Raw genomic sequence first — 54,490 nt, 5'->3', positions numbered from 1 at the left:
TGCGCTCGGAGATGTCGCTGAAGAGCACGGCGACCCGGCGCGCGGCCGGATCACCGACGCGCAGGGCACGCACGTCGAACCAGCGCCCGAACACGTCGGCCCTGTTCTCGAAATGGGAGGATTCGCCCGTCCGTGCGACGCGCCCATACGTGTCGAACCAATGGCGTTCGAGATCGGGAGCGAACTCGCTGACCCACCGGCCGACCACGTCGGCGCCGGTCTGCCGTTCGAAGGCGGGGTTGGCTTCGAGGATACGGTAGTCGATGGCCCGGTCCGCATCGTCGAACGTCACCTCGATGATGCAGAACCCCACGTCGATGCTCTCGAACAGGGTGCGGTAACGGCTCTCGCTCTCGGCCAGGGCGGCCTGCGAACGGATCTGGTCCGAGACCTCGTAGCCGCCGGCGAAGATGCCGGTGACGGCCCCGTCCGCGTCGCGAATGGGCTGGTAGAGGAAGTCGAGGTACCGGTCGCAATCCTCGCCCGCGAACCGGATCGGAACGGCACGGGCCGTGAATGGCTCGCCGGTCTGATACACCAGGTCGAGAAGCTCGTAGAACCCTTGGCCGACCAGTTCCGGAAACACCTCGCGGACATTGCGCCCGATGTAAGCGCGTCGACCCGCGACCGTGACATAGGCATCGTTGACGTACTCGAAGATATGGCTCGGTTCGCGCAGCACGGCGACGAACCCGGGCATCTGCTGGAGCAAAGCCTGCTGCCGCTGCCGTTCGGAAGCGGCTTGTCGCTCGGCGAGCACCTGGCGGGTCGTCTCGGTGCAGGCGCAGAACAGGCCGAGGACCGCACCATCATCGCCGGGTACAGGTGTGTAGGAGAAGGCGAAATGCGTTTCTTCCGGGTAGCCGTTGCGATGGAGGGTGAGCTGCAGGTCGTCCATGTGCACGGGCTCTCCCGCGAACACGCGATCCATCAAAACTCCCACCTCGCCTCGGACTTCAGGCCAGGTCTCGAAGAACGGGCGACCGAGGGCTGCGGGGTGCCTCTCGCCCAGCATGGGCGCGTAGGCGTCGTTGTAGACCAGGGTGCGGTCCCCGCTCCAGCAGATGAACATGGGTTGCCGCGAGTTCAGCATCACCCGCACAAGGGTCAGGAGCGGTTGGGGCCAGTGCTGCTGCCGCCCAAGCGATGTGACCGACCAATCGTAGGCACGCATGAGCGCGCCCATGTCGCCGCCGCCGGCGAGAGCCGAAGCATCCACCATCGACTCAGCCCCGTCGCCGACGGAGCGACGCCGGCGCGCCGCGGGCTGCCAGACTGCTGGTCTCGCCCGCGTCCCTGCTGCGCAGGATCCGGATGGCGGTTCGGACGAGGTCGCGGGTCGAGGCGCACGCGCCCTCGGCCACCTGGCTGTCGGCCCGGGCAGCAAGCGTTTCCGCAAGGGCGATGTGGCGGGAGTGTTTGGCGGGCATGTCCGCCTTCTACCACACCCGACGCTCGGGTTGTCGCCATCCCAGGGTCCGATGGCTGCCGCTGATCCGCGAAGGCCGGCACCGGAACGGACCTTCCGACGACGCGGAACGCAAGGCTGCCCTCCTCTCATCCGGGCATGGCTGGGGGCCCGATCATCAAAGGCTCGACCTGCCGCCGCCGTCGCCGGACCGCGAGCCCATCGCCCGCGAAGGGCCCCCGACGCGCGGCCGGCTCAACACGAGGATGGGCACTCGCGTGCCGGCTTGTTAGAGGCACCCGAGCCGACCGCCTGGGTCGCCGCGCGCGCTTCCGATAAGCGCTCATCCGTCGGCCGTCCGGCTCCTCGGGATCGGGGGGCGAAACGGACCTCGATCCTCGATCCCAGAGAAGATTCTCCATCTGCGAACCTCCCGCCGGGCAGATCCACATCCGCACGCCCTGGGAGTCGGCAATCGTCGGGAATCGCGCCAAGCGCGGCCTGCCCACGAACGGCTGGCCGCACCTGGATCGTCTTCAGGGGTATCGCACCGGCGGAGGTGAGTCGGGCAGCGGGATGAACTCGGAATCGCCCGGGACGGTGTCGAAGCGCGCCTGACGCCAGTCTGCCTTGGCCTGCTCGATCCGCTCGGGCCGTGAGGAAACGAAATTCCACCAGAGGTGGCGCGGCCCATCCATCGGCTCGCCGCCGAGCACCATGAAGCGGGCGGCTTCCGTCGCGCGAACGCTGATCCGGTCGCCGGGCCTGAAGACCAGGAGCTGTCCCGGACCGAAGGTGTCGCCGGCGATCTCGATCACGCCCGACACGGTGTAGATCGCCCGCTCGTCGTAGCTCGGGTCGAGGGGGAGCATCACCCCAGTGTCCAACGTCGCGTCCGCGTAGACCATCGGGCTCGACGTCCGCACCGGTGATGTGGCTCCGAACGCCTCGCCGGCAATGAGACGGACTGTCTTGCCCTCGCCCGTGAGCGTCGGCAGAGCCGCAGCATCGTAATGCTCGAAGGCGGGTGCACATTCCTCGTCCTTGGCGCTCAAGGCGACCCACGCCTGAATGCCGGACAGGTTCGAGCCGGATTGCCGCAAATCCGCACCCGTGCGCTCGGAATGGGTGATCCCGCGACCGGCGGTCATCCAGTTGAGCTCGCCGGGACGGATCGGCAAAGCGGTGCCGAGGCTGTCCCGGTGCATGATCTCGCCGTCGAAGAGATAGGTGACGGTCGACAGGCCGATATGCGGGTGAGGCCGCACGTCCATGCCCTTGCCGAGAAGGAATTCGGACGGTCCCATCTGGTCGAAGAAGACGAAGGGGCCGACCATCCGGCATTCCGCCGACGGCAAGGCGCGCCGCACCGCGAACGAACCGAGGTCGCGCGAGCGCGGAACGATCAGCGTCTTGATCGCGTCGCAGGTGAAACGATCCCCGGGGATCGGGTCTTCCGCACCGTGCCAGCTCATGATGGATCCCTCCTTCGCTCGATCGTTCGAAGACCGATAGGGACTACGATCGAGGCGTTATGCGGCTTGTCAGCCAAGGCTGAAAGGGAAACGATGGAAATCCATCTTTTCCGGAACCCGCCGCATGCGCTTGCCCGATTTCGAGGCCTGGGCGATCTTCGCCAAGGTCGTGGAGACCGGCTCCTTCGGTCGCGCCGCCGCCGAGCTTGGGTTGTCGAACGCGACGGTCTCGAAAGCGGTGAGCCGGCTGGAGGCCCGCATCGGCGCCCGCCTGTTCCATCGAACCTCGCGCAAGCTCGCCCTGACGGAGGCAGGGCGGGCAGCCAAGGACGGTGCCGCGCGCATCCTCGCCGAGGGAGAGGCCGCCGAGGCGGAGGCCTCGGCCGGCGCCTCCGAGCCTCAAGGCCTGGTCCGGCTCGCGGTGCCGATGTCGTTCGGCCTGCTCCACGTCACGCCGCGGCTTCCGGACTTCTTCGAGCGGTACCCTGCCGTCTCGATCGACCTGCACCTGAGCGACGCCGTGGTCGACCTGATCGGCGGCGGTTTCGACATCGGACTGCGCATCGCCGCACTGCCCGATTCTTCGTTGCGCGCCCGCAAGCTCTGCGCCGTCCGCCGCTCGCTCGTGGCCACGCCGAGTTACCTGCAGCGGCACGGCCGCCCCGCGCACCCGGACGACCTCGTTCGGCATGCCTGCCTCGGCTATGCCCACCTGCCGATGTCCGACCGCTGGCGATTCACGGACCCTGCGGGGAACGAAGCGACCATCGTGCCGAAGGGCCCGATGCGGGCCAACAATGCGGAGGCCCTCGCGCCGGCCTTGCGCGCCGGCCTCGGCCTGGCGGTGCAGCCGGACTTCATGATCTGGGACGATCTCAAGGCCGGCACCCTGGAGCGCGTTCTGCCCGACTGGGCCCTGCCGCCGATCGCCCTGCACCTGGTCATGCCACCGGGCGAGTTGCGTCCGGCTCGCGTGACGGCCCTGATCGCCTACCTGGCCCAAACGCTGTCCGCAGCCCCCTGGGCGAGCCCCGACCATCCCTGAAACCGACCGACATCGGACAAGCGTGATCGCGGGTAAGGCGTGTTCCGGTGGGACGCGTGGCGACGCGATCCGACACGATGCCACCGTGCTCTGGCTGAGAGTCTTGCGCGCGAGCCGGGTCGTTCAGAGGCAAATGCTTCGTAAGCCGGTTACCGCCCGGCTTCGGAGACGGGCCGATGCCGGCTTGGGCTTCCTGCACGCTCGGCACCTTGTCCGGCGGAGCGGCGTGACCGATGCTGCCGCACCAGACAGCGTGCGGGGAAACGCGAACATGGAGACGATCGGTCGAGACCTGCGCGAGATGCAGCGCATCCCACTCGCGGCCTCGCATGTCGCCGCACTCCGGTCTGCCGGCGTCGCGCGGAGTTACCCCGCCGGGGCTTTCCTCGCACGCGCGGGCGAGCGCGCCGATCGCTTCGTCTATGTCGAGGCGGGCGAGATCGAAGTCGTAAACCCGTTCACGAACGAGCGCCATCTTCCTTCGACGCTCGGGCCGACGCAGTTCATGGGCGAGATCGCGTTTCTGAATGGCGGGAACTGGTCGATGCCCATGCGGGCGGTCCAGGACACCACCGTGATCGAGGTGCCGCGTCTGGAGATGCTGCGGCTGATGTCGGAGATCCCCGAGATGTCGGACATCGTCATCACGGTTCTTGCCGCACGGCGGCGGCGCCAGCTCGATACCCATGACGGCACCCTGGTGCTCATCGGCGAGGATGACGACCGGGCCGTGCGGCGGATCGCGGAATTCGCGAGCCGCAACCGGCTTCCCTACAGGTCCTACGCCCTCGGCAGCCCCGAAGCCGCTGCCGTGGCAGAGAGCTGCGCGACGCGCGCGGACCGGCCGGCCGTGATCTTCGGGCGCGACGTCGTCGTGACCGAGCCGACGCCGGACAAGATCGCCCACCTGCTCGGCCTCAACCACGACCTGATCGACGACGAGGCATTCGACGTACTCATCGTCGGCGGCGGCCCGGCCGGTGTGGCGGCGGGCGTCTACGCCGGCGCGGAAGGACTGCGCGCCCTGGTGGTCGAGGATGTCGCGATCGGCGGCCAGGCCGGCACGTCGAGCCGCATCGAGAACTACATGGGTTTCCCGACTGGGATTTCCGGAGCCGACCTGGTCTGGCGCGGCGAGGTCCAGGCGATGAAGTTCGGGACACGGTTCGCGATGCCGCGACGGGTGGCCAAGCTCGAGCGGCTCGAAGACGGAGCGTTCTGCGCGACCTTCGAGAACGATCAGCGCGTTCGCGGACGCGCGGTCGTCGTCGCGACCGGTGTCCAGTACCGCCGCCTGCCGATCGATCGGCTCGAGGCGTTCGAAGGCGCGGGCATCTATTACGCGGCGACGGAGATCGAGGCGCGCTATTGCCGAAACGCCGAGACCATCATCATCGGCGGCGGCAATTCAGCCGGGCAGGCGGCGATGTTTCTCAGTCGCTCGGCCAGGCATGTCCGCCTCGTCGTGCGCGGACAGTCGCTCGCGGCCTCGATGTCACAGTATCTGTCCAGCCGCCTGGAGGCGGACCCGGCCATCACGATCGAGTACGGTTCCGAAGTCAGCGCGCTCCATGGCAACGATCACCTCGAGGCGGTGACCATTCGCAACGTGGTGGATGGAACAGTGCACATGGTCGTCACCTGCGCCGTTTTCATCATGGTTGGGGCGGCGCCGAACACCCGCTGGCTTTCGGGCCTCATCGCACTCGACGACCACGGGTTCGTGCTGACCGGGGATACGGTCGGCGCCAGCTCGCCCTATGCGACGTCGCACCCGGGGATCTTCGCGGTCGGCGATGTCCGCGCAGGCTCCGTCAAGCGTGTCGCATCGTCCGTGGGCGAAGGGTCGGTCGTCATCTCGCGGGTCTGGGACCACGTCCGGCACTGATAGGCCGACATTCTGAGCGTCGGTCACGAAGAGCCACCGAGCGACTGGCCCTCAGCGGACATCGGACTCGCTCGGTCCACCCGCTCGGTGGCGTTCAACGGCGTTCGCTTGGGTCCGATCCTGCAGCCGCCATCGTGCGGCCGACGAGGTCGCGGATCCGCTCCCGGCTCGGAGCCTCGCCGAAGAGGATCCGGTAGATCATCGGCGAAACGACGCCATCCAATACGGGTTCCGGGTCCGGGAAAATCTCGCCACGCACCGCCGCCCTTTCGGCGATGATCGCGATCTGCTCACGCGAGAAGGAGCAACATCGCTGTGCGCAGTTGGCGTCCGCTGCAGCCAGGACGTCCCGGATGAGTCCGCGCCCGGGAGCCGACGACATCTCGTCCACGTACTGCTCCGCCCAAGCCTCGAGGTCGGCACAACCGTTCCCCGTGTCGATCGGGTCGGATTCCGGCCGAAGCCGCTGGACCGCCACGTCGGCGAAAAGCTCCCCGAGGGTGCCCCGGCGTCGATAGATCGTGGACGGTGTCACGCCGGCAGCCGCAGCGATGAGGGGCACGGTGATCTCCGACCTGTCCAGCCGCCGGCAGCCATAGCGCAGCTTACCTGACGCGATGCGGCAAAGCAGACGTCAGTCCAGACATCGCCGTGCCCTCGGATTTGGCCGGCTGCGAATTTGCCGGCAGGTGCCGAACGTTCGGTTTCAGCTATCGAGACGACGAAGCTGCGCTGAGGTTGGCCGCACGGATTTTTCCAGCCGCGCTTGGCTGAAGCCTGGGACGCGCGTCCCAACACGCGTCTTCGGAGGGGTAACAGTCTCCGTAAAGCAGCCTCAGGCAGGGTCATGCGTCGCTGGGGGAGTCGATAAGCGTAAATACCTTCCGCATACTTGAGGTCGCAGCGGCAGCGGAAAGTCGGTCCGCCGACCCGGTCTGCAAACAGGGTAAATCTATTGTCGAAACGGTTTTTGTTGCACCGCCGTTGAAGGTGCGTTCGGGGGCGAAGCTCACGGTGTCAGGCACAATCGACGCGTGCGCATCGGCGGCGCATCGTGGGCATCGATCGCGATATACAATCGACGTGCAAAGAATTTGCGCTTTGGCAGACTCACACGCCCATATCAGGATCATTTATCTGTATTGCCGCCGTATTACGTACAATTCCTCTTCTACGCCCTCTGACGCTGGCACGACACCCTGCCGCGGATCGAGCCCGGCCTCGACAAGCTGTGGCCGTACCTGTTCTTCGCCTTCGAGATGGTGGCGATCCTCTACACGCTGATGTCGATCGTCATCCTGTTGCGCTTCAAGGACCGTTCGGCCGCGGCCGACCACGAGCAGGCGCGGCTCGCGGCGAGCGGCGACTGGCCGGCGGTCGACATCTTCATCTGCACCTACAACGAGTCGCTGGACATGGTGGAGAAGTCGATCATCCCCGCACTCGCGGTCGATTATCCCAACGTCACCGTTTGGGTCTGCGACGACACCCGCCGCGACTGGCTGAAGGCGTTCTGCCAGGAGGTCGGGGCGAACTACCTCACCCGGCCCGACAACAAGGGCGCCAAGGCAGGCAACCTCAACAACGCGCTCAGGCTGACGGAGGCGCGCACGAACGCACCGATCATCCTCGTGCTCGACGCCGACTTCGCGGTCGCCCCGAACATCCTCAAGCGCGCCGTCGGGCTGTTCCACGACCCGCGCTGCGGCGTGGTGCAGACGCCGCAATTCTTCTTCAACGCCGACCCGATCCAGCACAACCTGATGGCCGCCGACGCTTGGGTCGACGACCAGCGCATCGTCTTCGACGTTTTCCAGCCGGCCAAGGACGCTTGGGGCTGCGCCTTCTGCGTCGGCACCTCGTTCCTCGTGCGCCGCGGCCGGCTGAACGCGATGGGCGGCTTCCCGCACGATGCGATCTGCGAGGACATCAACCTCACGTACTCGCTGATGCGCCACGGCTATTCGCGACGGCCTGGATCGATGGTTCGGTCGAGGAAGAGGCCAGACGTCTCGATTCGATGGAATACGGCGTGTGCGGCCGAGCGACGTTCGAACTCCTCCGTCCGCAGCAAGCATGTGTCAGGGGGCCGGATCCGCAAAGCCGAAGAGGCGTTCGATCGCCGAGAACGGCGATCACGGACTAGGGAAATTACTCACGGCACTTCCTCGCCGATCCGACTCGCAGATCCAGACAACGATCACTTTCTTCTGATGTCGTCTTTGGAAACAAAGACTAAATTCTCGACCATGACGTCCTTCAGGACCTCCATCCCAACCCGTTCGTTGACTTTCTTTTTGATGGCCGACAATCGTGCAGTGATATTGTATTTGTTGATCTTCTTGAAATTCAGCTCTTTGTCGTTGTAGATCTGCTGAAACGCCTCGTCCAGGACGAACGGCGTCGGCGCGATCGACATTTTCTTCAGCGTGCGGGAATCCGCGGTGAACACGACCGTGATCGCGACGTAGCCCTGCACGGCGCTGTCGGCGATGATCGGGATCTGGATCGGCGGCAGCTTCTGGTAGGTAAGGCCGTCCAGGTATTCGTCCGCCTTCGGTGCGCTCGTGCCCGGCACCCACGAGACCGCGGCATAGCTGGACAGCACCGTGATCACGCACATCCAAAGTCCGGTGATGACGATCCGAGCCATGCGCGATCAATCCTCGTGATGGAAGGTGGCGGAGTAGGTCCCGTCGGACTCGGTGCTCTGAAGCCGGGCCGCAACGATGTCGGCGACTTCCTGCATCGCGCGCAGGTGCATGCCGACGACCTCGTGGTTGCGTCCGAGCTTCGATCGGAGCCGCTGCAGGCAGGCCATCGTCGCCGGATCGTCGGTGAGGTGGGCCTCGGAACGGGCGAACCGGGCGAGCTCGAGGAGGCTCTGGCTCTTGCGCCGATTGAGCTCGTCCTGGGTATCCGTGTCGTGCGCGAGCAGGGCGGCCGTCTCGATGTCGATCGTGGCCTCGAGGCGTTGCAGGGATGAGAGCAGCATGGTGGCGGGTCCGTCGGTTGGAAACGAGGATGGGTCTGCCGGCCGTCACTCGGCGTGGGGATGCCGGTCGGCCGAGGCCTGCGCGCCGGGCATCGGGCGTCCGGCGTTGATGGGCCGTGCGATGCCGAGACCGCCGCTCTTGGCGATCTGGGCACCGATCTGCTCGGCCAGCATCGATTTCCAGATGCCGCCCGCATTGCCCTTGCCGAACACGGCCTCCGCGCCCTTGGGCAGCATCGACTCGACGAAGGTCTGCAGGACGAAAGCCTCGAAATCCTCGGCTGCGCCGCCGGCCTTTCCGCGTGGGGCAAGGGTCGCCCCCGACCGCAGACGCGTCAGGATCGTGTCGACATCCGCGGGCGGCACACGCGTCGCGCCGGCCTGAGCGACGTCGAGGGCCGTGGAAAAGCTGCCGGTGGCCGCAGCCGAGAGCTTGGCCACGGCGGCCTGGTAGCGGACGGGATTGGCCGCGCGGGCGACATCGAGGACGATGTCGGACGGAAGTTGCACGCTCATGGTGGCTCGCTGACCTGCCGACGGTGAGGCGCGGGAAGGAAGCGCGCCTCACGAAGCGCGGATGGCGGGGCGGCCACGCTTCGCAGCAGATCTAGCAGGCGGGGCTGGCGGGAGGCTTGTCGCCGGCCCACCTGTGGTGCCCCACTGTCCTCGGCGTCAGTCGCCGGCCGCTCCGCTGGGCCGCATGGCATCGAGGCGCTCGAGCCACGCGCGCTTCTCGATCTCCTTGCCGTCGGCGCCCCGGAGATCGTCGACGAGATGCTCGGTCTGCTTGCGCCGCGTGGCGGAGGCCAGAAGCGCCTGCGCCCGGGCATCCCGATCGGCGCGCAGCCGCGCCTCGTCGACGGCGAGCATCTTCAAGGTCCGCGCCGTCGACGCCTGGAACAACCCATGGAAGGGCGAGATCTCGCCGAGGGCCTGGATCAGGACCTGGCGCTGCTCCGCGACCTCGCGCGTCATGCGGTCCACGCGGGCGAGCTCCGCCTCGGCGAGGCGATGCATCCGCTGCTGGACCTCGAGGATGGTGATCAGGCTGGCGATCGCTTCGCCGCGCACGAACTTCGAGGCGCCGTCCATGGAGCCGAAGAAGGCGCTCTCCTCCTCGAGTTCGCGTCGGCGATGCTGGGCCTCCTTGTCGTCGATCAGCCCGGCGGACAGGTCGGCGTCGATCGCCATCTACTTGCCCGGGATGGCGTCGAGGGTGAAGCGGGCCCCGACCTCCGCGATGCGGGTGGCGCCCTTGGTGATGACCAGGAAGTTCACCGTGATCAGGATGGCGAAGACCACGAGCCCGATCACGAAGTCGCCGCTCATGACGAACTGCGAGAAGCCTTGGATGACGTGACCGGCGGCCTCGATGCCGCCGTCGCCGTTGGCCAGGATGAGCCGGGTGGTGGCGATGCCGAGCGCGAGGCGCAGCAGCGTCACGATGAGGAGGACCGTCGGGAAGGACGAGAACTCCAGCGGCTTCTGGAAGCCGGCGGCGAGGGTCGCGGCCTCGGCCTCAGCCCAGCGGCGGCGTTCCGCCGCCAGCGCATCGGCGTGGGCCTGCGCGCTGGCGGCCAGGGCCTGGTCTCCGGCGAGGCGCGCGCGTGCCTCGCCTTCGCGGCGCCCCTCGGCCCGCGCCGCCGCCACGAGCGCTGCCGGATCCGGCGCCTGCTCCGGTTGGGCCACGGGCCTGTCCCTGCCCGCGAGCTTGGTGGTGAGCGGTGCGAACGGCGAGGCCGGGCGGGCGATGCGCGACGAGAAGTCCGTCCAGGCGGGTACGGCCATGGCCATCACGCGATCTCCTCGCGGGTGAGCCACTGCTTGAGGACCTTGGCGACCTGCTCCTCATCCTGCTCGACCATCTGCTCCAGTCGCCGGACGGGAGAGCGGATCATCTTCTCCGTGAGGTTCTCGAGGAGGTTCGGGGCGACCGGCGGCTCGCTGCTCGGCGCCTGCAACGCTTCGAGCACGGACACGTGGTCCGGTGCCGGGAGCGCTGCCTCGATCTCGGCTTCCGACGGGCGGGCGAGGATCGCGGTGACGGCCGGGCGCAGGCCGAACCAGATCAGAAGGCACCCGACGATCAGGATCGTCGCAGCGTTGATGAGGGTCCCGGACTGACGCATCAGGATCTCGGACGGATTCAGGGACGGAACCGGCTCCAGGGGCTGCCCATCGTTGACGAAGCCGACCGCGGCCACCTTGAGCTGGTCGCCGCGCGCCAGGTTGACGCCTGCAGCGGACGCGACGAGCTGCTCGATCTCCGTGATCTGCGCCTCGGGCTTCTTCTCCGCCGCCGCGGCGGGGCTCCCGTCTGAGAGGGCCTGGAGCCGGGCGCGGTTCACGAGCACGGCGATCGAGAGGTTCTTGACGGCGTAGCCGTCGCTCACGGTCTGGGTGGTGCGCGAGGAGATCTCGTAGTTCGTCAGCTCCTCCCGACGCTGGTTGTCCGCGCTGGAAGTCTCGCCGCCCTCCGCCCGGACCCACTGATCCGGCAGGTTCTGCTGCGCGGTCGTCGGCTTCTGGGCACCGCGATTCTGCGTGGTCTCCGCCTCCTTCACGGCGCGGACGGACCGCTCGACCTTCTGGTCCGGATTGAAGACCGTCTCGTTGGTCTGGACCTTGTCCGTGTTCAGCCGCGCGACGACGCTCACCTCGAAGTTGTTCACGCCGAGATAGGGTGTGAGCGTGCGACGGATGTTGTCCTGGATCTCGCTGTTGACGAGATGCTCCAGAGTCGCCATCCGGCCGGCCGGCGCGCTGGAGGGATCGTCGCCCGACAGCAGCACCGTCCCGTCGGTATTGAGGACGGTCACCTTGCTCGACTTCATGCTGGGAATGGCGGTCGCGACGAGCTGGCGGATGGCCTGGGCGGAGCCGACATCGTTCGGCGGCTCGGTCCGGACGACCACCGACGCCGTGGCCGGCTGCTGCTCGCGCCGGAACGAGCCCGGATCCGGCATGACGATGTGAACCCGGGCCGCCTTGACCCCCTTGAGGGTCTGGATGGTGCGCGCGAGCTCGCCCTCGAGGGCGCGCACCCGCGTGACCTCCTGCATGAAGGACGTCAGGCCGAGGGAGCCCAGGTCGTTGAAGAGGTCGTAACCGGCCTTGGCATTCTGCGGCAGGCCCTTCTCGGCCAGCAGCATGCGCGCCTGGGCCGTCTGGCCGTAGGCGACGAGCAGGGCCGTCCCGTCCGCGCTGACGTCGAAGGAGATTCCGGCATCCCGCAGCGTGGCGCCCATGCGGCCGATGTCGTCGCGGCTCAGGCCGGTGTAAACCGTCTCGCGGACCGGACGACTGAGATGGTAGGCGCCGAGGCCGACCATGAGGAACACGACGACGCCGACGAGGCCGAGGGCGATCAGCCGCCGGGGGCCGAGGTCGAGGATGTTGTTCCAGAGTTTCACGGCGTGGTCGCGACCAGGCATCGGTTGTGCTCGGCTTTCGTTCGAGGGGACCGAGGACAGCTTCGCCGCTTAATCTTGTGTGGGGGTGGTGCCATCGAAAAAGGCCACGCTCCGGGGGGAACGTGGCCTTCGAAATGCCGCAGCGAGGCCGGAAGGCCTCGCTGCGTTCTTGGTCTCCGATCCCGAGACCGAACCCGATCCGGCGGTCGAGCCGGATCGGACGTTCGGTGTCGGTTAGCGGAACAGGCTCAGGATCTGCTGGGTGCTGGTGTTGGCGATCGTGAGCGACTGCATGCCGAGCTGCTGCTGGACCTGCAGCGCCTTGAGCCGGCTCGACTCCTCCTCCATGTCCGCATCCACCAGCGTGCCGATGCTGCGCTCGTTGGCCTTGATCAGCGAGCTGACGAAGTCCGTCTGCGACGCGATCTGGCTCTTGGCGGCGCCGAGCGTCGTCGCGACGTCGGTCATCGCGCTCAACGCCTTGTCGGCGAGCGAGATGTAGGCGCGGAGCTTCGAAACGTCGCTGTTCTGGATGTCGGCGATGTCGATCTTGTCGACGCTCAGCGAATAGCCCTTGTTCAGCCCGTTGTTGTCGGCGCCCGACACGGCCCATTCCTTGTTCAGGATGCCGCCCGTCCCGTCCACCCCCGCCGTCACGCCGGCGTTCGCGGCCTTGACGCCGGCGTCGTAGGTCGCCTGCGAGGCTGCGAGGGTCGTCTTGGCGGTATCGAGCGCCGTCAGGGCCGCGCCGTCCTTAGTGCTGGCGTTGAAGGCCGCCTGCGCCGTTGCGAAGACGTTCTTGGCCGTCTTCAAGTCGGCGACCAGAGTGCCACCGGCAGCATCGGTAGCAGCCGTGCCCGCCGTGGTCTTCACGTCGTAGAGCTTGGTTTCGTCCACCTGCACGTCGATCGTGTCGACGGCGATCACGCCCTGGGTCCGGGTGAAGGACGAGACGACCTTGCGGTCGGAGACGTAGTTGCCGGCGCCCGAGTCGGTGGAGAGCCACGCCTCGCCGCTCATCACGGAGGAGTCAGCGGTCTGCTTCATCTGCTTGAGCGTGGCGTTGATCTCGGTCTGGATCTTGCCGCGATCGACGTCGGGGGACAGCGCCGCGGTGAGCTTGTCCTTGATCTCCTGGAACTTCTTGATGTTGGCGTTGATGCCGTTGTAGGCGGTGTCGACCGAGCTGGCGCCGAGGCCGAGGGCGTCCTTCACGGCGCCGAGGGAGCCGTTGTCCGCGCGGATGGTGGTGGCGATCGACCAGTAGGCGGCGTTGTCGGCCGAGGTCGAAACCTTCAGGCCCGTCGCGATCCGATCGCTGGACTTGTCCAGCGCGTCGTTGGTTATCTTGAGGTTGGTCAATGCCGTCATGGCAGAAGTGTTGGTCAGAAGGCTCGACATGATGATGTCCCATTCGATGTGATGGAGGGACATACCGGGTTCTCACCGGTATAGCGGGGCGGCTTCATGCCTTTGAGCGGGCCCCTTGGGCACTGCGCTCAACCCGCTATCGATCTCGAAAGGCGCACTCGCCGGCTGTTGCCTCGGTGGTACCCGCCTCGTGTCAGCGGTTCTAGGCCCCCAGATCCTAAGAAATCGTGAACATTCCGCCGGTCCCGACGAAATGGCTCGCCGGCGCCTTCTTTTTTGTTCCAGCTCCGCGAAGAGCCCTTATCTCGCGGGCCTCCGCCGTGCGTCCCAGGACGGGTCCTGCGGCGACGGGATCGTTTCGGCGTCGGCGGGGCGCCGGACTTCGGCGAAGGAAGTGCCGAGGATCGGGCGGATCGAGGGCGGCCCGCGTTGTCGGTCGCCCGTTCTCGATCGGACCTGCGAACCGTGGCACGGCAGCGCGAATAAAAAGAGCGCTCCGCACGATCTGCTATCGTGCGGAGCGCTCTTGCTTGACGGAAGACTTGGGTCTCGACCCCGCTCGGGCTTCGAAACGCCGTGTTTCGCAACCCGGGCCCCGGGTCGGCATCGTCGCCGACCGCTTCGGTCTTGGGCAGCGCCGGTCGAGATCCCCAGGATCGTCCTCAGGCGGGGCCGCTGAACCCCGCCCGGGAATCTGTCGGGTCGATACGAAGCGGCGAACGCTCGAGCGCCGGCGCGCTACCCGACGAAAGCATAGCCCATGTAACGCTTGACTTCGATCGGATCGAACTTGAGCGCGTCGCGAAGCTTCTTGCGCAGCTTGCTCACGTGTCCCTCGACGACGCTCTCGTCGATCTCGCTCGAGAAGGCGCCGTAGACCGTGTTGTACACCTGGGACTTGGTCATGCGGCGACCGCGGTTGCGGATGAGGTACTCGAGGATCTGACGCTCCCTGCGCGGAAGGTCCATCTTCCGGCCGTCGATCTCGGCATCGCGACCGTCGAAGAAGACCTTCAGGCGCTCCGTGCGATCCGCCGCGACCATGTCCTTGGCCGGCGCGCGCTGGGTGCGGCGCCAGACGGCCTCCGACCGAGCCATGATCTCCCGAACATGAACCGGCTTTCTCACGACGTCGTCGACGCCGGCCGTGAAGAGATCGAGCGTGTCGTCGAGGCAACGCGCCTCGCTGAGGGCGATGATCGGCGCCTTGGACCGCTTCTGGATCAAGACGGCGAATTTATTCCTTTGACTGCTCTCGCCGAGCAGGAAGCCCTGCACCGTGTCCACGTCCGTTTTCGGCGCGGTCTCGATCCAATCACCGAATTCCTCCGTATACAGCCCGACCGAAGCCACGCCTTCCCGGCCGAAGCTGGCCACGTAGCCATTGGTGACAATAGGTCTCTCATCCACGATGATGTACATTTGACAGCCCCCGATATCAACCTTGAGCACATCCTACGGTATGCCTTGATTTGGCATTGTATTCTACCGACGGATGCTGCTATTGGCCCGTCCGACTTGAGCGCCGGAGTTCTTGATCCCAACGGCACCCAGATGGAATTTTTGCCTGATCTGGGTCAATGTGCTGTTGGGAACGTCGTGTACGGACGTTTAAGATCCCCCGCTCAATGCTTTAGGGTCTCTATGATTTTCTTGAATAATGAGGTTGCGGACCATGATCGACCGCTACTCAGGGTCTCGTTACGATCGGCGCAACCAGTATCTTTCTGAAAATTCGGCGGAGTTGTTACGATGGACGCGGCATTGCCGGAAGAGGGAGGCCTTCGAAGGCCGGCGCTGGTTCGGCAGGGTGGGACGCCCGGAACGTCGGCGGCGGCGGAATATGCGCTCGGGGTTCAGAATCGTTGGTCTCGCCTGGTGCTGACCTTCGACGGCCTCGTGCCGGATCGTTGGTTCGAGCTGAGCGCGCCCATGCGCGCCGACCCCGCCGAGGAAGCGGTCGACGTCGGCGACTTTGCCGCCGTCGGCATCGAGTTTCGCGCGCCCGACGGCTCCGGCATCGATTTCGGGCGGGTTCCCGGTCTGCAGCAGACCGGGATGGACGCCCACGGTGCCTGGCTCGCCGGCCCCCTTGGTGGCTCGGCCCGCACCCTCCCCGACCTACGCCTGTGCTTCCATCTGCCCGCGCCCGCGTGCCAGGTCGTCGTCACGATCCGCAGCTGGCGCAACAGCCACGTCGTCCATGTCGACGATCCGATCCTGCGGCAGATGCCCGTCGATATGCCCGGGTCCGGCGCGGAGGCCGGGACGACGGCCACCCTCGGGCGCGATCGCATCGTCCTGGGCCGTGAGCCGACGTGGTTCCATTACGGCCTGGTGCCGGGCCGGCCGATCACGCTCAGGGGGCAGCTCGTTCGCACGGAAGCGTCGGACGGGGCCTTCGTCGCCATCGCCTACCGCGACCGGGCCGGCGCCTTGATCGCCCCGCCCTACCCCGGCGTCATGGCGACGCCGTCGCTCCCGGCCTGGCTGTCGGTCAGAGGTCCGTCCGGCCCGGTGTACACGCGCGACGGCCGGATGAAGCTCTCCGCCGCCGGCGAGCTTCAGGACCTCGAGGGGCGCGCCGTGCTGGATCCCGGCGGATCGCCGCTCTCCGTCAACCCCGAGAACGGGCCGATCTTCATCGGACGCGACGGGATGATCTCCCAGGGCCGTGACCAGATCGGCGCGCTCGGCGTGTTCCGCCTCGATCCCGGAGCGGTCCTGACGCGGGTGAACGGTGCGGCGGTCTCGTCCAGCACGCCCGGACAGGCGGTCCTCGACTTCAATCAGGTCGGCGCGACCTCCGTCTCCGTCCAGCAGGGCTTCCAGGAGGGCGCGAACGTCAATCCGGTGATGGAGATGTCCCGGCTCATCATGATCACGCGGAACTTCGAGAGCGCGGCCACCGCGGTCGCCGAGACCGAATCCTCGATGCAGAACGCGATCCGCACCCTCGGCCCGGCCTCCTGAGGCCGGCGCCGGCCGCCGCGCCTCCCGCCCGGGGAGTCCCGCCGGGAGCAGGCTCGACCCGGCTCCGCCGATGGCCTCCTCGCGCGGGATGCGAGCGCGGCCCGCTCGAAGCGATCACCGCCAGACACGGCCCGGAGAGGTACGGAATTGTCCATCAACGCGCTCGACAGGTTGGCGCAGGCGCTGGCCGAACGGCAGCAGCAGCCCCTGGTCCGCATCGGCGGCCCGGTGCGCGAGGTCGGCGCCGCGCATTGCCGGATCGGCATCAGCTCTCCACTGCTGAAGCTCGGGGATCGCATGCAGGTCTCGGCGGGCGATCGGCCCCAGCAGGGCGAGGTGATCCGCATCGACCGCGACGGCGTGCTGCTCAAGCTCTTCGACGCGAAGGTGGAGGTCGGCCTGGACATGCTGGCCTACCGTGTCGGCGCCCGCGACCCTCGCCCCTGCGAGGCGTGGAAGGGCCGGGTCGTCGACGCCCTCGGGCAGCCCGTCGACGGGCTGGGCGACCTGCCCGCCGGCGAGCATCCGATGCCGCTCGACGCCGACCCGCCGCCCGCGATGCAGCGGTCGCGGGTCGAGCGCCCGCTCAGGACCGGGGTACGGGCCGTCGACCTGTTCACGCCGCTCTGCGCGGCGCAGCGCATCGGCATCTTCGCCGGATCGGGCGTGGGGAAATCGACCCTGCTCGCGATGCTTGCCCGGTGCGAGGGGTTCGACACCGTCGTGGTCGCCCTGGTCGGCGAGCGCGGACGCGAGGTGCGCGAGTTTCTCGAAGGCCCGATCCAGGCGAGCCGCGCGCGATCCGTCGTCGTCGTCGCGACCGGGGACGAGAGCCCGATGATGCGTCGTCAGGCGCCGAAGACGGCCATGGCGGTCGCGGAATACTTTCGCGACCGCGGGCAATCGGTTCTGCTGATCGTGGATTCCGTCACCCGCTTCGCCCATGCCGCGCGGGACGTGGCCTTGGCGGCGGGCGAGCCTCCCGTGGCGCGCGGCTATCCGCCCAGCGTGTTCGGCGATCTGCCGCGGCTCCTCGAACGAGCCGGGCCGGGCATCGAGGGCGGCGGGACGATCTCGGGCATCTTCTCGGTCCTGGTCGATGGCGACGACCACAACGATCCCGTGGCCGACAGCATCCGCGGCACGCTCGACGGCCACATCGTGCTCGACCGGGCGATCGCCGACCAGGGCCGCTATCCGGCGATCAGCCTGCTCGGCTCGATCTCCCGGCTCGCCGACCTGGTCTGGACACGGGAGCAGAGGGACCTCGTCCGCGCCCTGAAGAACCTGATCATGCGCTACGAGGACACCCGCGACCTGCGCGTGATGGGCGGCTATCACGCCGGCTCGGACCCAGAGCTCGACCAGGCCATGATCGTCATTCCCAGGATCTACGCGGCCTTGCGGCAAGACCCCTGGCAACCCGCGAGCACCGACGCCTTCGCCGAGCTCGCAGCGACACTTCGCGATTAGCGCCGTTCCCGTTCGATCCGCTTCCGAACCTGCGACGGCGAAGGCCTCCGCACACGCGTCGGCGGCAACCTCGACGACGAGGCGGCCTTTCGCAGCGGCGAATCCTCGTCGGCCGGTGCCGTTGATGCGTCGCGTCGCAGGCCGATGAAGCTCGCGCGTCCAAAATATCTTCGGCGTTTCCCGCCCGTCGAATTGTGCACGAGAGGCGCGAAGGACGAGATGTCGCCGGTCCCATCGATCCGCATCTGAGCTCGGCGCCCTATGTCGACAGATCTCATCATGCGAGATCGCGACCATGTGGTATCTCTACGGCTTCGTGCTTCTCGCCGGCGTCGCCAACGCCGTCCAGGCCGGGCAGAACGGCGCGCTGTCGAAGGGCTTGGACGAATCGTTGACGGCGGGCCTGATCGTCGTCGCCGGCACGGCTACCTGCATCCTCGTGGTCGGCCTGCTCGCGGGCAAGCTCGCGTGGCCGACCGTGGCGCAGGCCGCGGCGATGCCGTGGTGGGCGTGGCTCGGCGGCATCCTCGGCGGATGCATCATCCTCGCGCAGTTCGTCGTCGCGCGTCAGATCGGTGCGGCTCCGTTCCTCGGCCTGCTGGTGACGGCGGGCGTGACCACCTCGATCGTCCTGGACAATTTCGGCTGGGTCGGGTTCGAGCGCCATCCCGCGAGCCTTTGGCGCATCCTCGGCGGGGTGCTGATGGTCCTCGGCGTCGGGCTCGTCGCGCTCTTCTAGATGCGAAACGACGGATGCGCGCGAGCTCGTACCCGCGCGCATCCGTTCGATCGGTTTGCGCAAGGATTCTCAGGTCGGCTGAACCTCGGTGTCCTTGACCTCGGGATCGTCTTCCGTCGGGACGTTGGGCTGGGGCTGCGGATCGGCCTCGATGTCCTCCTCGGTCGCCGGGACGACCTCGTCGAGGCGGGCGGGATCTTCGATCAGGGCGCCGGGATCCTCTCCCGGCATCGGCGTATCGGCGTGGGTCATGGCAGGGCTCGTTCTTCGAGGGACGTTCTCTGGGGGAACGTTGGGGAAGCGTTCGGGGGTGACGCCGTTCCGGGGATGCTAGGCGGCGTCGGCGTCGTCGGCATCGAGGATGCCATCGAGGTCGCCCACGAGCGCGTCGAGCTGCTCTGACGTCGAGCGGATCTTGAACCGCGTCCCGTCCTCAGCCTCAACCGCGATCTCGACATGGTCGCCGACCTTGGCCGCCAGCGCCTGCTTCAGGATTTACGTCGTCACGTCTGCCTTGTCGGCTATGCCAGCTCCTTCACGTTCGCCGCGGGCAACGCCGCACCACACGCTTCGTCGGTGCGGCAGAACCTCGCGGCACCGTGCCGGGGATCACTTTCGGCGGCACGGCATCTCGTCGGCGGCGATCAGGGCCTGGGCGATCGCCACCGTACGGCGGCTCTGATGGCGGATGGCATCGAGATCCTCCGGCCGCGGATCGGCGTTCTCGGCTCCGACGATGGCCGACGCGCCGTAAGGGGAACCGGCCTCGAGCATCGCCTCGTCGGTGTAGCCCGGCGGGAGGATGACCATGCCGAGATGGGCCATCGGCGCGTAGAGCGACAACGTCACCACCTCGGATCCGCCATGCGGCCACGAGGCGACGGCGAAGGCGCCACCGACCTTGCCCGACAGCGCGCCGCGCTTCCATTGCGGGCCGAGCCGATCGAGAAAGGCCTTCAGCTCCGTGGCCATCGCGCCGAAGTAGCACGGCGTGCCGAACAGGATCGCGTCCGCCCACTCCGCATCCTCATGGGTCGGCTCCGGATAGAGCGCGTTCTGTCGCGCGGCGTTCTCGGCCCAGCCGTCGACCTTCGCCATCGCATCGGCGTCGACGACCTCGCGGGCTCGGCGCAGCCGCACCTCGGCGCCGGCCGCACGCGCCGCGTCGGCTGCGGCCACGGCCAGCGCTTCGACCGAACCGGAGCGGGAATAGAAGGCGATCAGCACGCGGGCCGGATCGAGATCGGATTGGGACACGATGATTTCCTCTTCGAGATCACTCGAAGTAGGGCCGGAAACATCCGTGGAACCGAGAGCTGCCAAAGGGCCGCGCCACGATGACGTCGATCCGAACCGTCGCGGCGAATGTTGCAGAGACCCGGCGCGAGGTTTGCCCGTCGTGCCGGATCGACGGTCGATAGCGCCACAGGGGCGGACCTATCGCGCGAGCCGCAAGTTACTTGCTCGATGTCCGGCAAGATCGGACGAGCGAGGTTTCACGGTGGCAGAACAACTCTCCGGGCAGTCCGGTCGACAGGGCAAGCGCGGCAAGCCCGCACTCTACGTGCTGGTGGCCAGCGTCGGGCTGATGATCGCGGCTCTGGTCGGCCTCATGGTGTGGCAGGGAGCCAGCGCGCCGCCCGATTATGCCAGCCAGAGCCAGGCGGCCTCGCGGGCGGAGGTCACGGGATCGACGACCGGCAAGGACGGCGGCACGTCGTCCGCGAACACCGGCGCCGTGCCGGCCGGAAATCCGGCCTACCCGCAGCCCGCGAAGCGAAACGCCAACTGAACCGCACTCGGATCCCGGCGTTCCCGGTGCCGATGTCCAGCTTGGGAAAACCCGCAATGACCCTTCGTTCTGAAACGCCGCCCGCCCCGGGCAACCTCGATTTCGGCGAGGCGCCGGACAGCGAGAATCCGACCTCGGCGCAGCTGAAGGCCGACATCGACAGCGGCCGAACGGGCGACAAGGCGAGCCACGGCGATGTCGGGGCGGCACCGCTCGGAACCTGCGACGAGGCCGGGGATACGCCCCCGACCCCGCAGCGGATCAAGCTGGCCCGCGAGACCGAGGCGGCATCCGAGCAGGTTCGGGCGGCGGCCGATGTGCACGGCGAACGATCCTGGATCATGCCGGTGTTCTACAGCGCGATCGTCGCCATCCCCGTGGTGATCGGCGGCGCACTGCTGTTGCTGCGCTGACCGACGGGATGTGTGTCGGCGCGCTTGGTGCCGAGCACGCCTCGACCGACGATCGGCTCGGCAGGACGGACGGTGCTGGGTACGCTTGGTCGGGGAAGATTTTCGGTCGGCCAAGGACCTCGCGATCAGGAACATACGATCGTGATGCCGGAGCCTTTGTAGATTTGGCGCACCCGCCGAAACGGCATGATCCGGTCGCCCGACGCAGCCGCCGGTGTTTCGCATCACCGACCGTTGCCGCTCTCATGTGGCGGGTACCAGCCTTCGGGTCGGTCGGCGGGCTTCGCGTGCCGCTTGCTCGATCGCTAGCGAATTCTAGGACATCGGCCGTCATCGGTATCGCAGCCGGTGCATCGCCCTTTCCCTGTTGGGTGAGATCGACGAACCACAGGGATTGAGCTTTTCCGATTGGTGATGTCGAAAGCAGGCTTCGAATTCCAAGTGCAGCGACGATATTCCTGATTCGCGAAGCTGCTTCTGCCTTCACGCGACCATGCGGCCAATGCGAGCGAAGCCGGCAACCAAAGACGTCGACTTCTGTTGGACAACCATGCCGGTGAAGCGCGACCTCGACCACTCCTTCGTTCTCGTCGTCGAGGACGACGACCTCGTGCGCATGTACGCGGTCGAGATGCTGGAGGATGCCGGCTTCGCGGTGATCGAGGCCCGTCAAGCGGACGAGGCCTGGTTCATCCTGCACGAGCGCTCGGACATCGCGGCGATCTTCACCGACGTCGATATGCCGGGGACGATGTGCGGCGTCACCCTGGCCGGACGCGTGTCCGCGGCTTGGCCGGACATCCGGCTCGTCCTGACCTCGGGGCGGCACCGGCTCGCCGACACGGAGGTGCCGGACCACGGCCTGTTCGTGCCGAAACCCTACAAGGCAGCCCAGGTCGTCGACGCGCTGCACCACGCGGCCTGAGATCGACCGGCCGCCGGGCCGCCTGCATGGCTCTTGTCTAATTCTGCGCGGGAACACCGCCCGCGATCGTCGCATCACGCGATCCGTCGGGGCGCGCCATCCCCGGGATTCGCTCCGATCGCGGAGCGGTTCTTCAATCGATCACCTCGACGATGCGACGGGTGCCCGGCTCGACCAGCACCGGATGGTCGTTGACGATGGTGTAGTTGAAGCCCACGAGCTCGAACTCGCGAGGAACGTCGTAGTAGACGATGCCATCCTCCGGCAGCACGGTCCCGACGCGAACCGGGCCGCCATAAGCGAACGACGGCCGTCGCTCGGCGTGGGCGTAGATCCGGAAGCGTTCGCGGCGGTCGATCCCGAGGATGCCGTTGGCGGTGCCGACGGCCGCACCGATCGCGCCGCCGACTACGGCTCCGAGTGGGCCGGCCATCTCCTCGCCGCGCCGCGAGCCCTCCCGTGCCCCCTGTTGCAGACCCTGCGCCTGCGCGGCCGTGCCGAGGAGGACGAGGAGTGCGGCCGAGGCCAGGGGGTGACGCATCGAATCGATCCTTAGGGGAGTGGCTTCCGACGGCGAGAGTCCGCGAACGCCGGCACGGTAGCACCGATCGCGCCGGAGCCGGTGGCGAACGTCATCGACCCGCGAGACGAAGTCGGCGTCCCGCGATCCGATGCAGCCCGGCGATGTCACCGCTGGCCGTTTCGCTCCTGGGCCGCCCGCAGCCGGTCGAGGAGATCCATGGCCAGGGCGGCGCGTTCCGTCGGCTCGGTGACGGAGCGGCGCAGGACGACGCGTCCCTCTCGGACGACGAGGTCGTCCTCGGCCGGCATCGGCCCGGCCTTGATGCCGGGCCTGAGGTCGGCTGCGATACCCTGCGGGCCGCCGCTCAACCGGGCGACGCCGAGCGCACGGCAGGCCGCACGCAGGCGCCCGAGGGCGAACAGCGCCGAGACGGGTTCCGGCGGAGCGCCAAAGCGATCCTCGACCTCGCTCGAAAGCGCCTCGATCGCTTCGATGTCCCGGAGGCGCAGCAGGCGGGTGTAGAGGCTGAGCCTGATCTCGGGCTCGGGCACGTAATCGCCCGGGATGCCGCCGGGAAGCCCGATCTCGATCTCGGGGCACCAATCCTCGGCCTCCTCGCCCTTGGCGAGGCGGAGCGCGAGCTCGAGAAGATGCCGGTAGAGACCGAGGCCGACGAGCTTGGCGTGGCCGGCCTGATCCTCGCCCACGAGATCGCCCGCGCCGCGCAGGTCGAGGTCGCGGGCGCTGATCGCGAAGCCTGCGCCGAGACGGTCCATCGCCTCCAGCGCCCGCATGCGCTGCTCGGCGGCCGGGCTCGGGGGGGCATCGGAATCGAAGAGCAGGTGGACGACGCCGCGGCGCTGGCCGCGCCCGACCCGGCCGCGCAGCTGGTGGAGCTGCGCCAGCCCGAACTTGGCCGCCTCCCAGACCAGCATCGTGTTGGCGCGCGGCACGTCGAGCCCACTCTCGATGATCGCGGTGGCGAGGAGCACGTCCCCGTCGCCGTCGGCGAAGCGCACCATCGCCTCGTCCATCTCCGACGGTTTCAGGCCGCCATGCGCGACGACGACCTCGAGGTCGGGAACGAGGGCGCGCAGGCGCTCGGCCATCGGCCCGATATCCTCGACGCGAGGACAGACCACGAAGCTCTGTCCGCCGCGCCGGTGCTCGCGAACGAGCGCGTCCTGCAGGGTATCGGGATTGAACGCGGCGACGATCGTGCGGACCGGCTGACGCAGAGCCGGCGGCGTCGCCAGGATGCTGAGGCTCTGAAGGCCGACGAGGGCGGATTGCAGCGTGCGCGGGATCGGCGTCGCGGTGAGCGTCAGCACGTGGCCGCCGCCGGCGAGACGACGCAGGTCCGCCTTGGTCTTCACGCCGAAGCGCTGTTCCTCGTCGATCACCGTGAGGCCCAGGTCGGCGAAGGCGACGCCGCGCCCGGCCAGGGCGTGGGTGCCGACGGCCAGCCGCACCGTGCCGTCGGCGAGGCCCGCCTTCACGCGCCTGGCCTCGGCCGGGGATACCAGGCGGGAGAGTTGCGCCACCGCGATGCCGAAGCGGCCGAAGCGTCGGCGCAGCGTCTCGGCGTGCTGGCGCGCGAGCACCGTGGTCGGCGCGATGAGCACCGCCTGCCGCCCGGCGAACACCGCTGCCGCCAGCGCGCGCAGGGCCACCTCGGTCTTGCCGAAGCCGACGTCGCCGCAGACGAGCCGGTCCATCGGCACTCCGGAAGCGAGATCCGTCGCCACGGCCTCGATGGCCGCGGCCTGGTCATGCGTCGGCGGAAAGCCGAAACCGGCCGCGAAGCGCTCCATCTCCCGAGCCGGAGGCCGGATCGCCGGGACGCCCGCCTCGCGACGTTCGCGGGCCGTCTCCAGCATGTGGCGGGCGGTCCGCGCCATCGTCGCCTCGGCCTCCAGGCGGCGGCGGGCCCACGTGCCGCCGTCGAGCTTGTCCAGGGTGACGGCGCTCGGCTCGGAGCCGTAGCGCCAGATCCGGTCGGCCTGGGCGACGGGCACCATCAGGACGGCTTCGTCGGCGAACCGCAGGCGCAGGGCTTCCGTCGCCGGCCTGTCACCGACCGCAGCGACCTGCTCCAAGCCCTCGAAGACGCACAAGCCGCGGTCGCGGTCGACCGCGACGTCGCCGGGGCGCAGATCGACCTCGCACAGCGGCAGGACGTGGCCTGCGGGACCGACCGGCGCGGCGTCCGGGCCGTAGAGGTCGGCCGCCGCGATCACGGTGGCGCCGTCGGCGTGGAAACCCGCCCCGAGGGGCGCCTGCAGGGCGAGGACCTCCCCCGGTTTGGCCGAGGCCACCTCCGCCCAACCGTCGATCAGGCGAACCGCGCGGTCGGCCACCGCGGATGCTTCGCGCACGAGCCGGCGCAGCGGAAGCGTCGGGCCGGCCAGGACGATCCGCCGCCCGGCCTTCAACTCCGCGCGGAGAACCTTGGCGAAGGCAACCGTCGGACGCGTGGCCCCCGCCAGGCTCGGCAGGGCGATGTCCTTGGTCGCGTCCCGGGTCGCCGCGGAGAGCGTCCGCGCCTCGACCGCCTTCGTCCAGTCCGAGAGCGACAGATACAGGTCAGCTCCGCGCCCCACGTCGCTCCGGCCGTTCCGCCCGGCGCGCTTCATCGCGCGCGCCTCGTCGATCTGTTCGAAGAAGGCGGCCATCCGCGCGGACGCTCCCTCCTCGACCACGAGGCCGGCATCGGGAAGATAGTCGAGGGGCGTCACCAGGCGTGGGTAGAATCGGGCGAGGGCGTGCTCCTGGCCGGTGAAGGGGCGCAGCCGCTCTTCCGAACCCGCGGCGAGGACGATTTCGGTGGCCGGATCGATCACGAGGCGGTCGACATCTCCGACCGATCGCTGGGTGATCGGATCGTAGACCCGGATCGCCGTGACGCGGCCGTCCGCGTGCTCGATGCGGGACGGCCTGGCCGCGTCAGCCGGGAACACCTCGATGGTGCGGCCGCGCACGGCGACCTCGCCCGGCTCGTCGACGCGCTCGTCCACGACGTAGCCGAGACGGACCAGGGCGGCGGTGATCCGCGCCGGATCGATCCGGTCGCCGATCGCGAGGGGCACGTGCGCGTTGTCCCAGGTCGCTCGTGGCGGGACGCGCTGGGCGAGCGCCGGCCCCGTGGTCATGACGAAGTCCGGCGGCGCTCCCTTACCGCTCAGCCGGCGGAGCACCGCGGCGCGCGCTCCCATCGTCGCCCGGGACGGCGACGCGTGGTCGAACGGCAGGCAGTCCCATTCGGGGTAGACGAGGATCTCGGCGTTCGGAGCGAGCGCGCGCAGGACGCGGGCGAGGTCGTCGAGACGACGCGCGTCGCGCGCGACGTGCACGACCGGCTTCGACGCGTTCGACCGGCTCGATCCGGCCTGCGCAGCAATGTCCAGGAGCGAAACCGCGAGCGCCCCGATCGGAACGAGGGGGGCGTCGTCCAGCTGCGCAGGTGCCGGCTCTGCCACCTTCCGTCGACGCTCGGCCATTCCGCACTCCGTCCGCAACCCTTGGGACTCCGGCAACGCGGTTCGGTCCGGACCGGTCCCATCTGGAAGGCGGCTATTCACAGCTCAAGCGTGCGGCGTGCCGCCGCTCGCACCGCCCGCCGTCGTACCGTCGGCACGGCAGCGCGGGCGCGCGGCAGGGCGTCGAACTAGCCGCAGCGTTAGGGCATCTCGGCCTCGACGTGGGCACGGAGAGGAAAGCCGCCAGGAGATCGGCACCGCTCTTGGGGAACGCACCGCACCGATCCACAAGCTATCCTATGTTAGTGCGAATCCCCTCCGAAGGTGCAGTTCTAGACCATCGCTGACCAGAATCCCGGCCGTCAGCGCCTGCGAGACGCTCGTGCTCCCGCCGTTTCCAGCGCGGCAAATCCCATGGCGGGTCCCGACAACGACGTTCGTGCGGATGGCGCGGGTCGGCGCATCGACGGTGGACGCGCCCCGATCGCCCGGGCGCGCCCATCGATCACGGGACCGGGGCCCGGCCGATGAGCGGGCCGCCGTCGGCAGAACCGGAGGGCGTGCCGTGCTACCGGGCGATGATGTTCGGCGCGGACGGCCGGATGGTCCTGCAGGCCGTGATCGCCGCGGCGGGCGACGACGACGCCAAGGCGCAGGTCCAGGCCCTGGTGGATGGTCACGGTATCGATCTATGGGATCAGCTACGCTTCATCGCTCGGTTCGAGCCGGACCCGGCGCCACCGCAAGTCCGAAACGCCGCGGCGCGATCCTCCGATCGCGCAGGGATGCAGATCAGGCCCAACGAAGATCAGTGAACGCATGGACGACGACGACGCACCGATCCCGATCGAGCAGATCCGGCAGCGGGCCTACGACCTCTGGGACCGCAATCACCGCCCCGAAGGCCAGGAGATGCGGTTCTGGGTTCTGGCCGAGCGGGAATTGAAGGCGGAACGGAAGAACCGAGGCGAAAACCGGAACACCGATCCGCATCATACGTGAGGCTCCGGCGGCCCAAGGCCCCCGGACCGACCAGATCGTCCCGAGGGACGGCCCGCTAGCCCCCTGCGGCGGTTTTCTCGAGGCGCTCGGCCGCGTACCGGGCGCGTGCCGCGCCATCGCTCGCCGACCCCGTGCGCACGCACCAGTCGGTGAACGCGCCCAGCTCGATCGGCACGCGAACGACGTCGACGCCGCTGCGCTGCACCTCACGCTCGACCTGCTCGGCGGACATGCGCCACGCCTCGTACGACGCCGGCAGCTTAGCGCCGTCGACGAAGCCGTGACGGAGCGCGTCGTAGTGCTCCGGGCCGTACCACGGCAGACCGACGCCGCGCGGGCGACTCATCGGGTACCCTGTGTGTGAAGCGGTCAACATTCGGCGTTCTCTGCGCGTCAGCTACCCGGTCACGGCCGCGGTGACCATCCGGCGCTCGCCGCATCCGCGGCAGAACCGCTCGAACGTGCTCTTGCGCTGGGAACAGGCTGAGCAGCGCTCGAACACCCCAAGCCCGCAATGCGGGCAGAAGTTCGTGGCGGGATCGTCGAGGGCGATCCCGCGCTCGCAGCCGGGACAGACTTTCCGGGCGAGGCGCGCGAGCGCTTCGTCGGTGGCGATCTCGGTGCGGCGCTCGGCATCTGGCCGCGCTTCCACCAGGGCTTGCCGCTCGCGGTAGGCGTGCAGCGCGTTGATCGCGGCGCGGCCGCCCACGAGCGTCAGGACCGCGCCGACGCCGTACTGCACGTAGCCGCCGTAGCTCGGCAGGTAGGGCACCAGCTCGACAAAGAACGCGAAGGCCGCGGCGAAGGCGAATCCCCAGACGAACGGCCAGTTGCGCGTGCGCCGGCGCTTCAACAGAAGCCAACCGGCGAAGATCAGGAGAGGCAGCGTGAGGGCGAGCCGATAGCCGAACACCCGCAGTTCCTGACCGCGCTCGGCCGAAACGAGCCTGGCCTGCGCCTCGGCCTGCAGGGCGCCGTCGGCGGCCGAGAGCGCCGCCTCCCGCTCGCCGAGCTCGAAGGCCGTGCGGTTCAGGCCTTCGAGCCGCTCCTCGACGGCGCGCTCGGCCGCCTTGAGCTGATCCAGCCCCTCGGTGCGGGCGACGAGCCCCGGATCCTGGTCGACGCGCTGGGTGGCGTTGCGGGTCTTCAGCCAGTTCGCGAAGGTCTCGCGCGCCGACTCGGTCGCCGAGCGGGCGGCGTCGAGGGCCAGTTGCGCCGCCTCCGCCTGCCGCCGCGCGTCGTCCTGCTCGCGCCGGATCTGCTTGAGGGCGGCGGCCGAGGCGCGCGCCGGCTCCGGGTCGAGGAACTGATCCACGGTGTAGCGGTGCTCGACCTGCGGCAGGTCGCCGACCACGAGCGAGCCCAGGCCGATCAGGAAGCCCGCAAACAGCAGGGCGACGAGCCACAGGGCGGCGTTGAACCAACGCTCGGATACGCGGGTGCCGTTGGCCACGCAGATCGGTCCTTTTCTCCGGAGAAGCTTTGGGCATTCCGGCACGCCGGAGCTCGCAGCACACCACGCGCAGGCCCCGAGGAACGCGTCGAAGCCGTCGATCCCGACGGAAACGACCGGCATCTCGGCCGCCGCCGGCGTTCCCATCACGACGGCAAGCCGAGCCGCGACGCGCCGAACGGCGTCCGGTCCGCCGGCAACGCGCGTCGTCGGCCGGCTCACAGGTTGCGCAGGGCCAGGAGCGGCACAAGGGCGGCGAGCGCCACGGGGACGGACCAGTATTCCATCCGGATCCAGAACAGCTTGTGGACCCTGTGCAGCAGCACGCGCTGGTTGGAGCCCGGATCGAGGAGTTCGCGGGGCGGCGTGCCGTTGAGGTTTCGGCCGACGAACCAGTTGGCTGCCGCGGCGGCGAGCAGCCCGAGGCTGACGGCGAGGAACGTCAGCTCCGGATGGCCGAGCGCGCGAAGCGCCAGCCCGCCCGAGGCGCCGACGAGAAGGGCGGTGCCGAAAACCACGGGCAGGACCAAAATGCCCCAGCCGGACCAGATGAGCAGCATCACCACCGCCTAAGATTCAATCCAGGTCGCCGCCGAACAGAAGACCGCGCCGGCATGATCCGGTCGATCGGTGGCCGCCCGCGCAGGACCATCGAAGTCTCTTGGGCTTGGGATTGAGGCGATGCTGTGTTCACGGTCGCGTGAGCATCGGAGCCGGACGGCAGTGGACGAGGTCAGTTCCGCGTGGCATGCTCCGTCCGCGCCAGCGCGTACACGGCTTCGCAGCGTTCCAGCCAGAGATCGCGGGTGAACAGTCGCGAGACCCGTCCATGCGGGACGGTGCGGGGAATGGCGCGTGCCTCGCCGATCGCGCGGGCGAGCGCGGCCACGTCGTTCACGGGCGCGAGGCGGCCGGCCTCGCCGACGACCTCCTCGGCCGCGCCCATGGCGAAGCCCGCGACCGGCACGCCGCAGGCCATGGCCTCCACCGCCACGAGGCCGAAGGGTTCGTCCCAGCAGGGCGTGAACAGGAAGACCGAGGCGCGGCCGATCTCGCGCGCCAGCGCGGCGCCGGAGAGGTGGCCGCCGTATCGGATCGAACCGCCGATCTGGGGCGCGACCTCCGCCTCCCAGTACGCCCGGTCCTCGATCGGGCCGAACACGGTCAGCGGCATGCCGGCACGCCGTGCCGCCGCGACCGCGAGATGCGTGCCCTTGATCGGCGCGATGCGCCCGGACCAGACGGCGGTCCCGTCGCCGCGCTCACGATACGGCCAGGCGCCGGGATCGACGCCGTTGTGGAGGACGGACACGCCCGCCGGCACCGCGTCCGGCCACCACAGCGTGCGCTGCGCCTCCGACGTGACGGTGATCCGGTGACCGGGCCCGAGGCTTTCGTCCACGAACCAGCGCAGCGCGTCGTAGGGCGGGACATGGAGCGACGTCACGGTCGGCACCACCGCGATGCGCCGGCGTTCCAGGGGCAGCCGGCTCAGGCTGTTGTTGTGGAGCACGTCGAACCCGCCGGCCGCGATCCGGTCGCAGGCGGCGGCGTATCCGGCGTCGACATGGGCGACGAGGCCGGCGTCGCCGCGATGCTCCAGCCCGGGAAAGCTGCGCTCATGATGCACCGAAATCACGGGATCGACGGCGAAGCGCGGATCGCTGTCGCCGGCGGCGAACAGCACCACTTCGTGCCCGCGCGCCATCAACCCGTCGGCGAGGGCCCAGCTCTGGGCTTCCATCCCGCCCGCGAAGGGGCGCGCTACCGGATGCCGGAGATGGGCGAGGAGCGCGATCCTCACGCAGTCGCCGCCGGGGCGGCCTGGGCTTCGAGGAAGCGGATGACGGACGCCGCGTTGCTGTAGGGCTGGTGGCTCTGCTGGCCGGTGAGCGCGAGATCGCCGGCCTCGGGGTGGCGCAGGATGCGGATCGGCCGATCGGGCGCGTCGTCGATCAGACCCATCACCTTGAACGCGTAGAGCCAGTGCCCCATGGTGCGGTAGCCCCACTTGGCCTCGAACAGCTCGGCATTGCGCACCACGCTGGCGAGGTGGTGGACCGGCGGCATGTGGTGCGGGTGGTACTGGTGGTAGGCCAGCCCGCCCTTCATCCAGGCGATGGGGATGCCGGCCTGATCGAGGATCTTGCCGAAATCGGTGTCCTCGCCGCCGTAGCCGACGTAGCGCTCGTCGAAGCCGCCGGTGGCGAGGAAGGTGGCGCGCCGGATGGCGAAGTTCAGCGACCAGAAGCAGCGGTAGTCGCGGCAGATCTCGATGCCGGAAGCCGGAGGGCCGCGACGGTCCGAGTGACGCTCGGCGACCGCGGCGAAGGCCTCGCAGGTCCAGGCGCCCGCCGTGGCCTTCTCGGGCAGGTGCAGGACCTCGCCCATCAGCAGGCCGTCGAGCTCGGCGAGCCCGCGCGCGTAGTCGGCCACGAGGTCGGGGCCCGGGATGCAGTCGACGTCGAGGAAGACGACGGCGTCGCCGCTCGCGGCCGCGACGCCGCGATTGCGCGCGGCCGCGAGCGGCAGCTCGGTGCCGGGGACCAGGATCTGACGGACCGGGAAGGCCACCTCGGGGAGGTCGTAGGGCGCGTCCTGCATCACCGCGACGATGAACTCGACGGGGGCCTGCGTCTGGCGCTCGAGGCCGAGGAGCACGTTGCGCAGGTGCGCGGGCCGCCCCTTGGCGAGGGTCACGACGGAAACGGTGGACATCGGGCGGTCTGGCTCCTGGACGATCGAGCGCGGCATTGAGCGGGCGGTCAGCGAGCGACGACGGCGAGCGCCGGTCGCTCGGCCGCGCCGCTCCAGAGTTCGTCGGCGAGCCCTTCGAGCCAGCCGGCGGCGCGGGCGGCGGCGTCCGGCGCGTAGAGGCTGCCCAGCGGGGCGGGATCGAGGGTGCGGGCCCGGGCGAGGAGATCGCGCCAGCCCTGCAGATCGCCGGGCCAGACCGGGGCCTGGACCGCGGCGCCCAAACGGACCAGGGCCTCGGCCTTGCGCGTCTGCTCCCCGAAGTAGCGCCATTCCGGCATCACAATCAGCCGGCCGCCCACGCGGGCGACCTCGTGGACCGTGTTGTCGCCGGCCGAGGCCAGCACGATGTCCGCGGCGGCGAGGTAGTCGGTCACCGAGGGCACCCAGCCGAGCTCGCGCAGGTTGGAGAAGTCGGTCTCGTGACCCTCGCGATGGGTCGGCCCGAGGGTGAGCCACAGGGTCTCGGGGGCGGCGCGCGCGGCCACTGTCAGCGGCGCGTAGGGCGTGCCGCTGCCCCCGCCGCCCGTCACGGCCACGACGATCTCGCGCGCCGGATCGAGGCCGAGCCGTGCGCGCGCCTCGGCGCGACCGGGCACGCCGTCGACGCTGGTGCAGAGGCCACCGCTGTAGAAGGTCTTGGCTCGCAGGTACGCCGGATAGTCATCCTGCTCCATCCGCTCGTCGAAGGGGGCGAGCATCCCGACGCAGGCTTCGTAGGCGCCGACATGGCCGATGTCGGAGCGGTCGCCGTGCATGCGGATCTGCACCGCCGGCACGCTGGCGATGCGCGCGAGCAGCGCGATCTCCGCCGAGACGTCGACCACGAACAGGCCGACCTCGCGCTCGTCGAGGTGGTCGAGGATCCGCCGCATGGTCCGCCGCATCTCGGCAAGGCCGAGGGGCACGCAGTGCATCACCTGCGGCGTCGGCTCCGCGTAGAGCCGCGGCGTCGGCACGGACGCGCCGATCATGTTCGGCAGCGGCACGATCTCGATGTCGCGGGAGAAGCCGTCGAACAGCTGGGGGCCGGCCGTGAGCACGGAGACGGGCCGGTCGCGGGCGAATTCGGCGGCGATCGCCATGGTGCGGTTGGCATGGCCCCGTCCCTGATGATGGACGAAGAACGCGATGGGCTTCTTCATGGCTGGAGTGTTCGCAAACCGTCAGGAGAACAGGGCGTCGGGCCGCAGGGCGGCGGCGACCTCGTCGGCGCGCGGCCGGCGGACGAGCCGGATCGCCGGGGCGTCCGCGTCCCAGGCGATCAGCCCGGCGGCCCGGAACTGGTCGAGCCAGTAGGTCATGCACCAGCGTCCGTGCCTTCGGTGGAAGCGGGCGGCGTTGGCGAGGATCGCCTCGAAGTGCTGCAGCGGCGGCACGTGGACCGGGTGGTGCTGGTGGTAGGCGCAAGCCCCCGCCACCCAGAAGGTCGGCAACCCGCCGGCCGCGAGGCGCACGGCGAGGTCGGTCTCCTCCCCGCCATAGCCGGCGTAAGCCTTGTCCATGCCCCCGACGGCGTGCCAAGCGCGGGCCGGCAGAGCGAAGGACAGGCCCCAGAGCTGGCCGGGATCCGGCTCCGGGCGCAGGCCCGTTCGCGGCACCGCCGGCCGCGCCGGATGCCTCTGCCCGGCCCGCGCGAGCGCCGCATCGTCGGCGGCATTCCCCGCCTCGGACCCGGGCGGCAGATACAGCACCTCGCCGAGGAACAGGCCCTCGGCCTGCGCCGCCGCTCGGCGATAGGCCGCGACGAGGCCGGGAGACGGGATGCAGTCGACGTCGAGGAAGATCAGCAGCTCGCCGCCGGCGGCCTCGGCCGCGCGGTTGCGGGCGGCGGCGAGCGGCATCGGCTCGCCCGCCACGTGGAGGTGACGCACGGGACAACCCGGGTCCGGCAGGTCCGGCGCGGGTTCGGGCTGCATCCAGGCGATCACCAGCTCCCGCGGGGACGCGGACTGGCGCGCCAACCCATGCATGAGGTTGCGCAGACGGTCGGCCCGGCCGCGGACCAGCGTCAGCACGCTCGCGGAGGGCACATGCGAAGGCTCAGCCGGCATCGGCCAGCATCCGGCGGAAATGGCCGACGCCCTCGATGATGCCGCGGGCGTGCGAGGTGCGGGCGACGTAGGAATGCTTCAGCGCGGCATGGCTCGCCAGATCGTCGGAGTAGTTGGCCACGATGATCGCCTGCGCCTGGGCGCGCAGCATCTCGACGTCGTTCCCGGAATCGCCGGCGACGAACACGGCCCGCTCCGGCAGGCCGTAGAGCGCCCGGACGTGGGCGACCGCCGTCCCTTTCGAGGCCGCTGCGGGCAGCACGTCGAGGTAGCGTCCGTGGCTGTGGATCACGCTGGCGCGGTGCCCCGCCTGCGCGAGACGGGCGCGCACCGCCCTTGCCGTCGTCGCGTCCCCGAAATAGCTGAGCTTGTGCCCGCGCTGCTCCAGCGGGCCTTGCGGCACGAGCCCGTCGAGATCGGCGAGCGCCGCGCGGACGCCGGAGCGGTCCCACCCGGTCGAGACGACCGCGCGCCAGGCCAGGTCTGCCGTGTAGGTCACGCCGTTGGGATCGAGATGGTAGATCTCCGAGCCGACCGAGGTGATCATCACCTGCGGGCGCGGGCTGGCCTGCTGCTCGAGGATCGCCATCGCGGAGTGGAAGGAACGGCCGGTGGCGACGCCGAAGGCCAGTCCCGCCTGGCGGCTGCGCCAGCGCCGAAAGATGCCGAGCGACGCCGCGCAGCCGACGAGGGTGTTGTCGATGTCGCAGACCAGCAACTGACGCGGCACGGCCAGCGGCGGCTCGGGCGCCAGCAGCGCCCGCAGCAGATCATGGTAGCGGGCGGCGTGCTGGTCCCAGTCGTAGGCGGCGGCCGCGCGGGCGCCGCCCGCGACGCAGGCCGCATACAGATCGGGCTCGTCGAGGATCCGCAGGCACGCGGCGGCGATCGCATCCGGCGCGCGCGGGTCGACGAGGAGGCCGTTGCCGCAGGTCTCGACGATGTCGTTGGGGCCGCCGCTGTCCGTCGCCACCAGCGGCAGGCCGGCGGCGGAGGCTTCGAGGAGCGTCAACCCGAACGGCTCGTTAAGGGCGGGGTTCACGAACACGCCGCCGCGGGTGCGGGCATAGGCGTAGATCGCCGGCACGTCCTCCGGGTCGTGGGTCTTCGGATATGCGACGCGGCCGTAGAGATCGTAGCGGTCGATCAGCACCAGGATCTCGCGCAGGGTCGCGGGCATGTCGCCGTCGAGCGCGTCGATGTCCTCGCGCATGCCGGCCATCAGGACGAGGTTGGCGCGGGCCTGAAGCTCCGGGCTCTCCCCATAGGCCCGCACCAGCGCCGCGAGGTTCTTGCGCGCCACCGGCCGGGCGAGGGCCAGCAGCGCAGGCTTGCTCGGATCGTGCAGGAAACGGTCGATGGTGGCGTCGACCCGCGGAAGGGGCTCGGCCGCGGTGAATCGCGCCAGATCGCTGCCCGGCGGCAGGACACGGATGCGGCCGGGATCGTAGGCCGCGTAGCCGGCATACTGCACTTCCGCCTCGTCGCGGGAGGAGGCGATGATCAGGCTGGCGCGGGCCAGGGCCCCTTCCTCGGCGGCGATGCGAGGCGCGAGATCGGGGCCGTTCTCGGCGCCTGCGCCGAGGATCGACGCCTTGACTCGTCCGAGCGAGTGGGCGGTGAACACGAAGGGGATCCCGAGCGCGTCCTCGACCAGCCGCGCGACCGAGGCCGCTTCGGCGTAGTGGGCGTGGATCAGGTCGGGCGCCCGCGCCTGCCGGCCGATCCAGGCCGTGAGGTTCCGGGCGAAGCTCGCGACCTCCGCGTGCATCTCCTCCTTCGACCGGTAGGCCGGCGACGCGCTCGCGAGCCGCACGAGCTCGACCTTGTCGGAGATCCGCTCTTCGGGCACGGCGTAGTCCGGGCCATGGATGCCGTCGAACAGCCGCGTCGCCATCACGATCCGCTCGATGCCGGCATCCTGAGACGAGGCCGCGACGAGGTCGAGCAGATAGCGGATGTGGCCGCCGGTATCGGCGGTCAGCCCGAACGCGACGCTGCCGCCGCGAAGGCAGCCCTGCAAGGCGACATGCAGGACGAACATCAGGCCGCCGGCGTCTCGGGCGTGCCGGGACGAGAGAACGCTGCAGGTGAGGTACCCATCGTGATCCGCGTCGCCCAAGTCGCCCCGAACATCTTCCCCGTTCCCCCTGAGCATCACGGCGGCACGGAGCGGGTCATCCACGACCTCGGCACGGCGCTCAGTGGCTTGGGGGTGGAGGTAACACTGTTCGCCCCCTCCGACAGTGCGACAGACTTGCCGCACGTGGGCGATCACCCGAGTCTTTCGGCCCTCGAACGCCGCCATGGACGCGTCGCGCCCGGCGTCCCGGCGGCGCTGGACGCTCTGCAGCTCGAGGCGCTGCGGCTGCGTCTCGACCGGTTCGACATCGTGCATTGCCATGGCGAGTTCGCGCATGCGGCGCTTCTCGGCGCGCGACGGCGCCACAGCCTCACGACGGTGCACTGGCGCGTGGACGAGCTCGACCGGGCATTGTTCTTCGCGGGCTTCCCCGACCTGCCGGTCGCGGCGATCTCGGCGGCGCAGGAGGCCGGCATCCCGGCCGCGAACCGGGCGGGGATCGTGCATCACGGCATCGCGCGGGACCGCTACGCCCTGCAGACGCAGCCCGGCGCGCACGTCGCCTTCGTCGGCCGGATGACCGACCAGAAGCGGCCGGACACCGCGATCCGCGTCGCGCGCGCCGCCGGCATCCCGATCCGGCTCGGCGGCACGGTCGACGTCGGCAACCCGGACTACTTCGAGCACAGGGTCCGCCCGCTGCTGGGTGACGACGCGACCTATCTCGGACCCGTCGACGATCGCCGGAAGGGGGAACTGCTGGGCGGCGCGCGGGCGCTGCTGTTCCCGATCGACTGGCCGGAGCCCTTCGGCCTGGTGATGATCGAGGCGATGGCCTGCGGCACGCCGGTGGTGGCCTGGAACCGCGGCTCCGTGCCGGAGATCGTCGAGGACGGTGTGACGGGCTTCATCGTGTCTTCCGAAGCGGAGGCGGTCGCCGCGCTCGGGCGGATCGAGCAGATCGACCGTGCCCTGGTCCGCGCGCGCTTCGAGGCACGCTTCACCGCCGACCGCATGGCGGCCGACTACCTCGCCCTGTATCGCCGCCTGCTCGCCGCCTGATGCGGGTCGCCTACCTCGCCTGGGACTACCCGCCGGCCCCGAGCGGCCTCTCGACCGCGGCGCGCGAGATCGCGGAGAGCCTCGCCATGGCCGGCGCCGACGTGACGGTCTTCGCCCTCGACCGCACCGGCCGCGAGCGCATGGGCGGCGTGACCGTTGTCGGGATCGCCCTGCCGCCGGGCGGCGCGCTGGCGCGCCTTCGCCGCTGGGGCTCGGCCGGCCACCTCGCGGCCCCCCTCGCCTTCCGCCGCGCGGTGCGCGCGGTCCACGCGCACGCACCGTTCGACGTGGCGGAGGCGACGAACTGGTACGCCCCCGCCGTGCTGCTGGCCCGGCGCCGGGACCTGCCGCTGGTGACGCGAAGCTCGACGCCGGCGGCCTTCACGCGCGACGCCCCCGCCTCGCTGCGCGACGGGTTCGACGGCCGCACCGCCGACGCGCTGGAGCGTGCCCAGGCGCGCGGCAGCGCCGGCTTGATCGCCAACACGGCCGAGCACGGGGCGGTGATCGCCCGGGCCTACGCTCTGTCCGGCCGGCAGCCGGAAGCGGTGATCGGCCTCAGCCTGCCGCCGGAGATCACGGCGGCCGCGCGGGGCGCGGCCTATCCGGACCATTCCGAGCCGGTGCGCCTGCTCTTCGTGGGACGGGGGGAGGCGCGAAAGGGCTTCGACGCCCTGCTCGGAGCGATCGCGATCCTCGCCGACGAGGCCGCGTTCGGATCGGTTCCGCCCTTCGTGCTCGATCTCGTCGGCGTGCCGCCGTCGGACCTGCCGGGCGATTTGCCCGGTGGGGCGCAGGCCCGCATCCGCGCGCGCGGGCGGGTTCCTGCGGACGAGCTCGCCGAGGCCTACGCCGCCGCCCATGCGGTGCTCGCTCCTTCCCGTTACGAGAGCTTCGGCCTCGTCTACCAGGAGGCCCTGGCCTATGGACGCCCGGTGGTGGCCTGCGCGCTGGATGCCAGCGCCCGCGCCTTCGTCGGCGACCCCGGCGCGGGGCCCTTGGCACGGGACGCGACCGGCCCGGCGCTCGCCGACGCCCTCCGCCCGCTGCTCGCCGACCCGGGCCTTCGCCTGGCCTACCGAACTCGTGCGCTCGCGGCGGCCGGACGCTTCAACCGGGCGGCCCTCGGCCGCGAGACCCTCGATCTGTACGCGCGCGCCATCGCGGCGAGCCGCGCTCGGGCGGCGCGCTGAGCCGAGCCCCGAACCGGGCGCTCAGTCGCGAAACGGCCGCAGCAGCGCCGCCTCTTCCTCCGGGCGCCCGCGTCCGGGGGCGAGGCTCTCGTAGCGCCGCGAGCGCGCTAGGACGTGCGCGCGGCCGAGATGATGCTCGATCGCCCCGTGCAGCGCGATGACGCTGCGTGGCCAGCCGCCGTCGAGCACCGGCCGCTCGTGCACGCGGCCGCCATAGCGCACGCTCCTGCGGTTCAGCCGGTACTGGACGTCCGGGTAGACGTCGGAGAGGACGCCGTCGACGCGGTTCCGGCGCGGCAGCCCGACCGAGAGAACATCGCCCGCCTCGGCCAGGCCCGCAAGCGCCGGGAGGCGGCGGCCCGCGGCGGCGTCGAGGGTTTCGTCGGCGTCGAGCTGCAGCATCCAGGGATGGCGGGCGAGGTCCTGGAGGGCGTTGCGCTGCGCGCCGAAATCGCCGTCCATCGGCCACGCGGCCACGCGCACTGCACCGTGCGCGAAGCCGGCGGCGGCCATGGCGCGCGGCGGACCGGCCGACGCATCGAGCAGGACGACCACGTCGTCGGTCCAGGCTGCGTGGGGCTCGACGCCGGCCAGGACGCGCTCGAGATCCGCAGGGCGACAGAGCAGGCCGAGTGAGACCGGCATCGTCTCCCCCTCGTCGAGGGCGTAGAGGTCCGCCTGCGCGGCGCGGATGCCGTGCGGCCGGCGCAGATCCGCACGGCCGTCCCCGTCGAGCGCGCGAATTCCGAGACCGGCTCCGGTCGCGGCGCTGCGTAGGGTGTAGAGGTCGAGCCCGTAGGCGCCGTCCGGGTCCGGAACGAAGGCCGGTGCGGCGAGGCGTTCCGCGAGATCGGCGCGGCAGCGGTCGGGATCGGCATCCGCTGTCAGCAGGAGCCCGCAGGAGGCGCAGGCGAGCGGAAAATCGCGGCGGCGACCGCCCGGATACGTGAGATGCCGTTTGGTCGGCTGCAGCATGTCTGCGGCGCAGATGAAGCATCGGCGCATCTCGGTCCAACCCTCCCGCTCCGCCGCCGCACCTTGCCGCGTGGGGCCGACGCCATACCTCCGCTGCTCCTCGAACCCCAGCCGCATGTGAACGCACCGGTCGATCCCTCACGCGCCCCCGATGCGCCCCGGACCGGTGCGCTCCAGATCTCGGGTTCCCGGCTCGCCATCGTCGGCAACGCGCCGGGGATCGAGGCCGCCGCCGCGATCGACGCGGCGCCCTCGGTGGTGCGCTTCAACAATGCGGCGGGCTTTCGCGGACGCACCGGCTCGCGTGTCACCCACCTCGCCCTGGTCAACCGCGGCGGCCAGATGCGGGAATGGCTGGCCGACCCGGGCTTCCTCGACCGCCCGGTGGTTCGCGCGGCCGAGGCCTTCATCCTGCCGTTCCCGATGCTTCCGGCGGAGCACAACCGACCCGAGCAGGTGTGCTGGACCCGTGAGGCGCTGGCGCTGCTGGCTCCGCTCGGCAAGCCGGTTCACGTCCTACCGGAAGACCTGCACCGCGAGGGTGGCCTGCGCCTCGGCGCCGGCACCATGGGACGGCCGAACCCGAGCACCGGCTTCCTCGTGACCCTGGCGCTCCTGCTCGGCCGGCCCTCGTGGTCCGGGCCGGTCGACGCCTACGGCTTCGGCTTCGCCGGCTGGCCCGGTCATCCCTGGGCGGCCGAGCGTGCTTGGTTCGCCGAAGCCGAGGCGTCCGGCCAGCTCCGCCTTCACCCGTCCGGATGATCCGCCCGGTCGGGACCGTCCCCGCAACATGATCGGGTTCCGCGCATGACCACCCTCGTCACCGTCCTGAAGGGCGGCGGGCGCTACGACGCGACCTGGGTCGAGCGCCTCGCCCGCGGAGTACGCCGCCACGCCCCGGCGTTCGAGCGGATCCTCTGCCTCACGGACCTTCCGCTCGTCGTCGCCGGCGTCGAGCGGGTTCCGCTGCGGCACGATTGGCCGGCCTGGTGGGCGAAAATGGAGGCGTTCCGCCCCGGCCTAACGCGGGGGCCGACGCTGCTGTGCGACCTCGACACCGTCCTCACCGGGCCATGCGATGCGCTGGCCGAGCCAGGACTCGCCGCGATGGAGGATTACTTCCACGAGGGGCGGCTCTCCAGCGCCCTGCTGCGCTGGGACGGGGGCGAGCTGGATTTCCTCCACGCCGCGTTCGCGGCCGAGCCCGAACGCTGGATGCGGGCCGGTTCGTGCGGCCCGGTCCCCAACGGGGTGCACGGCGATCAGGTCGTCATCGACCATCTGCTGCGCCGCGCGGGACTGCGCCCGGACTTCATCCAGCGCCGGTACCCCGACCTCCTCGACTTCTACGATCCGCGGCGGGCCGAGCACGGCCCGGTGGTGATCTTCATTGGCGATGCCAAGCCCGATACCGCAGCCGGACCGGTGCGGGCGGCGTGGGCCGAGTCCTGACCGCGCCGCGCGCCCTCACCTCAACGCGGCCGGCCTCAGCGCGGCCGGTCGTCGCCCGCGAGGCTGCCGACGCGCTCCGCGGCGAAGCGCTCGCGCAGCCAGGCCGCGGCGGGGCCGCAAGGTCGCTGCTTGTGCCAGACCAGCTCGAGGGCGATCGGCCAGTCGCCCTTGTCGAACTGCAGGTCCGGCGTGACGAGGTCCGGCGCGGTCTGGGAGGCGGCGATGACGTGGTCGGTGACGAAGGCCCAGCCGATCCCGTGCTTGACCATTTCCAGGATCACCCAGTGGCTCTCGACCCACCAGACCTCGGCGGCCACGCGAAGGCGGCGCTTCTCCGGCCCGTCGCCGCGCGCGGCGACGAGGATCTGGCGGTGGCGCTTCAGCTCCTCCCAAGCGACCCGCGCCTTCGCCAGCGGGTGATCACGCCCGCAGACGAGCTTGAGCGGCACCCAGCCGATGGTCTGGAAGCCGAGTTCCGTCGGCAAGACCTCCTGGCGCCACATCACCCCGAGGTCGGCGGCGCCGGACTGCACCATGCGGCTGACGTCCTCCATCAGCGGGAAGAGCAGCTCCAGTTCCACCGACGGGAAGTGCCGGGCGAAGTCGGCGAAGAGCGCGCCGAGCGCGTGCTCGGGATAGAGCTCGTCGATGGCGACCACGAGCCGGTTCTCCACCCCCTGCTCGAGGCTGCTCGCGACGCCGATCAGGTGCTCCCGCCGGTCGAGCACCACCCGCGCCTCCAGCAGCAGCCGTTCCCCCGCCGGCGTGAGCACCGGGTTCCGGCCCGCCCGGCTGAACAAGGGCAGGCCGAGATCCGTTTCGAGGTTCGCCACCTGCGTGCTGACCGCCGACTGCGCCTTCCGCAGCACGCGGGCGGCGCCGGAGAAGGACCCGGCCTCGGCCGCCGCCACGAAGGCCTGAAGCTGATCGAGCGAGACCGCCATCCATCGGCTTCCGAGATACGTACCAACTTGCTGGGTCGGATATCGCAGATAGAACGCGGCCGACCAACGAGGTTTTTTCGGGCCAGACCATGCGAACCACCCGCGACCGCATCCGCCACGCCATCCTGTTCGAGGTGATCGGGCTCGCGCTCATCATCCCGCTCGGGACCCTGCTGTTCGGGCTGCACGCCGCCGACATGGGCGTGATCGGCGTCGGAAGCGCGCTGGTCGCGATGGCGTGGAACTACGCCTACAACCTCGGCTTCGACCGCGCGATGCAGCGGCTGGTCGGGCATACGCGCAAGAGCCTCCCCCTGCGGGTGGCGCACGCCGTGCTGTTCGAGGCCGGGCTGCTCGTGATCCTGCTGCCGCCGATCGCCTGGTATCTCGGCATCGGCCTCGTCGAGGCCCTGGTGATGGATCTTGCGATCGCGGGCTTCTACGTGGCCTACGCCTTCCTGTTCAATCTGGCCTACGACCGGACGTTTCCGCTGCAGAGCTGGGCCGACGCCGCGGCGGAGCCCTCGGCTTGAGCCGCGGCGACGCTACGCGACCACGAGGGTCAGGGCGCGGTCGGCCGGGCCGAGCTCGACCCGCCGGCCCCAGTCGAAGGCGATGAAGTCCTGCTCGATCCCGTCGGCGAAGACTACGCCGCCCTCGTTCATCCGCGAGGTCACCGCCAGCGCCGTGCCTTTCAGCTTGCCCGCCCGGACGGCGGTGCCGGTGGCGACGCTCGGGAACGGCTCGCGCACCCAGTAGCCGACCGCCGCCTCCTCGGTCCCGATACCGACCGTGAGGTGCGTCGCCTCCCCGATCGAGCGGGCCCAGCCAGTCAGGCCGGTCCCCGAGGCGACGATGAGACCGCTCGACGATTGGTCCTCGGCCATGCCCGCCGCCTCGATCCTGTAGCGCGCCGATTGATGGCTGCGATGGCCGACGAAGATCTCGTTGAGCGCCAGCAGCCGCTCGCCGGTGTCGAGCACGCCCTGAACCATTGTGCGGCGCTCCACCGAGGCCGCCCCGGCGACGCTCGCCGGGAGCAGCGCGGGCAGGCGCCCGACCGCGATCCGCGCCAAGGCGCCGTCGTAGAGGTCCGGGTCCGGGTTGACGCCGATCACCGGCTGATCGCGCAGGTACTTCGCCACGTTGGCGACGAGCCCGTCCTGGCCCACCGTCACGACGACGTCCTCGGGGGCGAACAGGAAGCGATCGAGGTCGACGCGCCGGGTCAGCGCCTGCCGCCAGTCCCCCGGCACCGCCGCCCGCGCCTGCCCGAGCACGGCGTGAAACCGGAGGTGGCGCGCCTCGACCTCGGCCAGGCTCTGGCCGCGGCTCTCCAGGAAGAAGCGGGCCTGCCCGCGGGTGGCGTGGCGGGCGAGCAGGGCCTCGTAATCGGTGTCGCGGATGACGAACACCGCCCGCGGGGTGATCACCGGCATGGCACGACGCCTAGCGCGAGGCGGCCGCGAGCGGCGGCACCGGCCTGCGGAACTCGCCCAAGGCGGCGGCCAGCAGGTCGGGCGTCACGTTGACGTGCTCGATCGTCTCGAGCTTGCCTGCGAGTTCGCGCGCGGCCAGCCCGAGCAGCACGGCCGGCGGGAGATCGCGATAGATCGCGGCGCGGCGCTGCTCGGCCTCCGCCCGGGCGCCTTCCACGAGGCGGATGCGCTCGGCCTCGGCCGCCGCTTCCAGCCCCTGCGCCTCGGCGAGGCCGGCGGCACGGTCGCGGGCGTTCTCCGCCTCCCGCGCGATGAGCAGCGCCTCGCGCCGGGCCAGTTCCGTTCGCGTCTCGAGTTCGTTCTCCGCGATGGCCCGCTCCTTCTCGACCGCGAGGGCGCGTCGCGCGAAGGTCGCCGCGTCCGCCTTCTGCTGAAGGGATTCGAAGGTCGGCGTCTGAAGCGCGCGCTCCAGCTCGCTCGACGGCGCCAGGTTGGTGAGCCGCACCGAGACCACCGCGATGCCGATCTCCGCCAGGGCCGGCGCCGCCTCCAGGACCGATTGGAGGGCGACGCGCAGGGGCTCGGGGCCGGCATCGAGGAGGGCGCCGACCGGGTTCCCGCCGATCGCCTGCAGGACCGCTTGGCCGGCGATGCCGCCGAGACGCGCCTCGATGCGCTCGATCGGCTCGCCCTGAGGCCTGCCGGTGCGCAGCCCGAGCGAGAAGTCGACCCGGCTCGCCAGCAGTTCCGGGTCGACCACGCGCCAGCCGATCGTCCCCTGCACCACGATGGTCTGGAAGTCCCGGCTGCGGCCGCGCACGAACAGCGTCATCTCGCGGTCGTCCATCGGCACCTCGCTGATGCTCGCGGTCTCCGGCCGGAACCAGAAGACGAGGCCGCGCCCGCTCTGCCGGATGCGACCGTTGCGGTAGCGGATGACGTGGCTGCTCGCCTCGCTCTTCAGCTGCGCGACCGGACCGATGTTGCGGATCGTAGCCATGGGACCCTCCTCGTGGGGGCGGAGCCGCAGATCAGAGCGGCTTCCGGTAGCGATAGAGTTCGGCGGGACGGAACGAGGTGCCGGTCTCCCGGGCACCCGTCGGCACGAGCCAGCCCCGATCGAGCATCCGGCGGCGGAAGGCCGGCTTGTTCAGGGTCGTGCCGAGGATCGCCTCGTGCACGTCCTGCAGCTGCCGCAGGGTGAAGGTTTCCGGCAGCAGCGCGAAGCCGACGTCGGAATAATCGAGCTTCCCCCGCAGCCGCAGGATCGCCAGAGCCAAAATGTCGGCGTGGTCGAAGGCGAGCGGCAGAGGCGTGCGCGCCGCCCGATCCCGCGCGGCGAAGACCGCGACGGGGCGGCCCGCCTCGCTCTCCCCGGGCACCGCCATCCGGGCTGCCGACAACCCGGCGTCGCCCATCAGCACCTGCGTGAACAGCGCCTCGGGCAGGAGGGCGAGGTAGGCGACCGAGACGATGCGCATGCGCGGGTCCCGGTCGACGGCGCCGAAGGTGTAGAGCTGCTCGAGATGCGTCCGGGCGGCCTCGTTCGCGCCGAAGCCGGCCTTCTCACGCAGGATGCGCCCGGCCGCCGCGTCGAGCGGCTCGTCGATCGCGACGAAGCTGCCGGGCAGCGCCCACCGGCCGGCATGCGGGTGCTGCGAGCGCTCGATCAGGAGCACGGCCGGGCGGCCCTCGCTCAGCCCCAGCAGGACGAGATCCACGGTGAGCGCCGGCCGCGCGAACGCGGCGGGATCGTACGCCTCCAGGAATTCGGTCTCGCTCACGGCAGCACCATATATCCGTTATGCATCTAACTAATATCCAGGATAGATATATGTCAAGCGCGGGGGGGGTGATTCGCCGTCCTCGCCGGCCGAATTGCCCGTGCGGCAAGGGCGGCTTCGGCGTGCGGCGCGTCGCGTACGGCTGCGGAAAGCAAAATTTGATCGCAACCGCTGGTTTCGCGTTGATGACGCTGAACGGCAGCGTCTTCGGCGTTTGCCTCCCGGAACCACCGAGAGACGTGTCATGATGTTCACCCGATCCGCCTGCGCCCGGACCCTGATGGCTTCGACCGTCATCGTGGTGGGGTGGACGAGCACCGCCTCGGCGGACTGCCTGAGGCGGGTCTACAATCGCTCCGCCGCCGTGCTGGTCGCCAGCCAGGATGGTGGGCCCGCCTTCGTCGTGAAGCCGGGGCGTTTCGCCACCGTGCGGCTGTCGCAGCCGGGGCACGTCGATCTGACGGCCTACTGTGCACCGCTCGGCCGCCTCGGGCAGCCGGTCGCGGGCGGGCGGGAAGCCGCGAAGATCCACCTCGAATACGAGGCGGTCCTCGACCGTTGCTACATGAAGTTCGGCGACGGCTTCTTCCAGCCGGATCTCGGCCCCGGTTTCGTCGGCACGAAGGACACGGCGCCCTTCACCGTCAACAACCCGAACCAGGGCGATATCGTCCTCGGGCCGTTCAACGCGGAATGCACGGGACAGAACTGAGGACGCAGCGTCCTCGGCTTCGCGGCATTCTCTTCCGGAGCTTGGCTCCGAACACGGCGTGCGTCGACCTCGAGTGGAATATGGATCATGGCGGGCGAACAGGGAGACACCGCGCAGATGTCCGAAGTCCTGCGCCTGATCGGAATCTTGTCCGATGCGGTGCTCGACGCGCAGATCATGAATCGCCCGATTCCGGAGGCGCAGGTCAAGGCACTGAACGATGCGGCGCTCCTGCTGCAGGAGCATCGCATCGCCCTGCCGCCGATGCTGCTTCAGGCGCTGCATGGTCTGGACAGCGCGCCCGGTCTCGATCGAGGGATCAGGGGTCGCGCCGACGATGCGGCGACGGAGATCGTTCGCGAAGCGGAGGAGCAGGACGAGACAAGAGGTCTTGCCCGATTCCTGCGGCCGTTTCGGAACTATCGTTCGTAGGCCGGCTTCTCTCGGCATATCTCCGGAGGAAACATGACCAAGTTCACGACCCTTTCTGGCGCTGCCGCCATCCTGATGCTCACGGCCGGCGCGTCCGTCGCAGCCCCCTGTGCGGTGGGCACGACCACCAACAACCAGGGCACGTCGTCTTCGGCCGACAAGAGCTCGATGGCCGACGGGACCTCGACGGCGAAGACGACCCCCGGCGCCAAGGCTGAGACCCCCGGAACGGTCGGTGCCCTGAACAACGTCGGTGCCGGCACCAAGCCCGCCGACGGCGAGCAGAAACCGGCCGAGGGCCAAGTGGTGAAGCCGGGCAGCAACGACTGCTGAAGCCCGAAAGCGATCTCAGACGTCCGATCCGATGGCCCTGCAGCATCTGGCCTGCAGGGCCATTTTCATGCGTCGACTTCCCGTTCCTCAGTCAAATCCGAGATCGACCCAACCCTCGACCCGCGGCGTGGAGAGGGTCTGCGGGTTCGCGAAGCCGATGCTTCATGAGCAGGTCATGGTGGACGGGTATGCGTTCCGGCGCCTGCCGTGCGATCGACGGGGAGCTTCTGAGATCGGCTTCGTTCGGGACGGACAGATCGCCGCGCGGCAGCCGTTCTCGCTGCACCGCAGCACTGCGAGCCCCATCTATGGTGCAACGCAAGCGCTGACAGCTACACCGTCGGTGTCCCCGAACCGGAGATCCGCCATGTCGAACCTCGAACACCGCGCCGCCGCCCGGATCACCTCCGCCGATCTGAAGGCACTGCCGCTCGTCCCCGAGCACATCCGCGCCCAGTACGGGGACGCTCTCACCCGCATTCCGCACGTTCGCGTCGTCGCCCGCAGGGTCGAAGCCAGCACCGCCTTGCCGTCCGTCGGATCGTTCTTCGGTTGACGTCTCGCCTTCGGGCTCGGCCGCATCGACGATAACGCCGCGAGGATCGGTGAGGTCCGATCCACTTCCGTTCCTGCTCCTGCGGATCCGCCGAGCCGTCGATACGGTGGCGACCGAAGTTCGGAATCGGCGTGAGTTCGGTTTCTTCATGATCGCGCGCCTCACGAGCTGGCACGTCGAGGCCGGAGAGGAGCCCAGGGCGTAAGACGAGCCGGTGCTGGACGATCTTTCCGCATCGTCGGCGTCGCCCGGAGGTGCACGATGTCGTTTTCGCAACGGTCTCCGTCTTCGTGAGCCAGGAAGGCCGCCACGCCCGTGATCGTGGCGAGCCGATCGGCGCCGCCCCCTACCCGGAGGGCTCCGACGAGCACGCGACCTGGGAGCGCGGCTGAAAGGTTCCGGATTGCGAGATCCGCGACACGATCGCCAACCGCGATCCGGCTCTGACGGCCGAAGCGTCGAGCGACCTAGCCGGCGCGCCTGGCGCTCCACCGTCCGCTGCAACCGACGATGCCGCCGGTGGTGCGCCAGGTTCCGCTGCCGCTGCCCGCGGCGTCGAGGGTTCCCGCGATCGGCACCCGGTTCGCGCCCTTGACGATCGTGGCCTGCACGGTTCCGCCCTGCGAGACGCCGCCGTCGACGTCGATCTCGTCGCCTGGGATCGAAGCGTCGCTGTCCTTGATCTGAACCTGATAGCGCGTGCTCGCCGGGCACGGCCCTTCCTCGGTCACGGCCGTGATAGTCCATGAGCCGTCGAACCGATCGGGGACCCGGACCTTCTTCCGCGCGGCTTCGGCCGGAACGAGCAGGGCTGCGAGCACGCAGCCGGCGAGAACGGTGACGGAGATGCGAGACATGAGCCGCTTTTCGCGTGAGGGCGGCCGAGGGAAGGCCGGAAACCAGGGATACGGCGGAGCCGGCCGAAGGGTTTCCGCGCTCGTCATCCGTGCTCGCCATCTCTCGACGAGCCGGCAACCACGGCGTTAGGGCCGCGGACCTTTTCGGCGCTTGGGCGGGTTGATCCCCCGCCGCACCTGTCAGCGGTGTGGAGTGTCCCGTGTACAATCCCTTCTTCTCGTCGATGATGCTCGCCTTCGAATCCCAGAAGGTGATCGAGCTGCGCCTCGTGCGGCTAGCCTGGGGCGGCCGCGAGGGCATGGCCGAGATGCACTCGATGGTGGCCGAGAAGATCCAGGCGAGCATCGAGGCCGCCGGCACCCTGATGATGGGCGGCTCGCCCGAAGTCGTCGTCGCGCGATACCGCGAGCACGTCGCCGAGAACACGAAGCGGCTGTCGGCCGTTTAGCCGTCCGCCTGCCCGCGCCAACGCGCGGACACCCGGTCGGCGATCGCCTCGACCGACGGGCAGGCATTGGGACGGTCGGCGAGGATCGCCGCCCAGGGGATCGAGGGCTGCGCGTCGTCCTCGGGTCTCTGAGCGAGGGCCGCGCCGCCGTGCTCCTCGATGATCGGGAGGCCTTCAGCGCCGTCGCCGGCGTAGCCGCGGAGCACGATGCCGACGGCGTGCTTGCCGTGGCTTTCGGCTGCCGCGATGAACAACGGGTCCGCGGTCGAGCCGAATTCAGTACTCGGGACCGGGCGTGCGCCGACGACTTGCCGAAGCGGAGCGAGACCGCCCGTCGAGGCGGCGATGATGCCGACCGAGCCCATCGCGTCGAGCCTGCATCAACCCAGCATTGCGCGATTTAACTTATGATGGAGTGAAAGCGCGTCGCCTTCGCTATGCGGCTCGTAGGCGCCCCGATCGCCAGCCATGGCTTGCCGATCGGGGTGCCTGCCTCCCGTCCATCGGAGACGACGTTGCCACGCTACTTTTTCGACATCGCGGACGGCGACCTTCGGATCGACGAGACCGGAACCGAATGCGCCGACCTCGACGCGGTTCGAAGTGCCGCCATGCAGATCCTTCCCGAGATCGCACGGTTCGAGACCGGGAACGGCGACCGGCACACCTTCACCGTGATCGCCAGGGATGCGGACCGGCATCCGGTGTTCACGACGACGTTGAGCCTGACCGGCCTCTGGTTGGTCGATCGGTGAGCGACGCCCCCGACCCGGGCCTCCCATCGGTCGCCCCAGCGTCATGGCTGATCCGCAAGCTGAAGAGCACGGCGCAGATCTCGGCTCGGGATCGCGCCGACATCGAGAACCTGTCGTTCACGGTGCGAACCTTCGGCGGACGCACCAGCATCGTCCACGAAGGCGACGTGCCCAAGCAGTGCTGCCTGGTGATGGACGGATGGGCGTATCGCTGCCGCAGCCTCGCCAACGGACAGCGCCAGATCTTCGCCTTCTACGTGCCCGGCGACATCCCGGACATCGAGAGCCTGCACCTGCACGTGATGGACCAGGGGCTCGTGGCGATCGCCCAGACCACGGTCGCCTTCGTCGCGCACAGCGACATGCGCGCGCTGATCGAGCGGAACACCTCCCTCGCGATGGCCCTGTGGCGCGATACGCTGATCGATGCCACGCGCTGCCGCGAGCGGGTGATCAGCCTCGGCCGGCGCCAGGCGGTCGGCCGGATGGCGCACCTGTTCTGCGAGATGTACATCCGGCTCAGGACGGTCGGCGTAGCGGACGACTTCCGGTACGTGCTGCCGCTGACCCAGGCCGAACTCGCCGACGCTTTGGGCCTGTCTTCCGTGCACGCGAACCGCTCGTTGCAGGAACTCAGGAAGCTCGGCTTCGTGACGCTTCACCGTCGCGAGCTGATCATCCACGACTGGGACGGCCTCGAGACGGTCGCCGAGTTCGATCCCGCCTACCTTCACATCGTCTGACTGCACATCGTCTGATCGGTCGGACGCCGGCACGCCGGAGCGGTCGCCGTCGCGCGTCGGAGAGGCGCGTCCGAAACTTGGCCCGAGAGGATGGCGCACGACGATGCCGGCAATGCCGTCACGGGGGGCGGCAAGCTGAGACTGAAGACGGCACGCAGACGATGTGAAAGGCGAAGCATCGTCGGCCACGATGCAGGGTCCGGCAAGCAAAAGACGGCGGGACGCCGCGGCTTTAACAAAGCGTTCACCACCACACGGGACACCTAGGACAACTCACGATTGTGGTCGGTCCATGTATCTGCCGTTGATCGCCGCACTGATCATGCCCTGCGCCCTGATGGTCGCCGTGGCCTCTGTCGCCAGCCGCGGCGATCCCGACGATCGCTGGACCCGTTCGCCTCACCGGATCCGCCGGCTCCTGAGCTTTTAGGGCGACCTTGCGGCCTTCCGCCGACGCGACGCCGTCCGCTTAAGGTGTCCTGCCGCTCTCGACCGAACCGACGGCACGTTCACCACTTGTTAACCATTACAATCGAAAGTTGCGTCAGTAGATCGACGAGAACGGGTGCCGACGTGATTGGTCTTGCGCAATCCGAGGAACAGGCGGTCGAGCGCCTCACGCTCCGTCTCGTCGAGGACGCCTATTACGACCTCGCGGCGGTGGTACAGGGGGCGCAGCCGCAGGCGGCCGCCGCCTTGCTGGCCGTGATGGAGCAGCGCGTCACCGACGTCCTCACGGGGGTCTGCCGCACCCGCGCCGAAGGCGAACGCTCGGACGCCATCGCTCTGGCGGTCGGCGAGCGCGTCGCCGAGATCATGGACCAGGCGCATGGTCGCCGGTCGTCGGCGCGCGCTGCCTAGAGCATTTTCGAGCGAGACGGATGCCGGCTCGCGTGAAGACAATGCCATCTCACAACAAGATGAAGCATCGTCCGTGAACCAGTGATCACGGACGATGCTTCGGGAGATCGAACCATGACCGTCGACCGTAGCGCCACCTTCGAGAAGCGGGCGATCGAGGGCTTTCTCGGCGTCGCCCTGCAGGTCGCCCTGGTGCGGCTCGGAGAGCTGTCGGGAAGCCGCGCCGAAGAGGCACTGGACCATTTCGAGCATTCGCTCGTGCGCGCCCTTCGAACGTTGACCGGCCCGGTAGGGGCGAAACTGTCGACCCAGACCGCGGTCGAGGACACGATCGTCATCCTTCGCAAGACGATCGATGCCGCGAGCCGGAAGGTCGCCGAGGGTCAATCCGCGACGATGACGTCCCCGGCCATCGCAGCGTGACGCTGCCTTCGGGGGGAAGTCCAGCATCGCGCGGGTGCTTGGCTCGATATGCGTCAGAGCAGGCATCCGGACTTGCTGAAGACCGTCGATCGGACCTTGCCTGATCCGACGACCACCGCCGCGGAGACAGGCTTGTCGCTGCAGACGTCGGCTTGAGCTTGTCGTCAGTGCCGAGCGTCGTCGCCTCATGCAGATCTCACCCGCGAGAGAGGGTTGCTATTCCGGCCATCTCTATGTGACGTTGAGCCGACATTACGTTTGCCAACCACGGGTGTGGGTACCCGCGTGCTCGACATCGCCTACGGTGATTGCGATCTCGCCGACGACCGCGGCGGATTCGGATGCTGGCCGGTCTACCCCGAGATCGCCGCGCTCGACGGGGTGCCGGGAAGCGAGCCGTTCCTCAAGGCGGCGACGCCGCGAACCGACCCGGCCCGTACCATGACGCGCTCGACCTTCATCGCGAGGAGCTACGCGGCCTCTGCCCGGCAGGCGCCGGAGAAACCGACGTCCCGCCCCGTCGACGCGTGGCTGACCGATGGCGCGGTGTCCGCGTTCCTTCGGGAGATCGCAGGCACATCGTCGTCGCGAGCCGGGCGTGAAAGGATGCACGCGTCCCGTGCGGCCGGACCGATGCGGCAGGCGGCGACCGCATGACGCGCGCGTGGGAAAAGCTCAAGTCGCTGCTCTCCGGAGCACGGCCGCAGCACCCTGTCGAGCACACCGAGCTTCGGACACGGCACCCGCCGCGGACCGTCGCGGACCGCGTCGAGCCGACGACGGTGGCCGGGAAGCAGGCCGCGCCGACAGACGACGGCATGGCTCTGGTCTACGAGGCCGTCGAGCGGGAACTTCGCGCGGCCGGCCTGAGACCGTGAGGCGTGGCGGCCGGCCCGGTGCAGTCGAGCCGCCGGACGCCTCGGTCGAACAGGGCACGGGTCCGCCCCCGCGGATGCGGAGGCGGACCGTTTTTGGGAAGCCTTAAGCAGCGTCGGCGTCGTCGGCATCGAGGATGCCGTCGAGGTCGCCCACCAGCGCGTCGAGCTGCTCGGACGACGAGCGGATCTTGAACCGCGTCCCGTCCTCAGCCTCAACCGCGATCTCGACGTGGTCGCCGACCTTGGCCGCCAGCGCCTGCTTCAGGATGTACGTCGTCACGTCTGCCTTGTCGGCCATGCCAGCTCCTTCACGTTCGCCGCGGGCAACGCCGCACCGCTCGCTTCGTCGGTGCGGCAGAACCTCGCGGCACCGTGCATGGCGCACGGCCTCCACGGGGCCGGCACGCGATCCGCTCGGCCGTTCGTCACAAGGCCAAGCTATGACATTTCTGCAACCCAGGATTGATCGCAGCCGCGAAACTCAATCGCGCGCAATGCGTATTGGGATGTGCTCGGAACAGCAGCGACGCTGGTCGAGTCGTCTCCAACCTGAAAGCGAATGCCCGAATGACCCCCATCCATGCGCCGAAGCTCGCGACCAGCGGCGACCGATCGATCGGAAGCCGCATCGCGGCGTATCGGACCGCTCAAGGTCTGAGCCAGACCGCGCTCGGGCAGGCTCTCGGGGTCACGTTCCAGCAGGTCCAGAAATACGAGAAAGGACGCAACCGTGTCGGTGCCGCCCGGCTTCAGGCGATCGCGGATTTCCTGGGCGTCCCGGTCTCGACCTTCTTCGACGCTCCGGCAGAGATCGGCGATGGCCGCGAGTCGATTCAGCAGCTGTTGCAGGATTCCGAGGTGATGGACCTGATCAGGACGTTTGCCGGCATCTCCGACAAGGCGACGCGCCAAGGTGTCCTTGCCATCGTCAAATCCGCCGCAACCCTCGACACCGAATTCTCGAAGAGGGTGGATTCAGCGATCGGCGATTGAATGCGCGACCGATGGCGCCGCGCGCGAGGTCAGTCATCGACCGGGGCCGCCTGTGATGCCCTGAAGAGAAAGAGCGGGCTCGGGAGCGACTGAGCGTATCGCGACATTATTGGTAAAATTGTTTTTTCGGGCGTCGAAAAGATAATTTGACGCCGTGATACCGATTTAATGCCGTATGCGCCGATTGCATGGCGAAGTGTTGCGATGGACAGATGAGTGCGTCCGGGGGCGGAATTATAAAAGAAGAACTGGCCTTTGCTCGCATTATGTTGCGTTGCAAAATGCACATGTCGCAACGCACAAATTCTGTGGTTCAATCTCTCGGTCGGTCGGCTCTGCAAGCGACCCAACCGGAGATCCGTCATGCGCTTCACCCACGCCCTCGCCCTCATCGCGTTCGCCTCGGCATCCGTCTCCGCCGGCGCGGCGATGGCCGACGAGTCCTTGAACCTCACCCCGCCGCTCTACCGCGAGCAGGCCCGGACGTCTCAGCAGACGCGTTCCGTCAGCGATATGACCACGACGCCTCAGCCCGTGGCCGCCACGAAGCCGGTCGCGCCGCGCCGCGTCGTCGAGGTGGTCGCCGAGGCCGTGCCCGCTCGCTGAGTCCGCGCTCCCGTGGCGTCACGATCTGCGTTCGGCGGCCCGCCCGCCGGCGCAGCCGATACGGCCGCCGGCGGATCGCGATCGCGGATCGGTGAGCCGAGGCGCGCCGCCGATGACGGTGACGCGCATCGCGACATCCCCGAACGCCGCACGGACGGCGTCTCGATTTCGACCTGAACCACCCTGTCGTGCGCAGCCTGTCTCCTCGTGACGGAGGCCGCACGATGAGCGAGACCGAATCATCGAGCCTTGGGCGATCGGATCTTCTGCAGCGGCAGTCGGATCGACGACGAAATCGCCGATCGTCGCGCCGACCTTCACCTCGCGCACCGAGGCCACGCCGGAAGCGAACCCACCACACGACGTCGGCTCGGGCGTCGACCGGGGGGGAGGTCGTCGATCCGCATCGCCTAAGGTGCCGAGGACGACATCGAGACGGTGCCCGGCCAGCCGCGCTATCCCCGATGCATCATCGCGGACGAACGCACGGCCTTCGCATGGTCACCCGAGAGGTGGCGCGCGTGTGCATCATCATCCCATGTGCGCGGCATCACGGCCCTTCGCCTCGCCGAGCGATGTCGGGGATTCCTCGTCACCGCCGATCCCGCGACCATCAGGGCGGCGGAGGCAGGGTTTTTGAGATTCAGAGGCGTCGGCACCCGGAAGGGTGCGACCAACCGGCAAGGCGCGAACGCGCGACGGACCGAACCAGGTGACCGGGGTCGGTGCCACGTCCTCGGGAGCCGCCAACACCCCGGATGCGGCAGGCGAGGCGATCCCGACGCGGGATGCCGGGGCGAAATGTCCGTGCCGAGCACCGGACCGAAGCCGATGGCACTTTGGAGCTTATCCAGCCTGCCGGAGTTGCCCTGGGCATTCCGCTTCCGACGGACGGCCTTCGGGCGCGTCGTCGCCCCCCCCGCAACAGGTTCGGAGACCATGATGGCACCGCCTGGAGAATTCGACATGAGCCGACGAGACGTGGTCGCCAGCGCGACCGCCGCCGCGGCCCTTTCCACCCTTCCCGCGGGCGCCCGCGCCGATCCCGGGCCCGGCGACCACCCTGTCCTGGCGCGGGTGTGGTTCACGATCAACGGCCAGCAGCGCGAGCTCGAGCTCGACACCCGCACGAGCCTGCTCGATGCGGCGCGCGAGCATCTGCACCTGACCGGTTCGAAGAAGGGCTGCGACCACGGCCAGTGTGGCGCCTGCACGATGATCGTCGACGGGCGGCGCATCAACGCCTGCCTGACGCTCGCCGTGATGCACCAGGGCGCCGAGATCACCACCATCGAGGGGCTGGGCCGGCCCGACAACCTGCACCCGATGCAGGCCGCCTTCGTCCGCCACGACGGCTACCAGTGCGGCTACTGCACGCCCGGCCAGATCTGCTCGGGCGTGGCCGTGCTCGACGAGATCCGGGCCCGCATCCCCAGCCACGTCACCGCCGACCTCACCGCGCCGACCCGGGTCACCGAGGCCGAGATCCGCGAGCGCATGAGCGGCAACCTGTGCCGCTGCGGCGCCTATTCCAACATCGTCGAGGCGATGAGCGAGGTCGCCGGCCTCGAGACCGGCCGGAGGCCAGCATGAACTCGTTCACCTACTATCCCCCGAGACACCCGCCCGAGGCAGCCGTCGCCCGGGCGCGCACGCCCAACGCCAAGTTCATCGCCGGCGGCACCAACCTGCTCGACCTGATGAAGCTGCAGATCGAGACCCCGACCCACCTCGTCGACGTCAACGGGCTCGGGCTCGACCGGATCGAGCCGACCCCGGAGGGCG

At 69.4% G+C, this 54,490-nt stretch carries 61 protein-coding genes and 3 pseudogenes (1 of these 64 cut by a window edge); 32 read left to right on the top strand and 32 right to left on the bottom strand.

Features of this window, described 5'->3' with window-relative positions; genetic code table 11:
- From MKK60_RS27950 to MKK60_RS27940, 3 genes are all read right to left on the bottom strand, one after another.
- Window positions 1-1,186, bottom strand: partial view of a PAS domain-containing protein gene (locus MKK60_RS27950; RefSeq protein WP_243989309.1) — the beginning only. The gene continues 1,583 nt to the left of window position 1, outside the view; the window shows 1,186 of its 2,769 coding nt (coding positions 1-1,186); the start codon lies at window positions 1,184-1,186; its stop codon lies off the left edge, out of view.
- A gap of 40 nt (window positions 1,187-1,226) precedes the next feature.
- Window positions 1,227-1,430: a type II toxin-antitoxin system ParD family antitoxin gene (locus MKK60_RS27945; RefSeq protein ID WP_243989307.1), complete on the bottom strand. Its 204-nt coding sequence runs from the start codon at window positions 1,428-1,430 to the stop codon at window positions 1,227-1,229.
- A gap of 514 nt (window positions 1,431-1,944) precedes the next feature.
- Window positions 1,945-2,883, bottom strand: a complete 939-nt coding sequence (locus MKK60_RS27940) for a pirin family protein (protein WP_243989305.1) — start codon at window positions 2,881-2,883, stop codon at window positions 1,945-1,947.
- Window positions 2,884-3,007: 124 nt separating this feature from the next.
- On the opposite strand from MKK60_RS27940, the gene MKK60_RS27935 reads away from it, so the two are divergent.
- Window positions 3,008-3,928, top strand: coding sequence for a LysR family transcriptional regulator (locus tag MKK60_RS27935; RefSeq protein WP_243989303.1), 921 nt, complete (start codon window positions 3,008-3,010; stop codon window positions 3,926-3,928).
- 271 nt (window positions 3,929-4,199) lie between these two features.
- Window positions 4,200-5,816 carry an FAD-dependent oxidoreductase gene (locus MKK60_RS27930; RefSeq protein ID WP_243989314.1) on the top strand — a complete coding sequence of 539 codons (1,617 nt, stop codon included), beginning with the start codon at window positions 4,200-4,202 and terminating at the stop codon, window positions 5,814-5,816.
- 94 nt (window positions 5,817-5,910) lie between these two features.
- Here the strand turns inward: MKK60_RS27930 and MKK60_RS27925 are convergent.
- Window positions 5,911-6,399 (bottom strand): annotated as a pseudogene (locus MKK60_RS27925) (TetR-like C-terminal domain-containing protein); the annotation flags it as partial.
- Between the two features lie 601 nt (window positions 6,400-7,000).
- On the opposite strand from MKK60_RS27925, the pseudogene MKK60_RS27920 reads away from it, so the two are divergent.
- A pseudogene (locus MKK60_RS27920) lies at window positions 7,001-7,780 on the top strand (glycosyltransferase); the annotation flags it as partial.
- Window positions 7,781-8,016: 236 nt separating this feature from the next.
- On the opposite strand, the gene MKK60_RS27915 reads toward MKK60_RS27920, so the two are convergent.
- From MKK60_RS27915 to MKK60_RS27885, 7 genes and pseudogenes are all read right to left on the bottom strand, one after another.
- Window positions 8,017-8,469, bottom strand: coding sequence for a hypothetical protein (locus MKK60_RS27915; protein ID WP_243989301.1), 453 nt, complete (start codon window positions 8,467-8,469; stop codon window positions 8,017-8,019).
- A gap of 6 nt (window positions 8,470-8,475) precedes the next feature.
- A complete protein-coding gene (locus MKK60_RS27910; protein ID WP_243989299.1) occupies window positions 8,476-8,811 on the bottom strand; it encodes a flagellar protein FlgN in 336 nt (111 codons plus the stop codon).
- A gap of 45 nt (window positions 8,812-8,856) precedes the next feature.
- On the bottom strand, window positions 8,857-9,327 hold the full coding sequence (locus tag MKK60_RS27905) for a rod-binding protein (protein WP_243989297.1): 471 nt from the start codon (window positions 9,325-9,327) through the stop codon (window positions 8,857-8,859).
- A 519-nt stretch (window positions 9,328-9,846) separates the two neighbouring features.
- Window positions 9,847-10,314: pseudogene (locus MKK60_RS27900) on the bottom strand (FHIPEP family type III secretion protein); the annotation flags it as partial.
- Between the two features lie 290 nt (window positions 10,315-10,604).
- Window positions 10,605-12,245 (bottom strand): flagellar basal-body MS-ring/collar protein FliF, encoded by a 1,641-nt coding sequence (gene fliF / locus MKK60_RS27895; RefSeq protein ID WP_243989295.1) that lies wholly within the window; start codon window positions 12,243-12,245, stop codon window positions 10,605-10,607.
- A gap of 213 nt (window positions 12,246-12,458) precedes the next feature.
- Window positions 12,459-13,658 (bottom strand): flagellin, encoded by a 1,200-nt coding sequence (locus tag MKK60_RS27890; protein WP_243989293.1) that lies wholly within the window; start codon window positions 13,656-13,658, stop codon window positions 12,459-12,461.
- Between the two features lie 675 nt (window positions 13,659-14,333).
- On the bottom strand, window positions 14,334-15,017 hold the full coding sequence (locus MKK60_RS27885) for a response regulator transcription factor (protein WP_243989292.1): 684 nt from the start codon (window positions 15,015-15,017) through the stop codon (window positions 14,334-14,336).
- Window positions 15,018-15,473: 456 nt separating this feature from the next.
- On the opposite strand from MKK60_RS27885, the gene MKK60_RS27880 reads away from it, so the two are divergent.
- From MKK60_RS27880 to MKK60_RS27870, 3 genes are all read left to right on the top strand, one after another.
- Window positions 15,474-16,568 (top strand): flagellar basal body rod C-terminal domain-containing protein, encoded by a 1,095-nt coding sequence (locus tag MKK60_RS27880; RefSeq protein WP_243989290.1) that lies wholly within the window; start codon window positions 15,474-15,476, stop codon window positions 16,566-16,568.
- Window positions 16,569-16,715: 147 nt separating this feature from the next.
- Window positions 16,716-18,041 (top strand): flagellar protein export ATPase FliI, encoded by a 1,326-nt coding sequence (fliI, locus tag MKK60_RS27875; protein WP_243989288.1) that lies wholly within the window; start codon window positions 16,716-16,718, stop codon window positions 18,039-18,041.
- A gap of 295 nt (window positions 18,042-18,336) precedes the next feature.
- Window positions 18,337-18,780 (top strand): DMT family transporter, encoded by a 444-nt coding sequence (locus MKK60_RS27870; RefSeq protein ID WP_147726122.1) that lies wholly within the window; start codon window positions 18,337-18,339, stop codon window positions 18,778-18,780.
- 69 nt (window positions 18,781-18,849) lie between these two features.
- Here the strand turns inward: MKK60_RS27870 and MKK60_RS27865 are convergent, their stop codons facing one another.
- A complete protein-coding gene (locus tag MKK60_RS27865) occupies window positions 18,850-19,032 on the bottom strand; it encodes a hypothetical protein (protein WP_243989286.1) in 183 nt (60 codons plus the stop codon).
- A 357-nt stretch (window positions 19,033-19,389) separates the two neighbouring features.
- On the bottom strand, window positions 19,390-20,037 hold the full coding sequence (wrbA, locus tag MKK60_RS27860; protein ID WP_243989284.1) for an NAD(P)H:quinone oxidoreductase: 648 nt from the start codon (window positions 20,035-20,037) through the stop codon (window positions 19,390-19,392).
- 244 nt (window positions 20,038-20,281) lie between these two features.
- On the opposite strand from wrbA, the gene MKK60_RS27855 reads away from it, so the two are divergent.
- The 3 genes from MKK60_RS27855 to MKK60_RS27845 all read left to right on the top strand — a co-directional run bounded on the left by MKK60_RS27855 (window position 20,282) and on the right by MKK60_RS27845 (window position 21,910).
- Window positions 20,282-20,572: a hypothetical protein gene (locus MKK60_RS27855; protein ID WP_147727702.1), complete on the top strand. Its 291-nt coding sequence runs from the start codon at window positions 20,282-20,284 to the stop codon at window positions 20,570-20,572.
- Between the two features lie 56 nt (window positions 20,573-20,628).
- The gene (locus MKK60_RS27850; protein WP_243989283.1) at window positions 20,629-20,985 is read left to right on the top strand and encodes a hypothetical protein; all 357 of its coding nucleotides are present in this window, start codon (window positions 20,629-20,631) and stop codon (window positions 20,983-20,985) included.
- Between the two features lie 550 nt (window positions 20,986-21,535).
- Entirely contained in the window at window positions 21,536-21,910 is a 375-nt protein-coding gene (locus MKK60_RS27845; protein WP_147727700.1) for a response regulator, read from the top strand.
- A gap of 133 nt (window positions 21,911-22,043) precedes the next feature.
- Here the strand turns inward: MKK60_RS27845 and MKK60_RS27840 are convergent, their stop codons facing one another.
- The gene (locus MKK60_RS27840; RefSeq protein ID WP_147727699.1) at window positions 22,044-22,451 is read right to left on the bottom strand and encodes a DUF1236 domain-containing protein; all 408 of its coding nucleotides are present in this window, start codon (window positions 22,449-22,451) and stop codon (window positions 22,044-22,046) included.
- A gap of 146 nt (window positions 22,452-22,597) precedes the next feature.
- Window positions 22,598-25,933 carry a helicase-related protein gene (locus tag MKK60_RS27835; protein ID WP_243989281.1) on the bottom strand — a complete coding sequence of 1,112 codons (3,336 nt, stop codon included), beginning with the start codon at window positions 25,931-25,933 and terminating at the stop codon, window positions 22,598-22,600.
- Between the two features lie 506 nt (window positions 25,934-26,439).
- Here MKK60_RS27835 and MKK60_RS27830 point away from each other — a divergent pair.
- Window positions 26,440-26,727, top strand: coding sequence for a hypothetical protein (locus MKK60_RS27830; protein ID WP_243945395.1), 288 nt, complete (start codon window positions 26,440-26,442; stop codon window positions 26,725-26,727).
- 4 nt (window positions 26,728-26,731) lie between these two features.
- On the top strand, window positions 26,732-26,914 hold the full coding sequence (locus MKK60_RS27825) for a DUF2934 domain-containing protein (RefSeq protein ID WP_243989279.1): 183 nt from the start codon (window positions 26,732-26,734) through the stop codon (window positions 26,912-26,914).
- Window positions 26,915-26,969: 55 nt separating this feature from the next.
- On the opposite strand, the gene MKK60_RS27820 is transcribed toward MKK60_RS27825, so the two are convergent.
- From MKK60_RS27820 to MKK60_RS27785, 8 genes are all read right to left on the bottom strand, one after another.
- A complete protein-coding gene (locus MKK60_RS27820) occupies window positions 26,970-27,260 on the bottom strand; it encodes a hypothetical protein (RefSeq protein WP_243989277.1) in 291 nt (96 codons plus the stop codon).
- 51 nt (window positions 27,261-27,311) lie between these two features.
- A complete protein-coding gene (locus tag MKK60_RS27815) occupies window positions 27,312-28,367 on the bottom strand; it encodes a serine endopeptidase (RefSeq protein ID WP_243989275.1) in 1,056 nt (351 codons plus the stop codon).
- A gap of 218 nt (window positions 28,368-28,585) precedes the next feature.
- Window positions 28,586-28,927 (bottom strand): hypothetical protein, encoded by a 342-nt coding sequence (locus MKK60_RS27810; protein ID WP_243989274.1) that lies wholly within the window; start codon window positions 28,925-28,927, stop codon window positions 28,586-28,588.
- A 173-nt stretch (window positions 28,928-29,100) separates the two neighbouring features.
- A complete protein-coding gene (locus MKK60_RS27805; protein ID WP_243989273.1) occupies window positions 29,101-30,171 on the bottom strand; it encodes a glycosyltransferase in 1,071 nt (356 codons plus the stop codon).
- On the bottom strand, window positions 30,168-31,085 hold the full coding sequence (locus MKK60_RS27800) for a galactosyltransferase-related protein (protein WP_243989272.1): 918 nt from the start codon (window positions 31,083-31,085) through the stop codon (window positions 30,168-30,170). The genes MKK60_RS27805 and MKK60_RS27800 overlap by 4 nt, the downstream gene beginning before the upstream one ends.
- Before the next feature lie 47 nt (window positions 31,086-31,132).
- The gene (locus tag MKK60_RS27795; protein ID WP_243933622.1) at window positions 31,133-32,266 is read right to left on the bottom strand and encodes a glycosyltransferase; all 1,134 of its coding nucleotides are present in this window, start codon (window positions 32,264-32,266) and stop codon (window positions 31,133-31,135) included.
- Between the two features lie 21 nt (window positions 32,267-32,287).
- Complete coding sequence (locus tag MKK60_RS27790; protein WP_243989270.1) at window positions 32,288-33,175, bottom strand: glycosyltransferase family 2 protein; 888 nt, start codon at window positions 33,173-33,175, stop codon at window positions 32,288-32,290.
- Window positions 33,165-35,219 carry an HAD-IIB family hydrolase gene (locus MKK60_RS27785; protein WP_243989269.1) on the bottom strand — a complete coding sequence of 685 codons (2,055 nt, stop codon included), beginning with the start codon at window positions 35,217-35,219 and terminating at the stop codon, window positions 33,165-33,167. The genes MKK60_RS27790 and MKK60_RS27785 overlap by 11 nt, the downstream gene beginning before the upstream one ends.
- Window positions 35,220-35,279: 60 nt before the next feature.
- Here MKK60_RS27785 and MKK60_RS27780 point away from each other — a divergent pair, with 60 nt between their 5' ends.
- Window positions 35,280-36,320, top strand: coding sequence for a glycosyltransferase family 4 protein (locus MKK60_RS27780; RefSeq protein ID WP_313901158.1), 1,041 nt, complete (start codon window positions 35,280-35,282; stop codon window positions 36,318-36,320).
- The gene (locus MKK60_RS27775) at window positions 36,320-37,513 is read left to right on the top strand and encodes a glycosyltransferase family 4 protein (protein WP_243989265.1); all 1,194 of its coding nucleotides are present in this window, start codon (window positions 36,320-36,322) and stop codon (window positions 37,511-37,513) included. The genes MKK60_RS27780 and MKK60_RS27775 overlap by 1 nt, the downstream gene beginning before the upstream one ends.
- Window positions 37,514-37,534: 21 nt before the next feature.
- On the opposite strand, the gene MKK60_RS27770 is transcribed toward MKK60_RS27775, so the two are convergent.
- Complete coding sequence (locus tag MKK60_RS27770; protein WP_243989263.1) at window positions 37,535-38,518, bottom strand: hypothetical protein; 984 nt, start codon at window positions 38,516-38,518, stop codon at window positions 37,535-37,537.
- Window positions 38,519-38,665: 147 nt separating this feature from the next.
- Here MKK60_RS27770 and MKK60_RS27765 point away from each other — a divergent pair, with 147 nt between their 5' ends.
- Both MKK60_RS27765 and MKK60_RS27760 read left to right on the top strand, forming a co-directional pair.
- On the top strand, window positions 38,666-39,250 hold the full coding sequence (locus tag MKK60_RS27765) for a hypothetical protein (RefSeq protein ID WP_147859099.1): 585 nt from the start codon (window positions 38,666-38,668) through the stop codon (window positions 39,248-39,250).
- A 45-nt stretch (window positions 39,251-39,295) separates the two neighbouring features.
- Complete coding sequence (locus tag MKK60_RS27760) at window positions 39,296-39,940, top strand: hypothetical protein (protein ID WP_243989259.1); 645 nt, start codon at window positions 39,296-39,298, stop codon at window positions 39,938-39,940.
- A 35-nt stretch (window positions 39,941-39,975) separates the two neighbouring features.
- On the opposite strand, the gene MKK60_RS27755 is transcribed toward MKK60_RS27760, so the two are convergent.
- Window positions 39,976-40,884 (bottom strand): LysR family transcriptional regulator, encoded by a 909-nt coding sequence (locus MKK60_RS27755; RefSeq protein WP_243989258.1) that lies wholly within the window; start codon window positions 40,882-40,884, stop codon window positions 39,976-39,978.
- Between the two features lie 89 nt (window positions 40,885-40,973).
- Here MKK60_RS27755 and MKK60_RS27750 point away from each other — a divergent pair, with 89 nt between their 5' ends.
- Complete coding sequence (locus MKK60_RS27750) at window positions 40,974-41,417, top strand: PACE efflux transporter (protein ID WP_147842447.1); 444 nt, start codon at window positions 40,974-40,976, stop codon at window positions 41,415-41,417.
- Window positions 41,418-41,429: 12 nt separating this feature from the next.
- Here MKK60_RS27750 and MKK60_RS27745 read toward each other — a convergent pair whose 3' ends face one another.
- Genes MKK60_RS27745 through MKK60_RS27735 form a run of 3 tightly spaced genes read right to left on the bottom strand, consistent with a single transcriptional unit; the run spans window position 41,430 to window position 44,107 of the window.
- A complete protein-coding gene (locus MKK60_RS27745) occupies window positions 41,430-42,323 on the bottom strand; it encodes a hypothetical protein (protein WP_243989257.1) in 894 nt (297 codons plus the stop codon).
- Between the two features lie 10 nt (window positions 42,324-42,333).
- Window positions 42,334-43,323, bottom strand: a complete 990-nt coding sequence (locus MKK60_RS27740) for an SPFH domain-containing protein (protein WP_147726337.1) — start codon at window positions 43,321-43,323, stop codon at window positions 42,334-42,336.
- 31 nt (window positions 43,324-43,354) lie between these two features.
- Window positions 43,355-44,107, bottom strand: coding sequence for an NUDIX hydrolase (locus MKK60_RS27735; protein ID WP_243989255.1), 753 nt, complete (start codon window positions 44,105-44,107; stop codon window positions 43,355-43,357).
- A 244-nt stretch (window positions 44,108-44,351) separates the two neighbouring features.
- On the opposite strand from MKK60_RS27735, the gene MKK60_RS27730 reads away from it, so the two are divergent.
- The 4 genes from MKK60_RS27730 (at window position 44,352) to MKK60_RS27715 (ending at window position 46,140) form a co-directional block, all read left to right on the top strand.
- Complete coding sequence (locus tag MKK60_RS27730; RefSeq protein WP_243936555.1) at window positions 44,352-44,819, top strand: hypothetical protein; 468 nt, start codon at window positions 44,352-44,354, stop codon at window positions 44,817-44,819.
- An 87-nt stretch (window positions 44,820-44,906) separates the two neighbouring features.
- A complete protein-coding gene (locus MKK60_RS27725) occupies window positions 44,907-45,251 on the top strand; it encodes a hypothetical protein (RefSeq protein WP_147726335.1) in 345 nt (114 codons plus the stop codon).
- A 33-nt stretch (window positions 45,252-45,284) separates the two neighbouring features.
- A complete protein-coding gene (locus MKK60_RS27720; protein WP_147859067.1) occupies window positions 45,285-45,584 on the top strand; it encodes a hypothetical protein in 300 nt (99 codons plus the stop codon).
- Between the two features lie 367 nt (window positions 45,585-45,951).
- Window positions 45,952-46,140: a hypothetical protein gene (locus MKK60_RS27715; RefSeq protein WP_243989254.1), complete on the top strand. Its 189-nt coding sequence runs from the start codon at window positions 45,952-45,954 to the stop codon at window positions 46,138-46,140.
- Window positions 46,141-46,607: 467 nt separating this feature from the next.
- Here MKK60_RS27715 and MKK60_RS27710 read toward each other — a convergent pair whose 3' ends face one another.
- A complete protein-coding gene (locus MKK60_RS27710) occupies window positions 46,608-47,084 on the bottom strand; it encodes a heme utilization protein (RefSeq protein ID WP_243989253.1) in 477 nt (158 codons plus the stop codon).
- A gap of 113 nt (window positions 47,085-47,197) precedes the next feature.
- Between MKK60_RS27710 and MKK60_RS27705 the strand changes: the two genes are divergently transcribed.
- Window positions 47,198-47,446 (top strand): hypothetical protein, encoded by a 249-nt coding sequence (locus MKK60_RS27705; RefSeq protein ID WP_243989252.1) that lies wholly within the window; start codon window positions 47,198-47,200, stop codon window positions 47,444-47,446.
- Here the strand turns inward: MKK60_RS27705 and MKK60_RS27700 are convergent.
- On the bottom strand, window positions 47,443-47,811 hold the full coding sequence (locus tag MKK60_RS27700) for a chemotaxis protein CheB (protein WP_243989251.1): 369 nt from the start codon (window positions 47,809-47,811) through the stop codon (window positions 47,443-47,445). The two genes, MKK60_RS27705 and MKK60_RS27700, sit on opposite strands and share 4 nt — an antisense overlap.
- A gap of 150 nt (window positions 47,812-47,961) precedes the next feature.
- Between MKK60_RS27700 and MKK60_RS27695 the strand changes: the two genes are divergently transcribed.
- From MKK60_RS27695 to MKK60_RS27665, 7 genes are all read left to right on the top strand, one after another.
- Entirely contained in the window at window positions 47,962-48,201 is a 240-nt protein-coding gene (locus MKK60_RS27695; RefSeq protein WP_147842438.1) for a DUF6894 family protein, read from the top strand.
- A complete protein-coding gene (locus MKK60_RS27690) occupies window positions 48,198-48,944 on the top strand; it encodes a Crp/Fnr family transcriptional regulator (RefSeq protein WP_147842437.1) in 747 nt (248 codons plus the stop codon). Before MKK60_RS27695 ends, MKK60_RS27690 begins: the two co-directional genes overlap by 4 nt.
- A gap of 292 nt (window positions 48,945-49,236) precedes the next feature.
- Complete coding sequence (locus MKK60_RS27685; protein ID WP_187274779.1) at window positions 49,237-49,374, top strand: hypothetical protein; 138 nt, start codon at window positions 49,237-49,239, stop codon at window positions 49,372-49,374.
- Between the two features lie 143 nt (window positions 49,375-49,517).
- Complete coding sequence (locus MKK60_RS27680; protein ID WP_147842436.1) at window positions 49,518-49,805, top strand: hypothetical protein; 288 nt, start codon at window positions 49,518-49,520, stop codon at window positions 49,803-49,805.
- Window positions 49,806-49,886: 81 nt separating this feature from the next.
- A complete protein-coding gene (locus tag MKK60_RS27675) occupies window positions 49,887-50,228 on the top strand; it encodes a hypothetical protein (RefSeq protein ID WP_243989250.1) in 342 nt (113 codons plus the stop codon).
- A 285-nt stretch (window positions 50,229-50,513) separates the two neighbouring features.
- On the top strand, window positions 50,514-50,885 hold the full coding sequence (locus tag MKK60_RS27670) for a hypothetical protein (RefSeq protein ID WP_243989248.1): 372 nt from the start codon (window positions 50,514-50,516) through the stop codon (window positions 50,883-50,885).
- Window positions 50,882-51,106, top strand: a complete 225-nt coding sequence (locus MKK60_RS27665; RefSeq protein ID WP_243989247.1) for a hypothetical protein — start codon at window positions 50,882-50,884, stop codon at window positions 51,104-51,106. Before MKK60_RS27670 ends, MKK60_RS27665 begins: the two co-directional genes overlap by 4 nt.
- A gap of 103 nt (window positions 51,107-51,209) precedes the next feature.
- On the opposite strand, the gene MKK60_RS27660 is transcribed toward MKK60_RS27665, so the two are convergent.
- Window positions 51,210-51,404, bottom strand: coding sequence for a hypothetical protein (locus tag MKK60_RS27660; RefSeq protein WP_147841329.1), 195 nt, complete (start codon window positions 51,402-51,404; stop codon window positions 51,210-51,212).
- 269 nt (window positions 51,405-51,673) lie between these two features.
- On the opposite strand from MKK60_RS27660, the gene MKK60_RS27655 reads away from it, so the two are divergent.
- On the top strand, window positions 51,674-52,099 hold the full coding sequence (locus MKK60_RS27655) for a helix-turn-helix transcriptional regulator (protein ID WP_243989245.1): 426 nt from the start codon (window positions 51,674-51,676) through the stop codon (window positions 52,097-52,099).
- Between the two features lie 363 nt (window positions 52,100-52,462).
- Window positions 52,463-52,705, top strand: a complete 243-nt coding sequence (locus MKK60_RS27650; protein WP_147726322.1) for a hypothetical protein — start codon at window positions 52,463-52,465, stop codon at window positions 52,703-52,705.
- Between the two features lie 18 nt (window positions 52,706-52,723).
- On the opposite strand, the gene MKK60_RS27645 is transcribed toward MKK60_RS27650, so the two are convergent.
- Window positions 52,724-53,035 (bottom strand): hypothetical protein, encoded by a 312-nt coding sequence (locus MKK60_RS27645; protein WP_243989243.1) that lies wholly within the window; start codon window positions 53,033-53,035, stop codon window positions 52,724-52,726.
- A 636-nt stretch (window positions 53,036-53,671) separates the two neighbouring features.
- Between MKK60_RS27645 and paoA the strand changes: the two genes are divergently transcribed.
- A complete protein-coding gene (gene paoA, locus MKK60_RS27640) occupies window positions 53,672-54,298 on the top strand; it encodes an aldehyde dehydrogenase iron-sulfur subunit PaoA (protein WP_409567463.1) in 627 nt (208 codons plus the stop codon).
- Window positions 54,295-54,490, top strand: a 196-nt coding sequence (locus tag MKK60_RS27635) for an FAD binding domain-containing protein (RefSeq protein ID WP_243989241.1), incomplete at its 3' end; no start/stop codon positions are given. The genes paoA and MKK60_RS27635, both read left to right, overlap by 4 nt.

It is taken from the genome of Methylobacterium sp. J-092, assembly GCF_022829325.1.
Taxonomy (GTDB): Bacteria; Pseudomonadota; Alphaproteobacteria; order Rhizobiales; family Beijerinckiaceae; genus Methylobacterium.
This window is presented reverse-complemented; position numbering and strand designations above follow the sequence as displayed.

Excerpts from the sequence above, each read along its gene's own strand:
- MKK60_RS27945 (WP_243989307.1), bottom strand. The coding sequence starts at position 1,430 with ATGCCCGCCAAACACTCCCGCCACATCGCCCTTGCGGAAACGCTTGCT.
- MKK60_RS27940 (WP_243989305.1), bottom strand. The coding sequence starts at position 2,883 with ATGAGCTGGCACGGTGCGGAAGACCCGATCCCCGGGGATCGTTTCACC.
- MKK60_RS27935 (WP_243989303.1), top strand. The coding sequence starts at position 3,008 with ATGCGCTTGCCCGATTTCGAGGCCTGGGCGATCTTCGCCAAGGTCGTG.
- MKK60_RS27930 (WP_243989314.1), top strand. The coding sequence starts at position 4,200 with ATGGAGACGATCGGTCGAGACCTGCGCGAGATGCAGCGCATCCCACTC.
- MKK60_RS27915 (WP_243989301.1), bottom strand. The coding sequence starts at position 8,469 with ATGGCTCGGATCGTCATCACCGGACTTTGGATGTGCGTGATCACGGTG.
- MKK60_RS27910 (WP_243989299.1), bottom strand. The coding sequence starts at position 8,811 with ATGCTGCTCTCATCCCTGCAACGCCTCGAGGCCACGATCGACATCGAG.
- MKK60_RS27905 (WP_243989297.1), bottom strand. The coding sequence starts at position 9,327 with ATGAGCGTGCAACTTCCGTCCGACATCGTCCTCGATGTCGCCCGCGCG.
- fliF (WP_243989295.1), bottom strand. The coding sequence starts at position 12,245 with ATGCCTGGTCGCGACCACGCCGTGAAACTCTGGAACAACATCCTCGAC.
- MKK60_RS27890 (WP_243989293.1), bottom strand. The coding sequence starts at position 13,658 with ATGTCCCTCCATCACATCGAATGGGACATCATCATGTCGAGCCTTCTG.
- MKK60_RS27885 (WP_243989292.1), bottom strand. The coding sequence starts at position 15,017 with ATGTACATCATCGTGGATGAGAGACCTATTGTCACCAATGGCTACGTG.
- MKK60_RS27870 (WP_147726122.1), top strand. The coding sequence starts at position 18,337 with ATGTGGTATCTCTACGGCTTCGTGCTTCTCGCCGGCGTCGCCAACGCC.
- MKK60_RS27865 (WP_243989286.1), bottom strand. The coding sequence starts at position 19,032 with ATGACCCACGCCGATACGCCGATGCCGGGAGAGGATCCCGGCGCCCTG.
- MKK60_RS27850 (WP_243989283.1), top strand. The coding sequence starts at position 20,629 with ATGACCCTTCGTTCTGAAACGCCGCCCGCCCCGGGCAACCTCGATTTC.
- MKK60_RS27845 (WP_147727700.1), top strand. The coding sequence starts at position 21,536 with ATGCCGGTGAAGCGCGACCTCGACCACTCCTTCGTTCTCGTCGTCGAG.
- MKK60_RS27840 (WP_147727699.1), bottom strand. The coding sequence starts at position 22,451 with ATGCGTCACCCCCTGGCCTCGGCCGCACTCCTCGTCCTCCTCGGCACG.
- MKK60_RS27835 (WP_243989281.1), bottom strand. The coding sequence starts at position 25,933 with ATGGCCGAGCGTCGACGGAAGGTGGCAGAGCCGGCACCTGCGCAGCTG.
- MKK60_RS27830 (WP_243945395.1), top strand. The coding sequence starts at position 26,440 with ATGAGCGGGCCGCCGTCGGCAGAACCGGAGGGCGTGCCGTGCTACCGG.
- MKK60_RS27825 (WP_243989279.1), top strand. The coding sequence starts at position 26,732 with ATGGACGACGACGACGCACCGATCCCGATCGAGCAGATCCGGCAGCGG.
- MKK60_RS27820 (WP_243989277.1), bottom strand. The coding sequence starts at position 27,260 with ATGAGTCGCCCGCGCGGCGTCGGTCTGCCGTGGTACGGCCCGGAGCAC.
- MKK60_RS27810 (WP_243989274.1), bottom strand. The coding sequence starts at position 28,927 with ATGCTGCTCATCTGGTCCGGCTGGGGCATTTTGGTCCTGCCCGTGGTT.
- MKK60_RS27800 (WP_243989272.1), bottom strand. The coding sequence starts at position 31,085 with ATGTCCACCGTTTCCGTCGTGACCCTCGCCAAGGGGCGGCCCGCGCAC.
- MKK60_RS27795 (WP_243933622.1), bottom strand. The coding sequence starts at position 32,266 with ATGAAGAAGCCCATCGCGTTCTTCGTCCATCATCAGGGACGGGGCCAT.
- MKK60_RS27790 (WP_243989270.1), bottom strand. The coding sequence starts at position 33,175 with ATGCCGGCTGAGCCTTCGCATGTGCCCTCCGCGAGCGTGCTGACGCTG.
- MKK60_RS27785 (WP_243989269.1), bottom strand. The coding sequence starts at position 35,219 with ATGTTCGTCCTGCATGTCGCCTTGCAGGGCTGCCTTCGCGGCGGCAGC.
- MKK60_RS27775 (WP_243989265.1), top strand. The coding sequence starts at position 36,320 with ATGCGGGTCGCCTACCTCGCCTGGGACTACCCGCCGGCCCCGAGCGGC.
- MKK60_RS27770 (WP_243989263.1), bottom strand. The coding sequence starts at position 38,518 with ATGCGCCGATGCTTCATCTGCGCCGCAGACATGCTGCAGCCGACCAAA.
- MKK60_RS27760 (WP_243989259.1), top strand. The coding sequence starts at position 39,296 with ATGACCACCCTCGTCACCGTCCTGAAGGGCGGCGGGCGCTACGACGCG.
- MKK60_RS27755 (WP_243989258.1), bottom strand. The coding sequence starts at position 40,884 with ATGGCGGTCTCGCTCGATCAGCTTCAGGCCTTCGTGGCGGCGGCCGAG.
- MKK60_RS27750 (WP_147842447.1), top strand. The coding sequence starts at position 40,974 with ATGCGAACCACCCGCGACCGCATCCGCCACGCCATCCTGTTCGAGGTG.
- MKK60_RS27745 (WP_243989257.1), bottom strand. The coding sequence starts at position 42,323 with ATGCCGGTGATCACCCCGCGGGCGGTGTTCGTCATCCGCGACACCGAT.
- MKK60_RS27740 (WP_147726337.1), bottom strand. The coding sequence starts at position 43,323 with ATGGCTACGATCCGCAACATCGGTCCGGTCGCGCAGCTGAAGAGCGAG.
- MKK60_RS27730 (WP_243936555.1), top strand. The coding sequence starts at position 44,352 with ATGATGTTCACCCGATCCGCCTGCGCCCGGACCCTGATGGCTTCGACC.
- MKK60_RS27725 (WP_147726335.1), top strand. The coding sequence starts at position 44,907 with ATGGCGGGCGAACAGGGAGACACCGCGCAGATGTCCGAAGTCCTGCGC.
- MKK60_RS27720 (WP_147859067.1), top strand. The coding sequence starts at position 45,285 with ATGACCAAGTTCACGACCCTTTCTGGCGCTGCCGCCATCCTGATGCTC.
- MKK60_RS27715 (WP_243989254.1), top strand. The coding sequence starts at position 45,952 with ATGTCGAACCTCGAACACCGCGCCGCCGCCCGGATCACCTCCGCCGAT.
- MKK60_RS27710 (WP_243989253.1), bottom strand. The coding sequence starts at position 47,084 with ATGACGAGCGCGGAAACCCTTCGGCCGGCTCCGCCGTATCCCTGGTTT.
- MKK60_RS27700 (WP_243989251.1), bottom strand. The coding sequence starts at position 47,811 with ATGGGCTCGGTCGGCATCATCGCCGCCTCGACGGGCGGTCTCGCTCCG.
- MKK60_RS27685 (WP_187274779.1), top strand. The coding sequence starts at position 49,237 with ATGTATCTGCCGTTGATCGCCGCACTGATCATGCCCTGCGCCCTGATG.
- MKK60_RS27665 (WP_243989247.1), top strand. The coding sequence starts at position 50,882 with ATGACGCGCGCGTGGGAAAAGCTCAAGTCGCTGCTCTCCGGAGCACGG.
- MKK60_RS27660 (WP_147841329.1), bottom strand. The coding sequence starts at position 51,404 with ATGGCCGACAAGGCAGACGTGACGACGTACATCCTGAAGCAGGCGCTG.
- MKK60_RS27655 (WP_243989245.1), top strand. The coding sequence starts at position 51,674 with ATGACCCCCATCCATGCGCCGAAGCTCGCGACCAGCGGCGACCGATCG.
- MKK60_RS27650 (WP_147726322.1), top strand. The coding sequence starts at position 52,463 with ATGCGCTTCACCCACGCCCTCGCCCTCATCGCGTTCGCCTCGGCATCC.
- paoA (WP_409567463.1), top strand. The coding sequence starts at position 53,672 with ATGAGCCGACGAGACGTGGTCGCCAGCGCGACCGCCGCCGCGGCCCTT.